Raw genomic sequence first — 55,596 nt, forward strand, 5'->3', positions numbered from 1 at the left:
CCGCCTTCTGCGACTGACGAACCGCTGACGGCACCCAGGGCGGACTGACCTTTAAACCACAACCTGTTGTCAATCTTGCGTCTGGCTGCGCATTATGTTGCGTTGCTGTTGCGCAAAAGTTCCGAATCTGTTAGCGCTTAAATCCCGTGATACTGCGGATTTTTTCGTCCGTAGATTTCAAAAAATTTGGTAATTTCACGGGGGAAATCCACCGCATGGCGCGTTTTGTTTTTATTACCGGTGGTGTCGTCTCATCCTTGGGAAAAGGTTTGGCATCCGCAGCGTTGGGATCGCTTTTGCAGGCCCGTGGGTTTTCGGTACGTCTACGCAAACTTGATCCGTATTTGAACGTAGACCCGGGTACGATGTCGCCGTTTGAACACGGCGAAGTCTTTGTCACCGATGACGGTGCCGAGACCGATCTGGATCTGGGCCATTACGAGCGCTTTACCGGCGTACCTGCACGCAAGACCGACTCGATCTCGTCCGGGAGGGTCTACACCAATGTGTTGGAAAAAGAGCGTCGCGGCGACTACCTGGGCAAAACCATTCAGGTGATCCCCCATGTTACCAATGAAATCAAAGACTTCATCTCGATTGGCGAAGATGAGGTTGATTTTATGCTCTGCGAAATCGGCGGCACCGTTGGCGACATCGAAGGCCTGCCTTTCTTTGAAGCCATTCGCCAGTTCAGCCAGGATAAGCCGCGCGGCCAGTGCCTGTTCATGCACCTCACCCTGCTGCCCTATATCAAGGCCAGCGGTGAGCTGAAGACCAAGCCAACCCAGCACTCGGTCAAGGAGCTGCGCTCCATCGGTCTGGCACCGGACCTGCTGGTCTGCCGCTCTGAGGGGCCGATCCCGAAGAAAGAGCGCGAAAAGCTGGCGCTGTTCTGCAACGTGCGCCCGGATGCGGTGATTGCAGCCCAGGATCTGAAATCCATCTACGAGGCCCCCCTGGCCTATCACCGCGAAGGTATGGATCAGGCGGTTCTGGATGCCTTTGGCATTTCCCCGGCGCCAAAACCAAACCTGGCCCGTTGGGAAGACGTGGCAGATCGTATCTACAACCCTGAAGGCGAAGTTCGGGTGGCCATCGTTGGCAAATACACCCAGCTGGAAGATGCCTATAAATCCATCGCCGAGGCGCTGACCCATGGCGGCATGTCCAACCGGGTAAAGGTCAAGATCGAATGGGTCGATGCCGAGCTGTTTGATCGCGAGGATGCCACCCCGCATCTGCAGGGCTTTCATGCGATTCTGGTGCCTGGTGGCTTTGGCGAACGCGGCACCGAGGGCAAGATCAAAGCGGCGCAATACGCCCGCGAGCACAAAGTACCCTATCTGGGCATCTGCCTTGGCATGCAGATGGCGGTCATCGAGGCCGCCCGCAATGTTGCCGGCATTGCCGAGGCCGGATCGGAAGAATTTGACCACGAGGCCGGTAAAAAGCGGTTTGAGCCCGTTGTCTATCACCTGAAAGAATGGGTGCAGGGCAACCACAAGGTTCAGCGCAAGGCTGATGACGACAAGGGCGGCACCATGCGTCTGGGCGCCTATGACGCCACCCTGACCGAGGGCTCGCATGTGGCCAGCGTCTATGGCAGCACCCATATCGAAGAGCGCCACCGTCACCGCTATGAGGTCGACACCAAATACAAAGAACAGCTGGAAGCATGCGGTTTGAATTTCTCTGGCATGTCGCCTGATGGCCGCCTGCCGGAAATCGTGGAATGGAGCGATCATCCTTGGTTCATTGGCGTTCAGTTCCACCCCGAGCTGAAATCCAAACCCTTTGCCCCACATCCTCTGTTTGACGGCTTTGTGCGCGCTGCAAAAGAAGCCTCACGTTTGGTCTGATCCACGTGCTGACAGTGTGACTTGTAAAAGCGGGCCCTCTATTGAGGCCCGTTTTTGCATTCTGTCAGGCGATTGGCCGCGGCTTTGCCCTGATGAGCATAAAACCCCAACCGTTAGCGCAAGCGCATGCAGCCACAACTTGTTTCTTGTGACAGGCACGCTATAGACAGGGCCAGATTAGAAACGATTTTTCGCGGAGAGACCGGATCATGGCGCAAGAGATTAACCAGGAACAGTTTGACCGTATCGCCAATGGCGGCGGCTTTATTGCAGCACTGGATCAATCCGGCGGTTCAACCCCAAAGGCGCTTGGCCTCTATGGCGTCACCGAAGACGCCTATTCCAACGACGAAGAAATGTTTGGCGAGATCCAGAAGATGCGCGCCCGCATCATCTGCTCTCCCGATTTCAGCTCGGGCAAGATCCTGGGCGCGATCCTGTTTGAAAAAACCATGGATAACGCCATCGACGGCACCCCTGTGCCCACCTACCTGTGGGAAAAATGCGGCGTTGTGCCTTTCCTGAAGGTCGACAAGGGCCTGGCAGATGAGGTCGACGGCGTGCAGCTGATGAAACCAATGCCCGACCTTGACGCGCTGCTGGCGCGCGCTGTGGAAAAAGGCATCTTTGGCACCAAGATGCGTTCGGTTGTCAAAGAGGCCAACCCGCAGGGAATCAAGACTGTGGTAGCGCAGCAGTTCGAAGTGGGTAAGCAGATTGCAGCCGCAGGCCTGGTGCCAATCATCGAACCAGAGGTCGACATCAACTCCCCCACCAAAGGCGAGGCCGAAATCTTCCTGAAGGCAGAGATCAAAGACCAGCTCGACGCCCTGCCCGAGGGCACCAAGGTCTCGCTGAAGCTGACCATCCCCAATGAGGCCGGTCTGTATGATTCGCTGGCGGATCACCCTGCCGTGGTACGCGTTGTGGCCCTGTCCGGTGGCTACAGCACCGATGACGCCTGCGAAAAACTGTCCAAGAACAGCAAAATGATCGCCTCTTTCAGCCGCGCGCTGACCGAAGGGCTGAATGTCGCCATGTCCGACGAAGAATACAACGCGGCATTGGGATCCAACATCGAAAAGATCTACCAATCCTCGCTGTAAGCAGTGCAGCGCAGGCTACTGCACGACTGGCCCACAGGTTTCAGGTCGCCCCACCGGGGCGGCCTTTTTTTTATCCTCTTTTCCCTGTGCCACCAGGGATCACCCCATCAAGCGGTAACGCAGTGCAAGACCACTAAACCCTGGCCGTGTGGAGTGGCCTAGAAAAAGACACCCGAAAATTATGATCCGGTCTCATCCTCAGAACGCGCAAAAATCTCTGTTAGCCAATCCTCGAACAGCTGCACTTCGGGCCTAAGCGGCCCACGTGCCGGTCGGCGGATCAGGTAGTGGGACTGCTGAAACGGCATTTCAGGACCGGCAATGGCAATCCCCATGCCCCGCGCGATAGACAACCTGGCAAAGCGGGCCAGTACTGTTGCATAGCCGCCGCCCCCCGCCACCAATTGCAGGGCAGAAACCGTGGTATCCACGCTAAACCGCGCGTGTTCATTGGCATAGGGCAGCTTATGAGCCGCAAAATAGCGGGCCCAGTGGTCCTCGTAGCCCAGAATATGGATCAGCGGCCCCTGCAGCAGCTCTGCCACAGAACCTGGTCGGGCGGCGCCGGCGGCGCAGACTGGTACAATGCATTCCTGCGACAGCTGCAGCGCGCTGCCGTCTTCCCAATTGCCATGGCCCAAGCGAATTTCCACATCGGCGTCGACATCATCGCGCGGTTCTGGCTCGGTCCAGATGTTCGACACCAGCCGGATGTTAATCTCCGGGTGGCGTGTGGCAAAATCCGGCAACAGATGCGCCAACCATAGCGCTGCGGTGGAGACCGGCACCCGCACTGTCAAGGTCCGCGCCGTCTCAGCCCCAAACAACCGCGTGGTAGCAAGCGAGATATCCCCCAGCGCCCGGCGGACCGTCAGCGCATAGGCCTGTCCTATTTCGGTCAACTCTAGCCTGCGTGCCTGGCGGTAAAACAGCGTGCTGCCCAGCCGCGCCTCCAACGAGCGGATATGCAGGCTGACCGCAGTTTGGGTCAGCCCCAGCTCCTGCCCGGTTTCGGTAAAGTTCAACAGCCGCGCTGCCGCCTCGAATGTGCGCAGCCAGGTCAAATTGGAAAGGCGTTCATCCATTTATCACCAAATTTATTTGGGTATTTTGGCTCACAAATATCATTTCCCTTTGCCTGCGTCGCCGGATTTCTTTGTCGTCAGCAATATGCACGATCGGGCGCGACACGGATCAGGGAGAGTAGAATGAAAGTTGGATTTATTGGCCTGGGCAATGTGGGGGCCAAGCTCTCGGGCTCCTTGCTGCGCAATGGCATTGACCTCACGGTACATGATCTGAATCCCGATCTGGTAGCGCAGTTTGAGGCCAGTGGCGCCAAGGCCGGGACCAGCCCCGCGCAACTGATGCGCGATTGTGATGCCGTGATCACCTGCCTGCCCTCGCCTGTGGCATCGGATGCGGTGATGCAGGAAATGCTGCCCGAGGTGAGCGCTGGCAAGATCTGGATGGAGATGTCCACCACCGACGAAGCCGAGGTCAAACGCCTGGGTGCCATGGTTATTGCAGCGGGTGGCGCGGCGGTGGATTGCCCGGTTTCTGGCGGCTGCCACCGCGCGGATACCGGCAATATCGCCATCTTTGCCGGTTGTGAGCGCGCCACATTCGAGCGCATCCTGCCCTTGCTGACCACCATGGGGCGGCGCATCCTGCACACGGGGGAGCTCGGCTCTGCCTCGGTGCTGAAGGTGCTGACCAACTATCTGGCCACGGTACATCTGGTGGCCAATGCCGAGGCCCTGGTGACGGCAAAGGCAGCTGGTATGGATCTCAACACCGCCTATGAGGCGATCAAGATCAGTTCAGGCAATTCGTTTAGCCATGTCACCGAAAGCCAGGTCATTTTGAACGGCAGCCGCGATATTTCCTTTACCATGGATCTGGTGAGGAAAGACGTGGGCCTGTTTCAGGAGATCGCCGAGCGCAACAATGTGCCTCTGGAGATCAGCCCGATGATCGTGCAGATTTTTGACGATGGCATTGCCAAATACGGCCCGCGCGAACTGTCGCCCAATATCATTCGCCGCCTCGAAGACACCACAGGCCTGTCCATCCTGGCACCTGGCTTCCCGCCGGAAATGACCGATGACGAACCCGAAGAGCCTGGCTATGAGGTGATCCCCCAGGGCAAATAAGGCGCAGGATGACGCATGCGCCGAGGCTCAGGCTGAGTCGGTAGAGGAAAAGGCGGCGGCGTCAGGGGGTTGACGCCACCGCTTTCGTCTTCATCCCTTTCGGGGAAGGGAGAGACGTCAAAACAGTCTGGGAGGGAGGACTGTTAAAACTCATATAGGTCGGCCCGGAGCTATTTAAAGACCGGAGCGCGTTTTTGCATTTGCGCGGCGATCACTTCCATTTGTTCGGGTTTGCCGATCAACTTGACCTGTTCGGCGCTCTCGCGCAGCAGCACTTCGGCTTGCGAGGCACCGGATTCCGCATATTCAATCATCCGTTTGGCGGCGCGCATGGCGGTTGGTCCCTTGCCCGCGATTTCTGTCGCCAGGGCCTGGGCGGCAGCCAGGGGATCGTCTGAGATGGAGGTCACCATCCCCCAGTCCGCAGCCTGCTGCGCAGAGATCGGCGTCGCCGTATAGGTCAGCTGGCGCAGCACATCAGAGCGCACCAATTTGGGCAACAGCGCCATGCCGCCCATATCGGGGATGAGCCCCCATTTCATTTCCATTACTGCCAGTTTGGTGTCGGGGGCGGCAATGCGGATATCGGCGCCCAGCGCCAGTTGCAAACCGCCGCCATAGGTGGCCCCCTGCAGGGCTGCAATCACCGGGATTTCCAGGCGGCGCCAGATCATCGACACCGCCTGCATCTCATTGGCATCGTGGTGGCTGCGCTCCATCAGCCAGGTCTCTGGATCAGACTGGCCCATCGACATGAAACTCATCAGGTCCAGCCCGGCGCAAAAGCTCTTGCCCTCGCCCGACAGCACCACCGCCCGCGCGTCCGAGTCCGCCACCTGCGCACCAGCGGCCAGGATCCCCTTGACCATGGCATCATCCAAGGCATTCATCTTGTCACCCCGCGTCAGCGTGACATGGGCAATATGATCTTTGATCTCTACGGAAACCCGCGCCATTGTGGCACCTCCAGACTATTTCATTTGCGCCAGACTGCCCCGATTGCTGCCTGTGATCCAGCCTAACGCCGGGGCAAAGCAGCCCCGGCGCCAGTCAGCTTGGCATCCCATCACGCCCTTAGGCTTACTGCATGGCAGGTAGATCACCGACCGCCCCGCGCCCAAAGCCACGTCCGTCCAGTGACATCACGTAAAACTGTTCCCCCACCTCCAGGGCGCTGGTGGTGACGCCCAACCGTCCTGTAGGGTCCTGCAGGTTGCGCAGGATATTGCCGCTTTCGTCAAATTGGATAACCATGCCCCGATGCACCGGAGCCGGGCGCACCAGATCTCCCAGCCGCCAGATGACCTTGCGCAGGAAGGGATAGGGCATCAGCTTTTCCGAGGGCAGGCGCGGGCTGGCAAAGGCCAGCCAAAAGGTTCCGTCTCCCTGGCGTTCCAGATTGTCGGGATAGCCGGGAAGATTGCCAAGAAACAGCTCCTGCTCGCCGGCCTTGTCACCGGTCAGCCAGAGTTTATGCACCCGCGCCCGCCCGGTTTCATTGATCAGGAGAAAATCCTCATCCTGGGACAGGGCGACCCCATTGGTATAAACAAAGCCACTGGCGATTTTCTCTACCCTGCCATCGGGCAGACGGCGGGCAACATAGCCACTGTCGGATTGCTCCCAGATTGTCATCACCGAGGTCGGTTTGGTCCCGCCAAGTGTTTCCGGGTCAAAGCGATCCGACGAGTTGGAAAAATAGATCGTCCCATCGCGCGCGATATCCAATTGATTGGCATAGATAAGCGGCGCGCCCTCCACCTCTGTCACCAGGGTTTCCAGGCTGCCCGGTCCGGTCCAGCGCAGAATGCCGCGATAGCTGTCGGCAATATAGAGCGCCCCATCCGGCCCCGCTTTGAGCCCCAGCGGACGCCCCCCGAGATCCTCAACCACCTGCGGGGCAGCACCGTCGATTCGGTACAGTTTGCCAGCCAGATCAGTGGTATAGACCTTGCCATCCGGCATAACCGCCAGGTCTTCGGGACCAACGGCCCCCTCTGGCAGCACAATCAGCTCCAGCGCCGCCATGGCGTCATTGGTTTCAAACTCACCGGTCAAAGCAGGGGGCTGCAAAGGCCGATAGACCTGGGGGGTCAGGGGAACCGGCCAAAAAGCCAAATAGCCCAGGCCCAGACCCAGCCCCAAGGCGAGCACCGCCAGCAAAGTCTTTCGCATTAAATATCTCCTTAAATTTGCGCCAGTCTGCTCTGGGTTGAAGCAACACGCAAGCCTTGCCGCAGGATGGCAATTTGCGCTATCTGCGCTGCATGAAAACGCCTCGCTATACCCCGCTTGCCCTGTCGCTGCCCTCCACCGTGCCTTTTGTCGGCCCCGAAACCCAGGAGCGAAGCCGTGGCAAAGCCTTTGCGGCCCGGCTTGGCGCCAATGAAAACATCTTTGGCCCCTCGCCACTGGCGATCAACGCCATGCAACAGGCCGCCGAGGAGATTTGGAAATATGGCGATGCCCAAAGCCATGATCTGGTCCAGGCGCTGGCCGCGCATCACGGTATTGCGACGCAAAACATCCTAGTTGGCGAAGGTATCGACGGGTTGTTGGGCTATCTGGTGCGGCTGCTGATTGGCCCCGGGGATGCGGTTGTCACCTCGCAGGGCGCCTACCCCACTTTCAACTACCATGTGGCCGGCTTTGGCGGCGCCCTGCATATGGTGCCCTATCGGGACGATCACGAAGACATCCAGGCGCTGTTTGCCAAGGCGGCTGAGGTGGATGCAAAACTGGTCTATCTCTCCAATCCCGACAACCCCATGGGCAGCTGGCACCGGGGGCAGGACATTGTCGCAGCATTGGCGGATCTGCCTGAGGGCGCTTTGCTTTTGCTGGACGAAGCCTATGTGGAATGTGCGCCGGCAGGCACCGCGGCACCAGTCGATATCAACGATCCCCGTGTTATCCGCATGCGCACCTTCTCCAAGGCCTATGGCATGGCCGGCGCCCGCGTGGGCTATGCGCTGGCGCAGGCAGATCTGATCCTTGCCTTCAACAAGGTGCGCAACCACTTTGGCATGAACCGCACGGCCCAGGCCGGGGCGCTGGCCGCCCTGCAGGATCAAAATTGGCTAACCCATGTTCAAGGTGAAATTGCCACCGCCCGCAACCATATCACCGAGATTGCTGCGGAAAACGGCCTCACCGCCCTGCCCTCGGCCACCAATTTTGTCGCGGTCGACTGTGGCCAAGACGGGGATTTTGCCAAAGCCGTGCTGGATTCTCTTCTGGCGCAGGATGTCTTTGTGCGCATGCCCTTTGCGGCGCCGCAAAATCGCTGCATCCGGGTCAGCTGTGGCCCCGACGAAGACCTGGCGCTGTTTGCCGCTGCTCTGCCCGTTGCGCTCGCAGCGGCCCGCTCTGCCTGCGCTGCGGATATTGCCTCCTAGAGTTACGTCCTGCCCGTCGCCCAGCCGGTCACACAGGCAAATGCCCAGAAAGGCAACCCAATCGGGTAGCCCAATCAGACCGGCTGCAAAAATCGCGGTGGTTTTACCGGACTTTCATCCCTGGCGCGCTAGGTTCCAGGGGGAGACCCTCAGGAGGCCACGCCATGGACTATAATCAGGACAACAGAAATCCGCCGCAAACGGGCTCTGCCCAGGCGCCGGAACCGATTGATCTCTTTGCCGCCGCACTCTCCTTTACCGGCTTAAACCTGATGTGGGTATTCTTTGCCGGTTGGATGTTGTTTGGCATGGTGCCAGTGCTGATGTTCGCACTGTTTCTCAATCATCTCATTGACCGCCTCGAAGACCACCTGCAGCACCCCGACACCTGACACCCGGTGACCGCCAAGCAGAGCCCAGGCGCAACCTGCGCGCCTGCTGTTCCCCCTGCTCAGGAGCCTGAGGAACACTGCACCGCAGATGTGGCCCCGGCGAGCCAGACAGTGAGGTCTGCCCACCGAGTTCTAGCCCTGTGGTCAGGCACTGGCGCACATGGTCAGGCACCGGCGCACACGCCATAGGCGCCGCTTAGCCCTGCGCGCCCGCTGCCAAGGCCTGCGCCGCCGCGCTCAAGCCGCCAGCCCCATGGGGGATCTCCAGCGCCTGCATCCCGGTCTCGATGCCGCCCAGCAGCCCCATGATCATCTGACCGTTTACATGCCCCATATGGCCAAGGCGGAAATAGCCGTGCCACGCAGGGCTGCCCGCGGGCGCCAAGCCCAGGCCAATCCCCAGCGTTAGCCCCAGGTTCTGCTCCAACCACGCGCGCAGCTCGCTGGCGCGCGGCGCGGGCAGCTGCAACGCCGTGACCGCATGCGAACGCAACGCAGGATCCGTTACATTCATCCGCAGCCCCTGCTCGGGCGCATCAATTTGTCCCCAGGTCTCACAGGCGGCCCAGATTGCCTGTGCCAGGGTGGCATGCCGGGCCCAGACCTGCTGCAGACCTTCGCCGTGGATCAGGTCCAAAGCAGCGCGCAGCCCGTACAGGTGATGTGTCGGGGCGGTGCCGCCAAAATACTGGTAGAACTCCTGCGGGGTGGCCCGTGGGGTCCAATCCCAATAGCGGCTGATCCTTGGCAGGCGGGCGCGGGCCTCGGCCGCTTTGTCGTTGAAAAACACAAAGCTCACCCCCGCTGGGGTCATCAGCCCCTTTTGACAGGCGGCAACCATGACATCGACGCCCCAGGCATCCATCTCAAACCGGTCACAGCCCAGGGAGGCGATGCAATCCGTCATCAGCAAGGCCGGGTGCCCCGCAGCATCCATTGCCGTGCGCAGGGCCGCGATATCATTGCGAATGGAGCTGGAGGTATCCACATGCACCCCCAGAACCGCCTTGATGTCATGCGCCTTATCCGCAGTCAGCCGCTCCGCCACCTGGGATAGGTCCCAGGCCGCAGTCGTACCAAAGTCAAGCACTTCAACCTCGATGCCCAGGGCCTCGGCCATTTCTGACCAGCCGATGGCAAAGCGCCCCGAGGCCGGCACCAGCACCCGGTCCCCGGGCTGCAGGGTATTCATCAGCGCCGCTTCCCAGGCGCCATGGCCATTGGCGATATAGATCGCCACAAAATGAGCGGTGCCAGCCAAGGCCTTGAGATCCGGCACTAGTCTGTCGGTGAGGGTCACAAGTTCGCCTGCATAAATATTGGGCGAAGGCCGATGCATTGCCTGCAGCACCGGGTCCGGGATCACGGAGGGGCCCGGAATGGCCAAATAGGGCCGTCCGCCCGATGGGTTTGAGGTTGCACGCATCTGTATTGTCCCAAATAGGATCGGCCCCGCCTCCTGCGGCCCCGACCAGGTGAATTTCGGGCTAACCCTAGCCTGCACTTTGGCGAGGTCAATTGCGGAAATCCCCTGTCCGCAGCCCGGCAATTGCTTTCAGCGCCGGGGGTGGGAGCGCCAAGAGGAGCAGCACAACGCTTGCACCCCGGCCATGAGCTGCTTAAATGGCCCAATCAAGTCACGAGAAGGCGCCAGATGACACCTCAGTTTCGACGCTCTCCAGCCGGGCAATCCCATTATGAGCAATGAACACACCTCCTCCCGCGAGCTGTTGGGTTGGCTTTGGCGCGGCTATCTGCGTCAGTACATGGGGCTCTTGGGCATCGCGGTTGTCTTTATGCTGGTTGAAGGCGCCACTATGGGCGCGCTTGGCTACATGATGCAGCCGATGTTCGATCTGGTCTTTGTCGCCGGCAATACCAATGCGCTGTTCTGGGTCAGCCTGGCCTTTCTGGCCATCTTCTCCTTACGTGGTATTTCCAGCGTCACCCAGAAGGTGCTGCTCAGCAAGGTTTCGCAGACCTCTGCTGCGGGTCTGCGCAAGGACATGCTGGCGCGTCTGATCCGCCAGGATCCCTCCTTTCACCAGTCCCATGCCCCCGGATTGCTGTTGCAGCGGGTGCAAAGCGATGTCAGCGCGATCAATGCGGTCTGGCAGGCAATGATCACCGGTGCGGGCCGCGATCTGGTGGCCTTGGTCGCGGTGCTGAGTGTCGCCGTCAGCATTGATTGGCGCTGGACCGCCATTTTGCTCATTGGCGTTCCGGGGCTGTTGCTGCCGATCTCCCTGTTGCAAAAATATGTCCGCCGCAGGGCCTCGGAGGCGCGCGACCTTGGCGCTACCCTGGCCACCCGGCTGGATGAGATCTTTCATGGCATTGTGCCGATCAAGCTCAACAATCTCGAAGAGTATCAACTCAAGCGGTTCTCCGATCACACCGACAATTTTGTCAAAGCCGAGGTGAAATCCGCCTTTGGCACCTCGGCGATCTCCGGCATGACCGATATTATGGCCGGTGTCGGCTTTATGGCGGTGCTGCTCTATGGCGGCTCTGAAATCATTGCCGGCGAAAAGTCCGTTGGCCAATTCATGAGCTTCTTCACCTCAATTGGTCTTTCCTTTGAGCCCATGCGCCGCCTGGCCAATATCTCTGGCATCTGGCAGGCCGCCGCCGCCGCCCTGGAACGGATCAAGGCGCTGATGGATGCGCCAATCCTGCTCACCTCCCCCGACAGCCCCAAACCCGCCCCCCAAGGCCTGCCTGGCATTCACCTGAAAGATGTCACGCTGAATTATGGCGAGGCGGAAATCCTGCGCGCGCTGACACTTGACGCCGAAGCGGGCAAGACCACCGCCCTGGTGGGCGCCTCCGGAGCTGGTAAATCCACCATTTTCAACCTGTTGACCCGCATGGTCGATCCTCAGCACGGCACCGTGCAGATCAATGACACCAGCGTTGCCGATCTGGCCACCAATGATCTGCGCGGCATGTTTTCCGTGGTCACCCAAGAAGGCCTGTTGTTTGACGAAACCCTGCGTGAAAACATCGTTCTGGGCCGTACCGATGTCAGCGATGAAGACCTGAAAAAAGCGCTGGAAGACTCCCATGTGGCGGATTTTCTGGAAAAGCTGCCTGATGGGTTGGAGACCCTCGTGGGTCCGCGTGGCTCAGCGCTTTCCGGTGGGCAACGCCAGCGGGTGGTGATTGCCCGCGCCCTGTTGCGCGATACGCCGGTACTGTTGCTGGACGAAGCCACCTCGGCGCTGGATGCACAGTCCGAAAAGGTGGTGCAACAGGCGCTGGACAGCCTCGCAGGTGGGCGCACCACCCTGGTGATCGCCCATCGCCTGTCCACCGTGCGCAACGCCGACAAGATCATCGTGATGGAGCGGGGTCAGGTCGCCGATCAGGGCACCCACCAGGAGTTGATCGAACGCGGTGGCATCTATGCCGATCTCTACCGGTTGCAGTTTCAGGATGGCAAAACCCTGCTCGACCCCAAAGGCATGGCCGCGCAGCAGCCTACAGCCCGGGCACAGGAGCAAACGGTCCCAAATGGCTGGCTCCGGCGCTTGATGACGCGGATCCTGGGCTGACCCCGGTCGCCCTTCCCGGCGCGGCGCTATTCCGAGCAGTGGCTATTTTTGATAGTCGCGCGCCAGTTTGTCGGGTTCAGCCCCCAGGAAATAGCGCAACAGGGTCCAGAGATTGCCCGCACCGCGACGCAGCCAGCCGTCCCGTTGATAGCGCGCGGCGCTGGTCAGGGCGGTGATCGGTAGCGCCGTCAGGCCGGTGAGGCGGCGCACCAGGGCCACATCCTCCATCAAGGGCTGATCAGGGTATTCTCCGGCCGACACATAGACCGCACGCGGGATCAGCAGCCCCTGATCGCCATAGGGCAGCCCAAAGACCCGCGCCCGAAAGTTTGCCCAGCCTGCCACCCATGCGGGCCAGGCTCCTTTAGTGCGAAATTTCAGTTGGAAATAGCCAGGCTGTCCCACGTCTCCCGCGCCCGCCTGCAGATGTGTCGCCACCGCTGCAGCCCAGCCCTGGGCCAGTTGCGTATCCGCATGCAGCACCAGCAACCACTCCCCACGGGCAGCCGCACAGCCCCGGCGCAGCTGCCCACCGCGCGATGCAGCGCCGCTGACCAGCTCCGCCCCGGCCTCTTCTGCCAGTTGCAGCGTTGCATCATCAGAACCGCCATCGCTGATCACCAGCTCCCGGATCAGCCCCTCCGCCAGCCCCTCCATCAAAGCTTCAAGGCAGCGCGGCAGCTCGGCAGCCGCATTCAGGGTGGGTATCACGACAGTAATCGGCGCGGGCATGGTGTTTTCCTGGTTCAACTCAGATCTCATTCCTATATCACTAGGCTACGGGATATAGGAATGGGCTTGACCATACCTCGACGGACAGCCCCGCCCTGAGACTAAGACCACACCACCGCCCGCAGGCATGAAAGCCCGGGCAGCTTTGGAGACAACAGCATGCGCGCGCGCAAAATTCTTCGCCTATCCGGGGCAGATGCCCGCGATTTTCTACAGGGGCTGATCACCAGTGATGTCAGCAAGATTGACCAGGGTTTGGTCTATGCCGCCCTGCTGACGCCCCAGGGCAAATATCTCGCCGATTTCTTTCTGGCCGCTGATGGCGCGGATGTGCTGCTGGATGCAGATGCGGATCAGGCCGAGGCCCTGCTCAAGCGGCTCACCATGTATCGTTTGCGCTCCAAGGTCGACATCTCCCTAACTGACCTACAGGTGATGCGCGGCACCGGCCCCGCCCCCGCAGGCGCCCTGGCGGATCCGCGTCATGGGGATCTGGGCTGGCGGCTGATCGGAACCGAGGGCGGCGAGGATGACAGCGACTGGGAGGCGCTGCATGTCGCCCATTGCATCCCGCGCAGCGGTATCGAGCTGGGACCAGACAGCTATATTCTGGAGGCCGGATTTGAGGCCCTGAACGGGGTGGATTTCCGCAAAGGCTGCTATGTCGGCCAAGAGGTCACCGCCCGCATGAAACACAAGACCGAGCTGCGCAAAGGGCTGCGCGTGGTGGAAATCAGCGGCGCAGCGCCTGTGGGCAGCGACATCACCGCCGGTGGAAAGGTGGTCGGAACCCTGTTCAGCCAATCCGGTGGCCGCGCGATTGCCTATCTGCGCTTTGACCGCGCCAAGGAAGAGATGGCCGCAGGCGAGGCCCAGTTGCACTGGCAGACCTGACGGGCTAGGCTCTATTTCTCGACAGACTGCAAATTTTTTCTCGCCTTATCATTTTGTTACACCTTTACAGCCAAGCCTGTTCCCTAGGACGGCTCCTCTCTCTATTTCTCCAGAGAGGTACGTTTCAGCAAACCTATTTTCTCGGAGTCCCCATGCGCCGCCATTGCCTTGCTCTTGCCCTGACCATCCTGCCAGCCCTGCCCGCCACAGCCCAGTACTGGGAATTTGGCGACTGGCGTGTCTTTGTTGAAACACATGAATCCACCGAACACACCAGCCATACCTGCACCGCCTCGACCGGTGGCGATGGCGACCCCTCGCTGCGATTGTCGGTCTATGATCTGGATGGCGGCCCTCCTGATAGCTATCCGGCGCCAACGCTCTACGAATCCGCCGTCCGCGGCTATCCTACGCAGGTGCAAAACGGCCAGGCGGTGGGCTTTGTCTTTGACCAGCAAGCCGCCTTTTATGCCATCGCCAATGGCTATTTCGACGCCGATGGCTTTGCCCAGGCTGAAGCCGCCCCGCGCTGGCAAGACACTATCAACATGCTGCGCTGGATGAAGGCTGGCCAGTCCATTGATATCCGCACAGTCCAGCCCTACGGTCCCGGCCAGCCGGTCATGCAGGCCTCGTTGCGAGGATTTACCGCCGCCTATGGCAAGATGATGGATGAATGCGGCTTCTCGATCGAGATCACCGATCCCAACTAACAGCTGACCCCGATCCCGGGCAGGCTTTGCCCCGGAAGCCGCCTTTTGCCTTGGATCAGAAATCCCCCGGCGCGCATTGCAGGCAGGTCAGCCCCTCTGCGCGCCACAGATCCACCACCGAGCTGCGATCATCCACAACGATCCAGGGCTCAAAGCCATCCGCCCGCATTTCTGCCAGCAACAGCCGCTTCACATCCGGGTCGCTCATTTCGTCCTGCCCCGTTGGTCGCAGATAAAGCGCATCACAGGCCAGGTCGTTTGCCGCCAGCCAGGCCGCAGTGTAATCTGTCCAGCCCGCAGGCCGCCCGGAACAGATCACGATGGTTTCGCCCACCTGTTTGAGCCGCCTAAGCAGATGCGCCACGGGGGCGATGACTTCGGCCTCGGCCATGGCCTGATGAAAGGCCTCCCAGTTCTTCACCTCGCCATGCACCAGATGCCCCAGCCGGGGCGCATCAAATTGGGCAAGGGTGCCATCGACATCAAAAACGACACAGGGCCGCCCGGTTTCAGAGCGCATGTGCAACCTCCTTATGGCTATCATTCACCCAGACAAACGAAATCGGATGGGCGTTTGGCGCGCGGGCGCCGGTGCTGTGTTGTCCCGCCAACAGGCGGGTGGCGCGGATCACCCCGGAATGACAGACCAGAACCGGCAGGCGATCTTGCGCCTGCGCACAGCACGCGGTTATGGCCTCGGCAACCCGGATGATCATCTCTGACCAGTCTTCGCCGCCTTCCGGCCGCCCCGCGCGCGGTGGCAGCTCTGCCAGCGGCGCGCCTTCAAAACACCCCCAGTCTCTTTCTCGCAGGCCGGGGTGGCAGTGGAATTCCTGATCCGGAAACCCCAGCTGACAGGTCTGTTGTGCGCGCTCCAAGGGGCTGGAAAACAGCGCAATGGCGCCCGGCCATGGATGCCCGCGCAAAGCCCGCGCCTGCTGGCGGCCCAAATCCGTAAGCGAAACATCCAACCGCCCGGCGATAATGCTGTCGCGGTTTGCGGTGGTCTGCCCATGGCGGATCAGGCAAATGCTCTGCGACGGCAGCTTTGGCCAGGATGGGGAGGCCGCGCTCATAGCGGGATACTCTCATGCATAAAGACCTCGGCGCCCAGACCCTCTTCCACCAGATAATCCTCGGGGCTGATACAAAAGGCCGGGGCAAAGCGTTTTGCCCCAAGGCGGCGCAGCATCTTGATCTGATCCCCCAGCGGAGGGTGCACATTCCAGCGTTGGAAATAGCCGCCGGGCACCGCGCAGATGCCACGGGCATGGGCGGTCATATGACCAGTGAAAATCACATGGGCATCGCGCCCCAGTCGTCCACTTTCTCGCCAGGCCCGCACATAGCCCCAAGCCGCGCCCCCATCCGCATTGGGGGTGTCGCAGATCAAAAACCGCGCCTGCTCCAGATCGCCGCGCTGCAGCAGAGGTGCAATCTCCTGCGCCCGCGGGCTTAGACCGCCGCGCGCCAGCGCTGCCGTCAGCGCAGCGCGACATTCCGGGTCAAGGATCACCGCCTCCACACCAAAACGCTGCACCAGATGCAGTGCCATTTCCCCGGCCCGTCCCGAGGGCGGCACCGGCAGCAGGATCTGCCCAGGCAACTGGTCGATCAACTGATCCAAAGCGGCAAAGCGTTCGCACTGCGCAACCGGATCCAGCTGGTACGAGCAATCCAGAATGGCCGTCGCTGCGGCGGGCGGCGGATCAAAGGCAAACCAGTTGGATTCCTCGGACCAATCGCCGGAGTAAAACAGCCCGGCGCCAATATCAAAATGCATCCAGATGCCGCCCAGTGCATGCCCATTGCGGCCGGTGGTCAGGCGAATGCCGTCAATCAGCACCTCGCCCTGTTCCGGCAAGAGCCGCACCTCTGCCGCCGGGGGCAGCGCCTGCGCCGTCTGCGCCGTGGCATAGATCGGCAGTCCTGCCTCAACCGCATAGGCGGCACCACCGATGTGGTCGATATGGTCATGGGTGATAAACACCGCATCTGCCCCGACCAGCCAGGCCGGGTCAAAATGTGCGTTGGCCTCTGGTCCGAACCCGCAGTCCAACAACCAGGTTTTGCCCTCAACACAGAGGCGCATACAGGCTGGGCCTTTGTCGCCAATGCCCGACAATACTTCTATCGTGTTCATTTAGTCCTCGCAAAACGCCCAGGGAGATCCAATGCTGAGCCCCAGCTGGCTGCCCTCAGGGTAGCGCACCCGGCTTTCGGCCATCAGCTCGGCCCCCTCAGGGGTTCGAAGCATGAGCCGATAGCGCCCGCCCAGATAGGTGCTGCGGGTCACTGCAGCCCGCAGATCACCGGTTTCGGTTATGGTGATATCTTCGGGGCGCAGGCAGAGCTGGTTGGGCCTGTCCGCGCTGGTCTGCACCGAAATCTGCGTGCCCAAAAGCAGCGCCGCGCCCTGCCCCTTGCCCCTGCCCGGGGTAAAATCGCTGATCGGCAGCACTGTGCCCTCGCCAACAAAACCCGCGACAAAGCGATTGCAGGGCCGACTGTACAGCGCCTCCGGGGTGTCGAACTGTACGATGCGCCCCTCATGCATCACCGCGATCCGGTCGGCCATCGCCATGGCCTCGGCCTGATCATGGGTCACATAGACCATGGTGGCGCCGGTACGGTGGTGGAAATCCAAAAACACCTCCTGCATCGAGGCCCGCAGCGCCACATCCAGATTGGCCAGGGGTTCATCCAGCAAAACCGCCTGCGGGTCCGACACCAGACAGCGCGCCAGGGCAACCCGCTGCCGCTGCCCTCCGGACAGATCCGCAGGCATACGGTCGGCAAAAGCCACCAGCCCGGTGGCCTGCAAGGCGGCTTCGGTTTGGCGGCTTTGCTCGGATTTTGACAGGCCGCGAACCTCCAGCGCAAAGGAGACATTGCGGCGCACGGACATATGCGGCCAGAGCGCATAGGACTGGAAGACAAAGCCGATATTGCGCGCCTCGGGTGGCACCGCATGCCCCGTCGCCGCATTTGCCATTTCCTGTGCACCGATGGACAGGGCGCCAGAGGTGGGGGCCTCAAACCCCGCCAGCAGCCGCAGCAAGGTTGACTTGCCACACCCCGATGGGCCCAGAAGGGCGACAAATTCACCGTCTTGGATGGTGGCGCTGATGGCATGCAAGGCGGGGATGCCTGCAAATTGCTTTTCAACAGCGTCCAGTTTTATGTCTGCCATGGCAGGCTTCCTTTTGGCAGGTGACGCGCCGAGATCTGCAGGCCGGCCATCAAGCCCATCACCACCAGAACAATGGTCATGGCAAGCGCCGACGCCATCACCGTCTCACCGCTGTCATCCAGGTTAAAAATCATCACGCCGAGGGTCTCAGTCCCCGAGGACCACAACAGCGCGGAAACGGTCAGCTCATTGAAGGCGGTCAGGAAAACCAGGATCGCCCCCGCCGCCGCCGCCGGTGCAGAAAGCGGCAGGATGATTAGGCGCAGGCGCTGAAACAGCGTGGCACCGACGGATTGCGCGGCTTCGTTCATCGCCGGGTCAAGCTGACGGATGCTGGCCTGAATGGGACGAAACATAACCACCAGGAACCGCGCCAGATAGGCGAGGAATATAATCCAGATGGTGCCGTAGAGTGTCGCATCGGTGAACGGCAGATTGATCAACAACAGGATCATCGCAATCGCCAGCACCACCCCCGGCAGCGCATAGGGCAGATCCACAAGCGCATCAAACACCCGCCCCAACCGCGACGGGTTGCGCTCCATCAGCCAGGCCAGCGGCAGGCAGATCAGCACCAACGCCACAGCGGCGCCACTGGCCAGGCCCAGTGAGTTCACAAAGGCCCGCGCCGTGGCTGGTTGGCGAAACAGCGCCTCATGCCAGGAAGCCAGGGTCACGGTCTCAAAGCTCAGCGGCACACCGTAGGCGGGCACCAGCGAGGTGGCGATCAGCCCCAACATCGGCAGCACCAGAATGGCGCAGACAACCAGCCAGAGGCCAATCTCGATGGGCAGGCGCGCAGATCCCAGCGGCATAGCCAGCGGCCGCGCGGTGGAGCCCACCAGATGCACCTTTTGGCGCGACTGGAAAAACCGCTGCAACAGGATGCCGCAGATGGCGACACAGCCAATGACCATGGCCAGAACCGCCACCTCGGCCAGCACAGTCGAGGACAGGCCGGACAGACGCTGGTAGATCAGCGTTGGCAGGGTGGAATACCCCGCTGGAATGCCCAGCATCGCCGGAATGCCAAAGTTCCCCAAGGCGGTCACAAAGGTAATGGCAATGCCCGCCGCCAGGCTGGGCAGACACAGCGGCAGAATGATATGCCACCACAGCCGCAGCCCGCTGGCACCACTGATCCGGGCAGCCTCGACCACGTCTTGTGGGATGGCACGCAGACCGGCGCGCAGGGTCAAAAAGATGATCGCAGTATGCTGGATCCCCAGCAGCAGGATGATGCCGCCCTGCGAATACAGCGGTTGCGGTGTGCCCATGGCTGGCGCCAGTCCCAGGGTTTTTAGCAACACCGAGGACGGCCCCATGATCTGCGTCCAGGACAGCGCAGTAATCTGCGGCGGGATCATCATCGGGATCATCAGGCAGAACACCAGGGTTGTCTTTGCCCGCAGGTCGGTCAGGGCCACCAGAAAAGCAAAGGCGCTGCCGATCAGCAGTGACACCAGGGTGCCAAATCCCGCTGTGATCAGCGAGTGTTTCAGCGCCAATTGGGTCTGGCTCTGCATCAACACCTCTGAAAACAGGCTCAGGTTCAGTTGGTCGTCGATGGTGACGCCTTCAACAAACAGCCGCAAAACAGGAGTCAGCGTCAGGGCAATCGCAATCAAGAGGATAAAGGAAAGCAGCCGGTGCTCGGACCGGCTGCCTCCCGCTGTTTGGGGCATGAACATTAGTTGGCCCCAAAGATCTCAGCAAATTTGGCCTTGTTGGCCTCGGCATTTTGCAAGGCAACCGCCGGGTCAAAATCCATCAGCTTGATATCGGCGCGGGCAGGAAAGCCTGCAGGTACGCCCATGTCGTTGCGCGCGGGGATATATCCCATCTCCAGAACCAGATCCTGGCCCTTTTGGCTCAGCACAAAATCAACAAAGCGTTGGGCCGCATCGGTGTTTTTGGCAGTGGACAGGATGGCCACTGGCTCGGTCACATAAGAAACGCCCTCTTTTGGGAAGACAAACTCAACCGGGGAACCCTTGGCCTGGTTGCGGATGGCGAGGAAATCAACAACCATTCCGTAGGGCTTTTCGCCCGCAGCAACAGCTTTGAAGGTGCCGCCGTTGCCGCCTTTGGCACGGGCGTCATTTGCGGCCAGATCGCTGTAGTAGTCCCAGCCCAGGTCCTTGTCGCCGGTCAGGGTTGCCAGGTGAATCAGCGCAGCACCGGAATAGAGCGGCGATGGCATGGCGATCTGCCCCTTCAGCGCCGCATCGTTCAGATCGGCCCAGGAGGTCGGCGCGGTCTCAACACCGGTGTTATACACGATGCCGGTGGTGATCAGCTTGGTCGAGTGGTAAAACCCTGCCGCGCTATACAGCGCCGGATCATAGGCTGTGGCTTCGGGGGACTGATAGGCGGTCAACAGTCCTTCCTGCGCCATGCCTTCCAGGGTCACGGTATCTGCAATCAGCAAAACGTCGGGCTGCGGATTGCCCGCTTCGATTTCGGCACGCAGACGGGCCATCAGCTTGGTGGTGCCATCGCGCACCCACTCTACCTCGGTGCCCGGGTTGGCAGCCATAAAGGCATCTACGGTCTTTTGTGCATCGGCATTGGGCTGCGAGGTATACAGCGTCAGGGTATCCGCAACACTTGCAGTGGATACGCAGGCCAGGGCAGCGGCGGTCAGAAAGCTCTTCATCATAAATCTCCAGAGATTTTGCCTTTCGAACGAAAGACACGTGATGGGGAGCTTATTGCTGCCTGATGCAACAGGTTTATGACAGCCATGTATATGTTTTATTACTGTTTTCGCAACGATCTCTTTACTGTAAGTGACAGGCAGAACAACTTTCGAAAGAAACCTTATGAAGCGCAGTGACTTGGACATTCGACGCGACCAGATTGTTGCCCTGCTGGCAGAAAACGGCAGCCTGTCAGCGCAAGAGCTGTGCCAGCGCCTCAAGGTTTCGGTGCAGACGATCCGCGCCGATCTGCGCGATCTGGACGAGGCCTCTTTGGTGCAACGCCGCAATGGCGTCGCCCGGTTGCGCCAGCAGGCCGAAAATATCGGGTATCTGCCCCGTCTCACGGTCTCCCACAGCGAAAAACACCAAATCGCACAGGCGGTTCAGCAGCTGGTCCCCCATGGTGCCAGGGTGGCGCTGGGAACAGGAACCACCGTCGCCCAATGCGCCCGGCTGCTGGCCACCCGGCAAGATCTCTTGGTCGCCACCAATTCGCTTCACGCGGTCATGGCGCTGCAACATGCGCCGGGGGCGCGGGTCGAAATGGCGGGCGGATCGGTGCGATTGCGGGATCTGGACGTAATCAGCCCTGCCAGCATCGAATTTTTTGCCCGCTACCGCATGGAACAGGCCATATTCAGCTGTGGTGGCATCTCCCAAAGTGGCGAAGTGCTGGACTACAACACAGAAGAAATCACCGCCCGTCAGGCCATCGCCGCCTGCGCCAAACAAAAGATCCTGGTGGTGGACAGCGCCAAGTTCGACCGGGACCTGCCCTGCCAGATGCAGCACCTCTGGGACTACGATGTGGTGGTGACGGGAGCAGAGCTGTCAGAAAGTTTACGCAAAAAATGCGCCGCATCAGGATGCAGGACCATCCAGGTCGCCCTCCCGCAATAACAGGTGCAAAAAAGAAACCCCCGCAAACCAGTCCGGTTTGCGAGGGTCAAATGCGTCGACGACACCTTCGATCAGGCGCGTTCGGCGTATTCCATGGTTTCGGTATTGACCACGATCATTTCGTCCTGGCCAACAAACGGTGGTACCATGACCTTGACCCCATTCTCTAGCACCGCAGGCTTAAAGGAGTTGGCAGCAGTCTGCCCCTTTACCACCGGCTCGGTCTCGACAATTTTGCAGGTCACTTTTTGTGGCAATGTCGCATTCAGGGCTTCTTCTTCGTAGAATTCCATCACAATTGTCATGCCGTCCTGCAAGAAAGGACGACGATCGCCCAGCAGCTCGGCGGACAATTCGATCTGTTCGTAGGTTTCGGTATCCATGAACACCAGCATGCCGTCGCTCTCATAGAGAAACTGCTGGTCTTTTTGCTCCAAACGCACGCGCTCAACCTTGTCGGCGCTGCGGAAACGTTCGTTCAGTTTCGAGCCATTGCGCAGGTTGCGCAGCTCGACTTGGGCAAAGGCGCCGCCTTTACCGGGCTTTACGTGATCGACCTTGACTGCGGCCCAAAGACCACCGTTGTGCTCCAGAACATTGCCGGGGCGGATCTCGTTACCATTGATCTTGGGCATCTGAAAAATCCATCTGGGAAGGTTGATGATATATTAAGCGTCCCTATATCTGTCGTGGTCACAACTGGCAAGACAACGATATCTCGTAGTTACGCCAGAAAAGCTATGCGATTTTTGCATGAAAGCTATGCATATACAGGCTATTCGAATCGTCACAGTTCCGTCATAAGGAACGCCACGCCGAGAATTGCAATAGCAAGAACAATAAAGGAAACGGGATGCGAGATTTCGTTGACGGCACTGCATACAATAATGAACAGGGCAACCGAGCACGCAAGCTCTTTGCCGCTGTTGTATTGGCTGCCTTGGATGATGCCATTGCCGATGATAAAAAATACGGCAACGGCCCCGAACAGATCGCCCGCTGGGCGCGCTCGCGCGATGGTCGCGAAGTGCTCAGCTGTGCTGGCATTGACCCCAATGAGCGGGTTGTCGGTGGGTTGATGGATTTTGTTGGTCGGGGTGTGCGCACCTCTGTTGCCCTGTCGCGCGAAGAAAGCGAACGGCGCAACGCTGCTCAGGCCGAAGCCGCCTGAAGCCGACCAAGGCCCAAAAGGCCGAACAAATGATCACAGATCTATAGAAAAGCGCGTCCTGGGGGGCGCGTTTTTCTTTTGCGCCCCATCCCGTCACAGGCAACTGGTCAAAGGCAACCTGTCGCAGATCCTCCACCCAAAGGCGGTTTTCCCCGCGCTTGCCCGCGCAATTTACGAGATTGATCAAAAAACCCTTTTCCTTGCTGGCTCAATCGGCAATCAGACAGCAAAGACCAGACCGCACGAGGAGAACGCCATGACGGCACGCGCACTGATGATCCAGGGCACCGGCAGTAATGTCGGGAAATCTCTCCTTGTGGCGGGGCTGGCGCGGGCCTTTGTGCGCCGGGGCCTCACAGTGGCGCCATTCAAATCCCAGAACATGTCCAACAATGCCGCCGTCACCCCAGAGGGCGGCGAAATTGGCCGCGCCCAGGCGCTGCAGGCGCGGGCCGCCGGGCTGGCGCCCCATGTGGACATGAACCCGGTGCTCCTGAAACCCGAAACCGACACCGGGGCTCAGCTCATCGTGCAGGGCAAGCGGCGCGGCACCCAGTCTGCGGGCTCCTTTATGCGCGATAAGTCCGGGCTGCTGGAAGCGGCGCTGGACAGCTATCACCGTCTGGCGGCGGGCGTTGATCTGGTACTGATCGAAGGCGCAGGCTCACCAGCTGAAACCAACCTGCGCCGGGGCGATATCGCCAATATGGGCTTTGCCTGCGCCGTGCAGGCGCCTGTTGTTCTGGTCGGAGACATCCACCGTGGCGGCGTCATTGCCCAGATTGTCGGCACCCAGGCGGTGCTTGACCCAACGGATCTAGAGCGCATTGTCGGCTTTGCGGTGAACCGCTTTCGCGGCGATGTCAGCCTGTTTGATGCGGGGCGCGATGATATTGCCCGGCGCACCGGCTGGCCCTCGCTGGGGGTGATCCCGTGGTTTTGGGAGGCCTGGAAACTGCCGGCCGAAGACATGATGGATATCGCCTCGCGCCAGGGCGGAGCCTGCAAGGTGGTTGTGCCGCAGCTGGAGCGCATGGCGAATTTTGACGATCTTGACCCGCTGGCCGCCGAACCCGAGGTCACGGTTGAGATCGTGCCCCCGGGCCGTGCCCTGCCAGGGGATGCGGATCTGGTGCTGATCCCGGGCAGCAAATCCACCATTGGTGACCTTGCCTATCTGCGCGCCCAGGGCTGGGATATCGACATTCTGGCCCACCACCGGCGCGGCGGCCATGTGCTGGGCCTGTGCGGCGGCTATCAGATGCTGGGCAAAACCATCGACGACCCCCTGGGGGTTGAGGGCGCACCGGGCAAGGTGGCGGGCCTGGGCCTGCTGGACGTGCACACCGTAATGTCAGACGACAAACGCGTCACCCTGACCGAGGCCAGCAGCCTGCAGGGTGGCTTGCCCGTGCAGGGCTATGAAATTCACATGGGACGCACCACGGGGGCCGATTGCACACGGGGCTGGCTACAGATCGCCGACCGGGTAGAGGGCGCCGCCTCTGCGGATGGGCGGGTGCTGGGCTCTTATCTGCATGGGTTGTTCAGCGCCGATGGTTTTCGGGCGCATTACCTATCCCAGCTCGGCTATGACAGCTCCACCCAGTATGAAGACAGTGTCGAAGATACGCTGGATGCCCTGGCGGACCATCTAGAACAGCATATGGATCTGGATCATCTGCTCTCACTGGCGACAGAGGTGCCTGCCCCATAAGCGCGAAGGGACCCACTGGTTTTGGCAACCGCATAGACAAAGCGGGGGTCTGAGCGGAGCAAACAGAGTCCACAGGTCCAGTTTCCACTGGACCGCACTCCAGGTCTGCTTGAAACAGCCAGGCGAAGTCCGGTCAGATCAAATCCTGAGCGGCAAGGGCCCGCTGGATTTCACGACGCACCAGCTTGCGCACATTGCGGGTGATTCTCTCGCCCAGGGCGCCCTGCAATTCACTGCGCACGATATCAGCAACCAGCTCGCGCAGGCTCTCCTCATCGAGATAGCTTTCTTCCGCAGCATCGTCCCCCAGGGCGTCCATCGTCGCGCGGGTGACAGCCTCTTCGGCCAGGGCTGCGGCGTCGAAACCGGCGTCGGTTTCATCCTCGGTTTGCGGCGCCGGATCGGCTTCAAACTCAGCCTCGGCCCCAACTTCTTCCGTGTGATCCTGCCACTCAAGCGTTTCGATATTGGTGCCGGCATAAGGATCACTGGAAGCGCCATCTGGCTCCCACTGCCCGGTTGAGCGCGCCACTTTGGCCTCCAGCTCGGCTATTTTTTGCACCACCGCAGACACCCGCTGGCTGCCATCCAGCTCATCAGTTTCAGGCTCAGCCACCTCGGCCTCATCCAGATCCAGGCGCGCGTCATCTGCGTTCTGGCCCTGCTCGGCAACGGTCTCGCTTATCTGTGGAGAAAGCTGCATTTCCGCCTCGGCTGCGTCCATGGGCGGGCTATCCACGCTGCCAAAGAGCGTCGCCTCAGGGTCGCGCCATGGCGCAGCGTCCGCCGGTTCCGTGCCCTCTGCAGCCTGCGCAGGCTCAGCCTCTGATTGCTCAGTTGCGCTGTACTGATCGGCAGCCAGGTCGGCATCCCCGTCTACCTCAACGGTGTCATTGGAGCGAAAGGCAATAACCTCGCCAGGGTCTAATTCTGGCTCAACCTCAAGATCCAAATGGCTGACACCCTGCAGGTCATAGGCAGCCTCCATCCCCCATGACGCCTCAACCTCAGCCTCAGACGACACATCGACGGCCTCAGGCTGGTCCGAACCCGCCTCGGCTGCATCGCAGGTATCCTCCGCCACCCGCAAAGCAGGTGTCAGAACCAGACGCGATGTTGGCTTTGCAGGCGCTTGCGGCGCGGAAGCCGACAGGTTGTCCTGCTGGCTGCCCACCGCTGGCCCAGTCACCGGGCGCGGCCCAGAGCGCCCATCCTCACTCACCAAACGGCGGATTGAGGACAGGACATCTTCGATTTCAGCCTGTGTAACAGGATCGGACATTGTATTTGAACCACTCTAGCCTTTGCGACAAGTGTAGCTCTCCTGCCGCAATCGCACAACATTTAGAGAGACTTTTAGTTTCGACACGGGATGGTTTCTAAACAGGCCCTTTTGCCCGGCCTAGTTTTTACCCAAGGCCCGCAGCACCCGGTCCAAATCCCGGCTTTGACGGCTGAGCTGCGCTGGCGCCTCTTTGACCAGATTATAATACAGGGTCGGATCATAAATCTCGACCGCAAGACCCAGGTGTTCTGCCGTCAAAAGCCCCTGTGCTTGCAGCAAGGAATAGGCCGCCGTGGCCTGGCTGGCCCGTGCCTGCACCCGCGCTGTCAGCGCGTTCAGCAGATCCTGTTCCGCCTGCAACACGTCCAGCGTGGTGCGCGCGCCCAATGTGGCCTCTTCGCGGATACCGTCAAAGGCCACCTGTGCTGCCCGTACGCTCTCATTCGACGACACCAGACTGGCGGTCGCAGCCTCTAAGGTAACATAGGCCTCGGCAACATCCTGAGCCACCGCACGCTGTGTCGAAATCAACACGCCCCGCGTCGCATCAGCGCTCGCCATGGCAGACCGCACCGATGAGGCCAGAGCACCACCAGCATAAAGCGGCTGGCTGTAGGTGATGCTGCCGCCAGTGCTGTCAGATTCAAAACTATTGCTAAAGCTGTTTGTGGCAGAGATTTCCGCCCCCAGCTTGATACTTGGCCCCAGACCTTTTCGCGCCGCATCCGTGGCGAAATCAGCTGCCTTAACAGCATGCTGCTGTCCCAGCAGATTGGGATGATTGCGCACGGCAATGGATTCTGCTGCCTGAAGGGATGCAACCCGTTTGGGCAAGGGAGGTTGTCCTGCTGTTGCGCCAATAGGGTGACCAACCGCCTCCACATAAGAGGCCTGCGCCGACAGCAAATCGCCGCGACTTTGGATCAGGGTCGCGCGGGCAGAAGCCAGGCGGCTCTGCGCCAATGCAACATCCGTGCGGGTCACCTCCCCCACTTCAAATCGATCCTGCGAAGCCTTTAGCTCTTCCTGCAACAGGCGCAGGTTGTTGCCCTGCAGCCGCACCGTCTCTTGTTGCAAAAGGACGTTTACATAGGCCTGCACTGCACCAAACAGCACCTGTTGTTCGACGTTTAGCAAGCTTTGGCGGGTCGCCAGAACGGTTTGTTGCGCCGCAAGCTGCTTGAGCTTTGTCGCCCCACCATCATAGAGCAACAGTTCCAAAGCCAGGCCCGTCGTCAGCTGGTCCACACTCGAAGAGGGCGACTGGCCATTCACAGTATGTGTGTTCTGCGTGCTGGCTCTGATGGTCCAATTGACGATCGGACGCAGGCCAGCAACAGCGGCTGCGACGTTTTCATCCTGAACCCGCAACAAGGCCCGGTTCTGCTCCAGCAACCCGCTGTTTTTATAAGCGCCAATCAGCGCGTCGGACAGATTGTCCGCACTCGCGGGTTTTGGCAGCGCAAAAGCAAGCGCCACAGAGCCTGCAAATACAAACGTCTTTAACAAACTTGCCGAATTCTTCTTCAACATCGGTCGCCCTATTCGTTTGCCGCGCCGCCAGCCGCGGGAGTTTTGTTATGCTTCAGCTCATACCTGCTGTATGGGCTGTTCGTCTTCTTTGTCCTCACCTCATGCAGTGCCAGTAGATCTGGGCACGGCATCACGGGCAAAAAACTGCCAACCCGTTTCTATTACAGGATGTCACAGGCCAGATCCGCCAGTGCAGGTTCAAAATATGGCCCCGCATTTAGGCTGATCTTTTTGCCCCGACCTCACAGAGAAAAGGCTGGGGCGCGTTCAAACCCAGGCATGACCTCGGCGCCGGCATTAAATTCAAAGCGCCAGGAGATCTGCCCCCCCTGTTTATAGCCAACCTTTACCTCGCCCAGCGAGCCGCGCATGAAGATCGCGGCAATACGGCCGCCATCCTTGAGCTGCTGCAGCAGCGCGGCGGGCAGCTCTTCGACGCCGCCCTGCACCATGATGACGTCATAGGGGCCATGTTCAGCGGCGCCTTCTTTCAGCGGGCCGACGTGCACAATGGCATTGTCGGCGCCAGCCTCGGACAGCTGCGCCTGCGCATCGGCGGACATGGTCTCATCTTCTTCGACACCGATCACCATCTCGGCCATTTGCGCCGCGACGGCCGTGGAGTAGCCCAAAGCACAGCCGACATCCAATACCAGCTCATCCCGCTGAATATCCAACGCATCCAGCATCTTTGCCAGCGTACGGACTTCAATCAGGGTGCGCTGCCCCCCAAGGTCCATATTTCGATCCGCATAGGCCCCTTCACGCTGTGCATCAGGGACAAAATCCTCACGCGCAACAGAAAGCAGGGCCTCAATGATCGGGTATTTGGTCACGTCCGAAGGACGAACCTGGGTGTCAACCATCATACGGCGACGTTCGGCAAAGTCAGTCATAAGCTAAACTCTTTTGTTCAGTCTGTTTGCAGGAGTTGTGCCATATCGCTCCATATACGGCAACGGCCCATAGTGACCCTAAGGGCGAATTGCCAACCATGTTGCCGCAGCACCTATTTCTTTTTCACAAACTTGGTCAAAATAACGATCCGCTGGCCTTCAACCCGGCCCTCGATATGTTCGGGATTGTCCTGCACCAGCGAAATGCCACGCACCGGCGTGCCGCGCTTGGCGGTAAAGCCCGCCCCCTTGACCGGCAGATCCTTGATCAGGACCACATTGTCACCCGCCGCAAGCGCCGCGCCGTTGCTGTCAACATGGCCGCCACCGGTGCTCTCATTGTCGGCCCAGGCCCGCGTTTCCTCATCCAGCCACAGCTGATCGGCCAGATCCCGCGCCCAGTCATTTTCCGAAAGCCGCGCCAGCAGCCGGGTCGCCAGAACCTGCACTGCGGGTTCCTGTGACCACATTGACGAGGCCAGACAGCGCCAGTGATCGGGATTCAGCTCGCCATCAATCTGTGTCTGACAGGTATCGCAGATCTGCACGCCAGCCTCTTCGGGGCCACCAACAACAGCAAAAAACCGGGTCGAACCCTCGGCAGAGCACAAATCACAAGACATGGGGAAATCTCCAAAAGAAAAGCCTCCCCTGCCTTACCGCCTTCCCATCGGGATGAAAAGCCACCCAGAGCAACTGCGCCGCGACCAAACGCGCAGCACTCTTGCCGCCCCCGAAAGCCCCCCTGCCTCAGGCGGCGCAGCCACTGCAAAAGGGCGTCGCAGGCAGCAAATCCAGACGTTTTTCCGCAATTTGATCGCCACAGATCTGGCAATAGCCGTAAGTCCCCTCGACCAAGCGCGCCAGCGCTGCATCAATCCGGCGCAGCTCGTCCATCTCATTGAGACCAAGCGCTTCCAGCACCTCATCCCCCTGGCGCTCAGACGAGCGATCCTCCCAGTCTTTTGGCATCGGCGCATCCAAAGCATGTTCGACCTCGCGCAAATGCCCGGCCAAGGCCAACCTGCGTGTTTCAAGTGCGTCCTTACGTGCTGCAAAATCCATCTCTAAACCTCCCAAGTCAGCGCCATTGGGCCACTATACCTAAGGCCAATGTTACGGCATTGACCGATGTCAAAAACACTCGCGGGATCTGGGGAGTTGCGCGCGCTTGACACCAGGAAGCCCCCAAATGCGCGATCTGTGATCCGCACGCCCAAATTTGGGGCTGATAAATGAGAGTGGAATACGGCTTGCGGCCCCAGAGTGGCTCGACATCAAAGCGCAGGTCGGTGCCCTCCCTTGGGGAGGGGGAGGCGCTGCCCGGTCTGACGACCAGCCATTCCTATAGTTATTTAGCCAAGCCCTCAGCCATACCACGGCATGGCGAAGCGTTTGCCGAGCAGGCTCAGGCTGGTGCTCAGCTATCCATTTTCAGGGCTGAAATAAACGCTTCTTGCGGGATGTCGACCTTGCCGAACTGACGCATCTTCTTCTTACCCTTCTTCTGCTTCTCCAGCAGTTTCTTCTTCCGGGTTGCGTCGCCGCCATAACATTTGGCCGTCACGTCCTTGCGCATCGCTGACAGGGTCTCGCGCGCGATTACCTTGCCGCCAATGGCCGCCTGGATCGGGATCTTGAACATATGGCGCGGGATCAGGTCTTTCAGCTTTTCCACCATGGCCCGGCCCCGGGCCTCAGCGCGGTCACGGTGCACCATCATCGACAGCGCATCCACTGGCTCGTCGTTCACCAGCACTGACATCTTGACCAGATTGTCGGTTTGATAGCCCGTCAGCTGATAGTCAAAGGAGGCATAGCCCTTGGTCACCGACTTGAGCCTGTCGTAGAAATCAAACACCACCTCGTTGAGCGGCAGGTCATAGACGGCCATGGCACGGCTGCCGGCATAGGTCAGATCCAGCTGGATACCACGCCGGTCCTGACACAGCTTCAGCACATCGCCCAGATACTCATCCGGCACCAGAATGGTCGCCTTGATGCGCGGCTCTTCCAGGTGGTCCACATGGGTCAGGTCGGGCATATCAGCCGGGTTGTGCAGCTCGATCATGGTCTCGTCACGCATATAGATATGATAGACCACCGACGGCGCCGTGGTGATCAGCTCGATATCATACTCGCGCTCCACCCGGTCGCGGATCACCTCAAGGTGCAACAGGCCCAGGAAGCCACAGCGGAAGCCAAAGCCCAGCGCCGCCGAGGTTTCCATCTCAAAGCTAAAGGAGGCGTCATTCAGCGCCAGCTTGTCAATGGCATCGCGCAGGTCTTCAAACTCGGAGCTGTCAACCGGGAACAGGCCACAGAACACCACCGGCTGCGCAGGCTTAAAGCCCGGCAAGGCATCGTCGGTGCCTTTTTTCTCATGGGTAATGGTATCGCCCACACGGGTGTCGCGCACCTGTTTGATCGAGGCCGTCAGGAAGCCAATTTCGCCCGGTCCCAACTCGTCAATCACCGCCATTGCCGGGCGGAACACGCCGATCCGGTCTACATGGTGGGTGGAGCCATTGGAGAGCATCTTGATCCGCTCACCCTTTTTCAGCACCCCGTCCATGATCCGCACCAGAACGATCACGCCCAGATAGGCGTCATACCAGCTGTCCACCAGCATCGCCTTCAGCGGCGCATCGCGGGTGCCGGTTGGGGCGGGCAGCTCATTGACGATGGCCTCCAGCGTTTCATGGATGCCCTGCCCGGTCTTGGCCGAAACCTGAATAGCGCCAGTGGCCTCGATGCCGATAACATCTTCGATCTGTTCCGCCACCCGGTCACAATCCGAGGCCGGCAGGTCGATCTTGTTCAGCACCGGCACGATCTCGTGGTCGGCCTCCATGGCGTGATAGACATTGGCCAAGGTCTGCGCCTCAACGCCCTGGGTACTGTCCACCACCAAAAGCGAGCCTTCAACGGCGCGCATCGAGCGGGAGACCTCATAGGCAAAATCCACGTGACCCGGCGTGTCGATGAGGTTGAGCACATAGGTCTCGCCGTCATCCGCCTTGTAATCAATCCGTACTGTGTTGGCCTTGATGGTGATGCCACGCTCGCGCTCGATATCCATACTATCAAGCAGCTGCGCCTTCATATCACGATCCTCCACCGTGCCCGTCTCTTGGATGAGCCGGTCAGCGAGGGTGGATTTGCCATGGTCGATATGGGCGACAATGGAGAAATTGCGGATTTTGGCGAGATCAGTCATGATCAGGCATATGATTTGGATTCTTGTCTTGGTCAAGCGCGCGTCTATGCTGCGGTGAAGTTATTTCACCAAATCGACAGTCAAAGGCGAATTTGAACGTGGCAGATGTGGACAAGATCGTAGATTTAGACCAGCTGGAAACCTGGCTGCAAACCCAGGATGTGCGGATCAGCCGCGCCATCGCCGCCCGCGCATCCCTGCGCAGCCTGCCCACGCTCATGGCAGTATCCGATCAAATCATCAACAAAACCGCAGGCGCCGAATTGCTTTTAGCTGGACTACGGGCGACGCTCATATCCGGGGTTGCGAGCACCTGCCCAACCCCAGATATGAAGCGAATAGAAGCCGCCGCCCGCTCCGCCGCCCTCTCCTCCGCCGCCCGCTCCGCCCGCTCCGCCGCCCGCTCCGCCGCCGCCAACGCCGCCGCCAACGCCGCCGTATTTTCAGATGCCAAAGCTGCAAAAAACGGCGATCCTCATCAAATCTTCACAGGGGCGCTTTGGCCCCGCCCACAAGGCGCAGAAAACCTGCTCACCATGTGGGAGACATTTGCGGCGCTCCATGATCCGACAGGCATTTGGACGTTTTGGCGCGACTGGTATCGCGGCATGCTCACCGGCGCGCCCATGGATTGGGACCTGCAATTGCAGGTGGCCCTGATCAAGGATGAGATCTGGGAGGCAGGTCCCGAAGACGTCGCCAAGGAAATCGAGCGCATTCAGGCGAAGTTTGAGTTGGAGCAAGAGGTCAAGCGCCTCAAAGAAGAACTCACGGCTCTGAAACAAGCCACCAGCTCTCCGCTAATCGGTGACAATGGCGGGCCACCGCTGGATGCCCTGCCCGCCAAGGCCTTCAAGAAGGATATTTTGCTGCTCTGGGATGATCTCGACACTTTAGAAGCAGAGATTGCCACCCCCGCGCCCTCGCCTGCCATTCTCAAGCGCATTGCAAAATCGCTCTCCGAAATAGCAATGCGCATCGCAGCCTACTGTGGTGCAACACTGGACGTGGCGATCAAGGCCGGCGCCAAAACCATTGGGGCAGCCACAGGCGGGTTGGTTGTGGCGGACTACGTTCAACCCGAAACAATCCAAGCCGCCGCCCAGGCAATAACCAAATTCCTCGCCACACTTCCCTGATCAGACAAAACCCGGCAAAAACCTGCGCATTTCTGAATGGTTTTTAACCAATATTGAATCTCGTCGCGCCTTTCGCCATATTCGCTCAAATCCGGGCATGCGATCCGGGGCTAAAACACAAGGGACATCTGATGACATTGCTGCCCACCTCCCTGCGCTCTGCGGGGCTTTGTGCCGTATTGGCCGCCCAAGTCTTCACCGCGCAGATGGTTCTGGTGCAGCCTGCCCAGGCTGGTGCCATTGAACGCGCCTGCCGCAGTTCTGATCGCTCTGCCGTCAGCCCCTCCCTGTGTCGCTGCATCCAGAAGGTGGCCAATGTACAGCTGACCTCCTCTGAGCGCAAAACCGTCTCTAGATGGTTTGGCGATCCCCATCAGGCCCAGGTGGTGCGCCAGTCCAGCAACCACCGCGATGAACAGCTGTGGCAGCGCTATAAGCTCTTTGGCGATACCGCTGCCAAAATCTGCGGTTAACCACCAGCTGTTTGCCCCTGCTGCGCAACGCAATAGATTTTACAAAACTAAATCGCTGCGCCTGTGCAACGGCCTCTCCCCATGCCCCCACAGGTACGGCGCCGCTAGGCTGATCCTGCGCTGCCCTGCACCGCGTTAGGGGGAACAGCAGCCAGATTAGCCCCCTTGACCCTGCGGCAGGCGGTGGGGAAACTACGCTGAGATAATAGTTTTGTTGGAGTAACGGTATGTTGATCAAAGGGGTCACCCTCAGGGGGCTCGAGGTGTTCGAGGCCCTGGCAAAGACCGGATCCGTTGCTCAGACCGCCGAAGTGACAGGGTTGAGCCAACCTGCTGTCAGCCAACAACTGCGAAACCTTGAAAAGGCGCTGGGAACGGATCTTGTCGATCACGGCCGCCGCCCCATGGTGCCAACCTCCGCCGGGCGCAATTTCCTGGCCCGCACACAGGCGGTGCTGTCCGAGCTGCGCCTGGCGCAGAGCGAGTTGTCGATGATGGATCTGAGCCACCTGCCGGCGCTCTCCATCGGGTTGATTGATGACTTTGACAACGATCTGACCCCACGCCTGGCCACCGCCCTTGCCGAAAGCCTCACCGAGTGCCGCTTCAAGATGATCACCGCCTCCAGCCATGACATCCTGCGCGCCATTGAGGCGGATGAGATCCACCTGGCAGTGACCGCCACCACCGACGAGCCACAGCAGGGGTTGATCGAGTTCCCCCTGGTGCGCGATCCGTTTATTCTGGTCACCCCCAAGGGTTTTATTCACGACCCACAGGCGCCGATTGGCCAGCTCGAACAGCTGCCGTTTCTGCGCTATGCCGCTGACCAGATGATCTCGCAACAAATCGAGGCGCAGATCAGCCAGCAAGACATAACCTTTGAAAACCGCTTTGAGGTTGGCTCCCACCTGGCGCTGATGGCCATGGTGGCCCGCCATATTGGCTGGGCGGTGACAACGCCACTTGGCTATATGCGGGCGGCCCGGTTCCATGATGACATCGACGCCTTGCCGCTGCCCTTTGGCAAGGCTGCGCGGCGGATTTCCCTCTTCGCCAGCAAGGACTGGGCCGACCAATTGCCCCGCACCGTTGCCCAAACCACCAAAGGCCTGATTAAGCGCCAGATGGTAAATCCAGCCATCGTCAAGCTGCCTTGGCTGGCGCAGGATTTTCAAGTGCTAGACGAGTTGAGCTGAGCTGGCGTTTCACCGCCCCGGCTCCCCCTCACCCTGCGCCACAGCCCGCACCAGCCCCGCTGCAGCCAGTTCAATCAGGTCCAGACAGCCGTCAAAATCCCGCGTGTAATAGGGGTCCGGGACATGATCCATTGCCGCCTCTGGCGCAAAACGGGTGAACAGCTGAACCGGGGTCTGATTACCAGCGGAGCGCAGGGCCTCGATGTTGTCCAGATTGTTTTGGTCCATCGCCAGGATCAGGTCAAAATCGCTAAAATCCGACGGGCTGAACTGGCGCGCCCGCAGATCTGAAACATCAAGGCCACGCCGCTTCATGGCCTGCTGCATTGCCCCGTAGGGCGGCGCGCCCACGTGGTAGTCGGAAGTCCCCGCACTGTCACATGTGACACTGGAACAAAGCGCACGAAACACCCCTTGCGCGGCAGGCGAGCGGCAAATATTGCCCAGGCAGACAAACAGAATTTTTCTCGGATTTTGACCGAAGTCTTGATCCAGGTTTTGACTGGCCTCAAGCCTTGTGGGACGCTGGCGCATGAGCTCTCCTCCTGGGGTATTTATCAAGGTAAAGGTTACATCTAAATGCAAGTGATGTCCGATAAAATTGTCATTCTGACCGGAGCGGGGATCTCCGCAGAAAGTGGCCTTGGCACCTTTCGCGACGAAGGCGGCCTGTGGGCACAGCACCGGATTGAAGATGTCGCCACCCCCGAAGGCTTTGCCCGCGCCCCCATCCTGGTGCACGAATTCTACAATGCCCGCCGGGCCCAGGCCGCCAAGGCACAGCCCAACGCCGGTCATAAGGCGCTGGCGCAGCTGGCGGTGCAACATCCCGGCGAGGTCGTTGTGATCACCCAAAACGTTGATGACCTGCATGAAAAGGCTGGCAGCCAAGGGGTTATCCATATGCATGGCACCCTGTCAGGCGCGCTCTGCTCCGCCTGTGGCCACCGCTGGCAGGCGGAGCTGGTGATGCAGCCACAGGACAGCTGCCCACATTGCGCTGGCACCACCACGCGTCCCGATGTGGTCTGGTTCGGAGAAATCCCCTACGCCATGCAAACCATCGAAACCCATCTGGCGGAGGCCGATCTCTTTGTATCGATTGGCACCTCGGCGCAGGTCTACCCGGCTGCAAATTTTGTCCAAGCCGCAGCAGCAATCGGTGCGAGAACGCTCGAGTTCAATCTCGAACCCTCGGCCATGGCCACACGGTTCGACGACTGTCGCTACGGCCCGGCCAGCAAAACCCTGCCCCGCTGGGTCGCGGAAATCCTAGGGTAACCTCGGCCGCCGCAGGCGACCCACTGAAACCCGCCTCCCCCTATGAGACTGGACGGCAAAAAGCCCGCCAACAGGGCGGGCTTTGGGCGCGAAGGAGGGCTGCAGCGCAGCCTGACGCCGCGCCCGCCCCCTTTGTTACAACAGCCGGTTAGTTAGAGTGCTTCATATGACCGCCTTGGCCCGGCTTGCGCTCTAGATCAACAGGGATCTCGATGCTGATCTCACCAGCGTTTTTGAACACCAGAGTGACAGGCACCATGTCGCCATGTTCCAGCGACTGGTTCAGCCCCATGAACATCACGTGATCTCCGCCACGCTGCAACATGTGGCTGCCCTCGGCGGGGATCGCAAACCCCTCCTCCACATGCACCATCTTCATCACACCATCGCCGCTTTCCATATGGGTGTGCAGCTCAACACGCTTGGCAATGTCAGAGCGCGCGTCGATCAGTTGATCGTCCTCGGTGCCCATATTCATGATCTCCATGAAGGCCGCGCCGCTCGTGGACATTTTAGCCGACACGCGGGCATATTGATCATGCACCATGATCTTGGCGCCTTCAGCAGTGGCGGCCCCAGCAAGTGACACAGCGGCAACTGCCGCAAACAATACGGATTTCAGGGACATTTCTGTCTCCTTTCTTTCTAGGTTGGGAAATTCTTTGGGTAGATCTTGCAGCCCGTCCACCCGTCAGCGAGGCAGGGTCACAGGCGGTCAGACTCTTCGTGGGACAGCTATATCAGCCGCAGCGCGGCGGCGCCCGTGCTGTCGCGGCAAGCCGCATCACAGGGCTGGATCCCACAGCGCCCAATAGGCGGTCAAAGGCCTGCCCGCCATAGGCTGGCAGCACCACAGCATCCGGCCCCGCAACGGCATCCAGCAGATGCATCACACAGTCTGGACAAAAATGCGGCGCCTTGGTGGGTTGACCATCCTCATCGACATAGATGGTGACCGGACCCGTTCCGGAACAAATCACCATCTGGCCACTGGCATCACGGGCACCCTGCGCACTGGCTGAGGCATGCCCCGTCAGGGTCACCACCAGGGCCAGCATCAAGGCCAGAGATATCCGCAGGAATCGTGCCATGGCAAATGATATGCCTCTGCCGCAGCAGAGCCGCAAGGTGAAATGTCCTGAACCCGGAACGGCAAAACGCCGCGCATCTTCTCGATGCACGGCGCTGCAAATTCTCATGTGATCAAAGATCAGGCTGCGGCGGCTTGTGCCTTGGCGATCTCTTTTTTCACTTTCAGGGCACCTGTGGACAGCTCATCGTCCTTGGCTTTTGCCAGGAAAGCATCCAGACCACCGCGGTGGTCAACGGTGCGCAGCGCAGCAGCTGAGATCTTCAGCTTGATGCCGCGACCCAGAGTCTCGGACTGCAGGGTCACATCGTTCAGGTTTGGCAGAAACCGACGACGAGTTCTGTTTTTAGCATGGCTGACATTGTTGCCAGTCATCGGGCCTTTTCCGGTCAGTTCGCAACGGCGCGACATAGGTTCATCCTTCGTATCTGGGGCAGCACCCGAGGATTCCCCCGAATCGTCTGCAAATCTCAAAGGGCGCGGCCAAGAGCCAACGCCCGAAAACTGGTTGGATGCGTTTAGGAGGAATCGCCCCAAGGGTCAAGCCATATGCTGGGGTTTTATGGCCCTGCACCAATGAAATGGCTCAGGCCCGCTCCAACCTGTGATTTTCAACGGATCTATATGCCTGTCTTGCCCACTTGGCCATCCCCATTTGGCCAATGCCTGTCTTCGGCTGCACCTGTTGCCACCTAGCCTGCGACGCCAAGCCCTTTCAGCATCTCCTGTGCTGCGGCCGTTGGCGACACCGCCCCCTGCGCCACCTGATCCGACAATTCTGTCATGCGGCCCTGCGCCCAGGGGGTCTTGAGCCGCGCCAACAGGGCCTGGCGCACATCCTCAGCAAACCAGTAGCGCGCCTGCTCGGCGCGCGTGCCGCTCCAATGGCCCTTGTCCTGGCGCCATTCCACCAGGGTTTTCATATCAGCCCAGGCGCTGTCCAACCCGGCCTCTTGCAGCGCCGAAACGGTCTGCGCCTTTGGGTAGCCTTCGGGGTCCTGCGGGCGTTTACGCAGCAGCCGTAACGCGCCAGAGTAATCGGCACAGGTGCGCATGGCGGCGGATTTCAGATCCCCATCGGCCTTGTTGACCAGAATGATATCCGCCATTTCCATGATCCCCCGCTTGACCCCCTGCAATTCATCGCCCCCCGCAGGTGCCAGCAGCAACAGGAACAGATCCGACATCTGCGCTACCACGGTTTCAGATTGGCCAACGCCTACGGTCTCAATCAGAACCACATCAAATCCAGCCGCCTCGCACAGGGCCACCGCCTCGCGGGTGCGCCGCGCCACCCCGCCAAGATTGGTCTGGCTCGGCGAGGGCCGGATAAAGGCGGCCTTCTGGCGGCTCAGCTGTTCCATCCGGGTTTTGTCGCCCAGAATGGACCCCCCCGTACGGGCAGAGCTCGGATCCACCGCCAGCACCGCCACCCGCTGCCCCTGGGCCACCAACATCATGCCAAAGCTCTCGATAAAGGTGGATTTCCCCACCCCGGGCGTACCTGACAGACCAATGCGCAGCGCTTGCCGCCCGGATTTCGCCAGGAGGTCCAACAGCTCGGTTGCGGCCACCCGGTGATCATCGCGGCCGCTTTCGACCAGAGTGATGGCCCGCGCCAGCGCCCGGCGATCCCCGCTTAGGATTTTCTCACTCAGCTCGGCGGTCTTCATGCCCGGTCTCCAATATTGAACAGCTCGCAAAATTTCCGCCCTAATTGACGCAGGCCCGAACCCCTTGTCCAGTGCGAAGCTGCCGCAGGGCGGGCATTATGCAGCAGGCTGGACCCCGGCGCGCTCTTTGGCGATAAGCAGGCCATGACAAAAGCCACCATGCCACGCCTGCCCATTGATGACGCCCTGCCAGAGCTGATCACAGCCCTGCAACAGGGCAAACGCGCCGTCTTGCAAGCGCCCCCCGGTGCGGGCAAAACCACCAAGGTGCCACTGGCCATGCTGTCAGCCGGGCTGACCACCCAGCGCATCGTGATGCTGGAACCGCGCCGTCTTGCTGCCCGCGCCGCGGCTGAGCGCATGGCGGAAACTCTGGGCGAAGCGGTGGGCCAAACCGTCGGCTACCGGATCCGTGGCGAGGCCAAGACCAGCAAGGCGACCCGCATCGAAGTGGTGACCGAAGGCATTCTCACCCGGATGCTGCAATCGGATCCCGACCTGCCCGGCGTCGGTGCGGTGATCTTTGACGAATTCCACGAACGCTCCCTCAACGCCGATCTTGGCCTGGCCCTGTGCCTTGAGGTGGCGGAGGCGCTGCGTGATGATCTGATCCTGCTGGCCATGTCCGCCACCCTGGACGCCGCCCCGGTGGCGGCGCTGATGCAGGCACCGCTTGTCACCTCCGAAGGGCGCAGCTTTCCGGTGCAAACCCGCTGGCTGGAGCGCCCACTGGGGCCACAGGCACGTCGGCTGGATGCTCTGTGCGATCTGGTGGTGCAGGCGGAAAAGGACAGCCGCGACACCACCAAGGGCGCGCATATGGGCGGCGGCATTCTGGTGTTTCTGCCCGGTGAAGGCGAAATCCGCCGCGCGGCGCAAAATCTGGACAAGAGGTTGCCCGGCGATTGCCTGATCCAGCCGCTGTTTGGCGCCCTGCCCTTCAAGGACCAGCAGGCCGCCATCCGCCCTGCCGTCACGGGTCGCAAAATTGTGCTCGCCACCTCGATTGCCGAAACCTCGCTCACCATTCAGGATATCCGCGTGGTGGTCGACATGGGCCAGGCCCGGCGCGCCCGGTTTGATCCTGGCTCTGGCATGTCGCGGTTAATCACCGAAAAAGTCACCCGCGCCGAGGCCACCCAGCGTCAGGGCCGCGCCGGCCGTGTGGCCCCCGGCACCGCTTACCGGCTCTGGACCAAAGGCGAAGAAGGGGCGCTGGCCGCTTTTCCGCCACCGGAAATAGCCTCAGCCGACCTCACCGGTCTGGCACTGGAACTGGCGCTCTGGGGGGCAGAGGCCGGGGATCTCGGTTTTCTCACCGCACCGCCCAGCGGCACCATGGCAGAGGCCCGCAAATTGCTGCAGATGCTGGGCGCCCTGGACGGGCGCGGCCAGATGACCGCTCACGGCAAGGCGCTTGCCCGATTGCCACTGCATCCGCGTTTGGGCCATATGCTGCTGACAGCCGGTCCCAGAGCAGCCGAGCTGGCCGCGCTGCTGGCCGAACGTGATCCCCTGCGCGGCGCGCCAACAGATCTGGCGCTGCGCCTGGAGGCCCTGAAAGATTCCAAGGGCTTTCAGCGCAAACGCCCCTATCAGCTCTCCTATCCGGTGCTGGACCGTATTCGCAGCGAAACACGCCGTTTGCAAAAACAGGGCGCCACTGCCCAGAAGAGAACAGGGCCTCTCTCTGCCGCCGCCATGGCCGCGCTGGCCTACCCCGATCGCATTGGTCAGCGCCGCAAAGGCGATCAGCCGCGCTATGTGCTCTCGGGCGGCAAGGGCGTGCTGCTGGACCCCAGTGATCCCCTGGCCGCGGCCCCCTTCATCGTGGCGCTGGACACTGACGGCAACCCGCGCGAGGCCCGTGTGCGCATGGCCGCGCAGATTAGTCTCGTAGAAATCCGCGAACTCTTTGCCGATCAGATCGCCTGGCAGGACAACTGCCACTGGTCCAAGCGCGACCGCCGCGTCGTTGCACAACAGCAAGAGTGCCTGGGTGCCATCTCCCTGGAACAGCGCCTGTGGAAAGATGCGCCTGAGGATCAGATCGCCGCAGCCATGCTCGACGGGGTGCGCGATCTTGGTCTGCGTCTTGATGGTGCCGCGGCGCGGCTGGCGGCGCGGGTTGAACTGCTGCGCGCCGATGGTTTTGACCTGCCGGATTTTTCGCCCGATGGCCTGCTGGCGCGATTGGACGACTGGCTGCTGCCAATGCTGGGCGGGGTTAAATCCGCCGCGGCCTGGAAACAGTTCGACTTGCTGCCAGCGCTGCGCGCCGCACTCACCTGGGAACAGACGCAACTGCTGGACCGCGAGGCGCCCGGCAGTTTCACCACCCCGCTGGGGCGTAAGATCCCGATCACCTATAGTGCGGAAGCTCCGGAAATATCGGTGCGACTACAGGAATTGTTTGGCGTCACCCGCCACCCGAGCGTCGGCGGCGTCGCTTTGAAGATCACCCTGCTCTCCCCAGCCCAGCGCCCGATCCAAATCACCCGCGACCTGCCCGGGTTTTGGGCCGGATCCTATGCAGATGTGCGCAAAGACATGCGCGCGCAATACCCCCGCCACCCATGGCCCGAGGATCCGACCCAAGAAGACCCCACCCTGCGGGCAAAGAAGCGTCGCTAACACGAGCCCTGCCGTAGCACCGGCATTGCCAACAAAGGGGGCATTGCCCCCTCGTGCCCAAGGCGTGTTCAGCCACTAAAAGGTGTATCGCTTCAGGATCGCAAGGCGGGCAAACCAATTCCCGTCGCCTCAAAGCCGCCATCGGCAGCCAGGATCTGGCCGGTGATAAAACTCGCATTGTCGGACAGCAGGAAATTGATCGCTGCGGCAATTTCATCCTCTGAGCCATAACGATTCAACGGCAGTGCATCGTGGTATGCCGCAATGATCTCGGGGCTGTGGACCGCCATCGCCAGCTTGGTCGCCACCGGCCCGGGCGCAACGCCATTGACCCGAATCCCCAACTCACCCAGCTCCACCGCCTGCTGCAGGGTCAGCTGCGCCAGCGCCGCCTTAGAGGTGCCATAGGCGACCCGCAGGGTGCTGGCCCGCAGACCGGAGATTGAGGTGATGTTCACCACAGCCCCACCGCCGTCAGCTGCCAGCAGATCGGTAAACCCCTGGGTCATCAGAAAGGGACCGTCCAGATTGGTCTCCATCACCCGGCGCCAGCGATCAAATGTCGTGTCGCGGATTGGACCAAAATCCGCCACGCCCGCATTGTTGACCAACCCATCCAGACGGCCAAACCGCGCGGTGACCTCGGCAACGGCCGCCGTCACATCCTGGGGTTTAGAGACATCGCCCTCAATCACCAAGGCCTCCGGCAACAGATCCGCGGCCTTTGCCAGCTCTGGCCCGTCCCAGTCCATCACTGCGACCTGCCATCCTGCCTCGTGCAGCCCCCGCGCCGTGGCCAGGCCAATTCCGCGCGCCGCGCCTGTAACAAGTGCTGTTTTCATAACGTCTTGCCCATTCAAAATCTAACTCCCGCCACTGAGCCCGTCGGCCTGAGAAGAGTCAATATAGTGCCGTATCATGCCTTTAAACCCTCCCCTGCCACACAGCAGTTTTCCCCCAACTGCCCTCCAGGCCTTTTGCCGGTCACATAGTCCACGGGGCGCTCAACATTTAGGCAGCTGAACATATAAATCGGGTGCGCAATTAATGGGCAGAGGCGTTTTCATCGACACAAGGGTTGTACTTTATCCACAAAGCCCTATTTTAAAGGGAGTTCAGAAACATGCAGCGACTGCGATACGTCAAACTCACCAGCAAAGCTGCCAAAAAAAGTACGATTAAGGCAGTTCAAGATGAGCAACATTATCGCCCAGGCTTGGGAAGAGATGATCAAGCCTATTCTGTTTCGCCCTAAACGCGTTCAGGTTGCAGCCCTGTGCCACCGAACAAACACCGGCAACAAAGAAGTTCTGATGATCACCAGTCGCGGCTCTGGCCGTTGGATTCTGCCCAAAGGCTGGCCAATCAATGGCAAGGATGGCGGCGAATCTGCCCTTCAGGAAGCCTGGGAAGAGGCCGGCGTGCAAAACGGCCGTGTCGATGGCGATCCCATTGGCGCCTTCAGCTATGAAAAAGAGTTGAAAACCGGACTGCCGATCCCGGTGCAGACCTTTGTCTATACAGTTGGCGACGTCGAACTGTCCGACACCTACCCGGAGGCACATCAGCGGCAACGCAAATGGGTCCCTGCTCAAGAGGCTGCAAATCTGGTAAACGAGCCCGAGCTGCAGGATATCCTGCGTCAATTGTGACACTCAGGTGACACTTTTGTAACAGCCCAGCTTGCCTCATTGAGCGGGCTCGCTTAGTGCGTCCCTCAACTGCCTGCCAAAGGGACGATCACTGTGAGCACCCCACCAAACGACGCTGACCATCACGAAACGCTAGACCGAGACCTGCATCGGTTTTCGCATCTCGAATCCGCAACCCAATATGTCGCCCGCCCCATGGTCGCCCCCGGTATCGCCCTGGTGTTCATGGTTATGGCCGGCCTCGGGGCTGCCATGCTGTTTGGTGGTAGCCAGAGCAATCTGATCGTGGTGGCTGCTGCCGTCTTTGGCGCCTATATGGCGATCAATATTGGTGCCAATGACGTGGCAAACAACATGGGGCCTGCTGTGGGCGCCAATGCGCTCACCATGGGCGGTGCCATCGTCATCGCCGCCGTGTTCGAAAGCGCCGGAGCGCTGCTGGCGGGCGGCGACGTGGTCTCGACCATCTCCAAGGGCATTATTGATCCGCAGGTGGTAGCCACCTCGGAAATCTTCATCTGGGCCATGATGGCCGCCCTGATCTCTTCGGCGCTTTGGGTCAACCTTGCCACCTGGATCGGGGCGCCGGTCTCCACCACTCATTCGGTTGTTGGCGGCGTTATGGGCGCAGGTATTGCTGCGGCCGGTTTTGCTGCGGTGAACTGGCAAACCATGAGCAAGATCGCGGCCAGCTGGGTGATCTCACCGGTGCTGGGCGGTATCATCGCCGCGCTGTTTCTGGCCCTGATCAAGGCAAAGATCATTTACCAGGACGACAAAATCGCCGCCGCACGGCGCTGGGTACCGGTTCTGGTGGGGATCATGGCGGGCGCCTTTTCATCCTATCTGGCCCTCAAGGGGCTGAAACGTATCATCAAGATCGACCTGCAGACCGCGCTTTTGATTGGCACCATGATTGGGGCGCTGGCCTATGTCATCACCGCCCCGTTGATCAAACGCCAATCCGAAGGCATGGAAAACCGCAACAAGTCCCTGAAGGTGTTGTTCCGGATCCCACTGGTGATCTCCGCAGCGCTGCTGTCTTTTGCCCATGGCGCCAATGATGTGGCCAATGCGGTTGGCCCTCTGGCCGCGATCGTGCATGCCTCAGAGTTTGGCGACTTTGCCTCCAAGGTGGCCATTCCAACCTGGGTCATGGTCATCGGCGCCTTTGGGATTTCCTTTGGCCTGTTCCTGTTTGGCCCCAAACTGATCCGCATGGTTGGCAGCCAGATCACCAAGCTGAACCCCATGCGCGCCTATTGTGTCTCGCTCTCAGCTGCGATCACAGTGATTGTTGCCAGCTGGCTGGGCCTGCCGGTATCCTCGACCCATATTGCGGTTGGGGCGGTATTTGGGGTTGGTTTTTTCCGCGAATGGCATCACGAGCGCCGCTCGCGTCAATCTGCGGTCAGCCGCCCGGCAGAAAAGCGCATCGCACCGGAAGAACGCCGCCGCCGCAAACTGGTCCGGCGCAGCCACTTTATGACCATTGCCGCCGCCTGGGTGATCACAGTGCCTGCTGCAGCGCTGCTGTCAGGCTGTATCTATCTGCTGCTGGCAAGCTTTACCCATTGAGCCGCTGAGGTGTCGTTGGGCTAACCCCGACCAAAGGCTAGATCTGGCCGGGCTGCAGTTTTGGCAGTCCGGCCTTTTTCATTTCCGCCTGCCGGATCAATTGTATCACCACATCGCAAACTGGCGTGGCCACACCATGGGCCTGACCCAGGCGCTGGATTTCGCCCTGCAGCGCATCCACTTCGGTGATCCGCCCCTGCATCAGGTCCTGCGCCATTGAACTGCGCGCGGTTGGATCAATTGTCAGCATCTGGGCTGCAATACGGGTAAAGGCCCAATTGGGCAGGCGCAGGATATGCGGGGTCATCCAGACGGGCAGCGGTGTCGTCGACACCGGGCGCAAGCCCGCCGCCTGCATCACCCGCAGGGCTTCGGCCATTTGATCGGCCATCAACCGTCGCCAATGACGGCTTTGCAGCTGCGTCATCAAAGGCAGACCCGAAAGGGCATTCAGAGCGTTATTGAGATTGATCAGCAGCTTGCCCCATTGCACCCCGGTTATATCCTCAGTCTCCCCTACCGGCAGCCCCGGCACCGACAGAAACCGGCCCAAATGCCCGCGGCCTTTGGCGATCAGGATCTCCCCGGAGGAGGCCCGGTGATATCCGGGCTGCGCGGATGCAGCCCCTGCCGCGCCTGGGGTCTCTGTTGGCTCTGGGGGCACTGCAGGCCCTGTGGGAACCACATTAAACGGCACCATCGCAGCGCGCAGATCCCGCCCCGGCAACATCTGGCGCAACAGCTCCACATTTGTCACCGCATTTTGAAAGCTGAGCACCGGCGCATCTGGGGGCGCATATTGGGCAATCAAACGCCCCATGGCTGCGGTGCCATTTGATTTCACCGCGACAACCACCAGATCGGCCTCTGCCAAAACAGCAGGGTCTTCGCTACACCGCAGCTGCCGCGCCTCAACCTGCTGCTCCAGCCGGGCATAATCCGTCAGCAGCAAACCGCGCTGTGCAATAGGCATCAAGATACGGCCACGTCCCAGCAACGTGACGCTATGGCCCGCCGCTGCCCAAAGCCCGCCACAAAAGCAGCCAATAGATCCGGCACCGGCAATCACGATACGCAGTGATTTCGCCCCCTGGCCGCTCATACGACAGCGGGCAGCCGGGCGAGGACCTCTTGGCTTGGCAAGACCTCTCCGAACCCCGCTGCCAGAGCTGAAAGCGTCACCTCCAACACCACCTCTGCATCCAGATCACCGCCTTTGCGGGCAGGCATGGCAAAAGCGATAAGCGCGTCTTCGACAACTGAGACTCCAAAGCCCAGGTTGGCCGCAGAGCGCGCAGTGGAGTTGACGCAGAAGGCCGCGACACCGCCCACAATCAACAGGTTGCGGATGCCACGGGCCTGCAGCGCTTCTGCCAATCCGGTGCCAACAAAACCAGAGGAGCCGGTTTTCCAAAACACCGCCTCGCCCTCTTGCGGCGCAGCGCAGGGCATGGGCTGGCCCGAGGGCAGATCGCGGCGAAATTTGCTCTCGGCGCGGGGATCATCATGCATCACATGCAGCACCGGTAGGCCAGCACCGCGAAAACCCGCCAGAAGCCGGGCAATGTTGTCTTCCGCATCCGGGTTGGCCCGCGGACGCCCCGCGGCGGTGGCATTTGCCATCTCCATCTGCATATCAACACTCAAGAGAGCCCAGCTTTGATCCATCTGCTGCGGTTGATGCATGTTCACAATAAAACCCTCGCGCTGAACTGAATAACGCGAGGGTTGCAGAAGTTTTTCAAAATGACCAGTCCCCTGTCACGCCCTATGAACGTGCATGCGGCGTCTAGGACACCCGCCAATGGGTCAATGAGCCAAGGACAGCGCCGGATTAAACTCCGAGGCACCAACGCATGACGGCTTTTTGCGCGTGCAGGCGGTTTTCGGCCTCATCAAAGATCACCGACTGCGGGCCATCCATAACTGCCGAGGTCACCTCTTCTTCGCGGTGCGCGGGCAGGCAATGCATGAACAAAGCGTCGGGTTTGGCATGGGACATCAGCTCCTCATTGACCTGATAGGGGCGCAGCATGTTGTGGCGCCGCTCTTTCGAGGACTGGCTGTCATGCATGCTGACCCAGGTATCGGCCACCACCAGATCGGCGCCTTCAACCGCTTTGACGGCGTCACGTTCGATCACCACTTTGGAGCCTGCCTGACGGGCCAGGCCGACAAATTCGTCCTCCGGGTCCAGCTGCGACGGGCCGGTAAAGGTGAGGTCAAACCCAAATTTGGCTGCCGCATGCAGGAAAGAGGCACAGACATTGTTGCCGTCCCCGGCCCAGACAACCTTTTTGCCTTTGATCGAGCCGCGATGCTCCTCGTAGGTCTGGATATCCGCCATGATCTGGCAGGGGTGGGTGCGGTCAGTCAGCCCGTTGATCACCGGCACCGAGGCATATTCAGCCATCTCGTGCAAAACCGCCTCGTCAAAGGTACGGATCATGATCAGATCCACATAGCGCGACATCACCCGTGCGGTATCGGCAATGGTCTCACCATGGCCCAGTTGCATGTCCTTGCCGGATAGGACCATGCTCTGACCGCCCATCTGCCGCACCCCCACATCAAAGGAAATGCGGGTCCGGGTGGAGGGTTTTTCAAAAATCAGCGCCACCATCTGGCCAGCCAGGGGCTGTTCATCATCAGCCATGCCCTTGGGGCGGCCCTGGCGTGCCTGTTTCATCACCTTGGCCTGGTCAATAATGGCGTGCAGATCTGCGCCGCTGGTTGTGTGGATATCAAGGAAGTGGTTCATAACATGTCGCTTTTTTGGTTACGTGTGGGGCAGTCAAACGACGGGGGCTGCCTGCCCCCGCACCCCCGGGAATATTTAGGGAAAGATGAATGTCAGCCTGGCATCTGTTCAACCGGGCGTTTGCTCCACCTGGGTGGCGGCCTTGTCCAGACGAGAGATGGCCTCGGCGATGTCCTCTTCACTGAGCGTCAGAGGCGGCAGCAGGCGGATCACATTGTCGGCGGCAGGTACGGTGATGACCTGGTTGTCATAGCCGGCCTGCACCACATCCATGTTCGCAGCCTTGCATTTCAGCCCCAGCATCAACCCGGAGCCGCGCAGCTCTTCGAACACCTCCGGGTGCGCAGCCACCAGACCGTCCAGGCGCTGACGCAGCAGACCCGCACGACGGTTCACATCCGCCAGGAAATCCGGCGCCATCACCTCTTCGATCACCGCGCAGCCAACGGCGCAGCCCAACGGGTTGCCGCCATAGGTGGAGCCATGGGTGCCTGCGGTCATGCCGGATGCGGCCTCTTCGGTGGCCAGAACCGCGCCAAGGGGGAAGCCGCCGCCGATGCCCTTGGCCACCATCATGATGTCGGGCGTGATGCCCGCCCATTCATGGGCAAAAAGCTTGCCCGTCCGGCCCACACCGCATTGCACCTCATCCAGGATCAGCAGAATGCCTGCGTCATCACAGATCTGACGCAGCGCCTTCATTTCAGCGTCGGGCACCGGACGAATACCGCCCTCGCCCTGCACCGGCTCGATCAGCACCGCCGCCGTGTGATCCGTTATCGCATTGGTCAGCCCGTCCATATCGCCAAAGGTGAGATGCACAAAGCCCGGCAGCAACGGGCCAAAGCCCTTGACCATTTTTTCCGTGCCAGCCGCGGCAATGCCCGCAGAAGAGCGACCATGGAAAGACCCATCAAAGGTGATGATCTCGACCCGTTCGGGCTGGTCCTTCTCATAGAAATACTTGCGCGCCATCTTGACCGCCAGCTCACAGGCCTCGGTGCCGGAGTTGGTGAAAAACACCGTATCAGCAAAGGTGTGCTCCACCAGCAGATCCGCCAGCTTTTCCTGCTGCGGGATCTTATAGAGGTTGGAGACATGCCAGAGATTCTGCGCCTGGTTGCTCAGCACCTCGACCAGTTTGGGATGGGCATGGCCCAGCGCGTTGACAGCGATGCCAGAGCCCAGATCCAAAAATCGGCGCCCGTCCGCCTCGAACAGCCAGGAACCTTCGCCTTTTACGAACTCCAGCGGAGCACGGTTATAGGTGGGCAGTACGGACGGGATCATTGGATCATCCTTTTTGGAAAGTTAAGGCCAAAGCAGTGCATGAGCAGGGCCTGAGGGTCAATAATGAGAGATTGGTTTTGTGCCAATACGCCGCAAAAGCGCAAAAGCCATAGATCAAAGGTGCCGAACTACGCCAGCAAATTACGCCAGTCGGCGTCGGCGTCGCAACAAAGGGATATGCGTAACTTTGATCATAGGTAGGCTCCATATCGGAGCATTTGACATAAAGAAACCCCTTTCCGCCAGCAAGACCCAACAATTTGGCCTCCCCCTCGTGGGGCTATCGACCTGGCCGCGCCTTTGCCCTAGCTGCGATAGCTCTTGCAAATGCCTGCCAGTCAGCGCAGCAGAGACCCCATGAGCATCACACCCCCACAGAACCCCCGCCTTGCGGCTGCGTTGATTATTCTAGCGACCGTTTTTATTGCTGCGACCACGCTGTTGGCCAAGGCCCTGGGCACTGAGGCTTTGGGGCCTGCGCTACACCCTTTGCAAATCAGCCATGGACGGTTTTTATTCGCCTTCCTGGTGATTTCCATGGCTGTGAGGGCTTTACGGTTCAAATTGCGACCGCCGCAGTGGCGGTCGCATATCGGGCGCACCAGCTGTGGCTGGCTGGGCATCACGCTGATGTTCGCCTCGGTGGCCTATGTCCCGCTGGCGGATGCCACGGCGATTGCCTTTCTAAACCCGGTTTTTGGCATGTTGCTGGCGATCCCGCTGCTCGGCGAACGGGTTGGTCCCTGGCGCTGGGGGGCCGCAGGCATCGCCCTGGTGGGGGCCATGATCCTGTTGCGACCAACGCCGGACAGCTTTCAACCGGCGGCTCTTTTGGCGTTGGCGGCCGCGACCATCATGGGGCTGGAGCTGATATTTATCAAAAAGCTCGCCGGGCGCGAACGCCCGCTGCAGGTTTTGTGGTTCAATAACGCTCTGGGAATGATGATAGCCAGCGCAGCGGTTTTGCCGGTCTGGCAGGCGCCCACCGCGCTGCAATGGGGGGCTTTGGCGGCGCTTGGCACCCTGATGGCCTGCGCCCAGGCCTGTTTTATCAATGGTATGGCGCGGGCCGAAGCCTCATTTGTGGCGCCATTCAGCTATGCCACGCTGATCTTTGCCACGCTTTATGATTTTATTGGTTTTGGCGTGATCCCGGATTGGATCACCCTCATCGGAGCAGCCGTTATCCTATCAGGAGCTGCGATTCTTGCCTGGCGCGAGGGGCGGCACCCCTCCGTGAAAGCACCAGGCATCGTGGAAAAGGGCTCTCTCACGCCTTGAGCCGGTAACCGCTGCGCAGCATGGCCCAGGCCAGTAGGCAGATGGCAAAACTCGCCCCGGCGCAGATTGCCATGCCAACAAAAGGCGCCCCATCAGAGGTGCCGATCATGCCAAAACGCAGCCCATCAATCAGGTAGAACACCGGGTTCACCTGCGCCAGAGCGTGCAGAACGGGCGGCAGCGCATTGATCGAATAAAAGGTGCCGGACAAAAACGCCAAAGGCGTGACAATGAAATTGGTGATCGCCGCCATCTGGTCAAACTTATTGGCAAAAATCCCGGCAACGATACCCAGCCCGCCCAAAAACAATGCCCCCAAAACGATGAAAACAAGGGCAATCAGGGGATGCGCCGGAACAATTTGCAGCACCACAGCCAGCCCCACCGCAATCCCGCAGGCAACCATAGTGCCGCGCACAACCGCGCCGGCAAGATAACCCAGCAGGATCTCCAGCCCTGAGAGCGGCGGCATCAGGGTATCAACGATATTGCCCTGCACCTTGGAAATCACCAAGGACGAAGAGGTATTGGCAAAGGCGTTCTGGATCACCGTCATCATCATGATGCCCGGCGCCAGAAAATGCAGAAAGGGCACCCCCATGACATCGCCGCGTTTGGGACCAATTGCGAGGTTGAAAATCAACAAGAACAGAGCCGCTGTCACCAGTGGCGCCAGCAAGGTCTGGGTCCAAACCACCAGAAACCGGGTGATTTCGCGCTGCGCCAGCGTCTGCAGCCCCAGCCAGTTCACCCGTCCGAACCGGCGCTCACCGAGTGCATTCTGATAGCCCATCTGGCTGTTCGCCCCTTGCTCCGACATGATTTCCCCGCATTTGTTGTGCTTTCACTGCATAGCGCTTGGGTTCTGAGGCGCAAGGTCTCTTGTAACTCTCTGCCCATCGACTAAGATAGGGACCTGAATACGGAACTCGATGGCGGCCGCAGAATTCTGGGGCCGCTATTAGCTTGGAAAGGCAACAGATGTCCTGGACAGACGATCGCGTCGAATTGCTCAAGAAGATGTGGGGCGAAGGTCAGTCGGCCAGCCAGATCGCAAAAGAACTGGGTGGGGTGACCCGCAATGCTGTGATTGGCAAGGTGCATCGCCTCGGCCTGTCCAACCGCGCCACCACCGGCGCCAAGGCCGCAGCCGAACCAAAAGAAAAGCCCGCGGCGGCTGCCAAACCGGCGCCCAAGCCAAAACCGCAGCCCAAGACCGAGCCCGCCCGCCCGGTAACCCCGGCGCCTGCGGCAGCGGCAGCGCCCGCATCGGATGCCCGCCCGATGGTGCCCGCGCGCAAGCAGATCATCCCCGCAGGTCAACCGCTGCCACCGCAGCCCTCGGCCAACGAAATCAGCCCCGAGGCCCTTGCCAAGGTCAATGAGGTCGAAAAGAAGGCCAAGAAGCTGTCGCTGATGGAGCTGACCGAGCGCACCTGTAAGTGGCCCGTTGGCGACCCCGCCACCGAGGACTTCTGGTTTTGTGGTCTGCCGGTGCAACAGGGTAAGCCCTATTGCGAAGCCCATGTCGGCGTTGCCTTCCAGCCGATGAGCGCCCGCCGCGACCGCAAACGGTAGCCAGCAGTTGCACGACCAACAGATTAAGACCTAAAAGCCCTGCGCCCCTCCGGCGCGGGGCTTTTCAATACGAACAGTTCTCCGCTGCACAGCCCCGACGGCGCAGATCTACGCAGATCTACACAGGGCGCTCGGCCGCCATCTCAGCCGCCCTAGACGGTTTGCAGCAGATAGCCTGTAACTGGCCAAGGCAGCAATACGACAGCCCACCCCGGAAACCGGTATTTAGACTGGATTTCGGTGGGTGATTGCACGTCAAAATCAAGCGGACCCGACCTCGGCACCGCGCCAAGGTCAGGACCATTCACAAAAAGTCAGACAGCTCAGTTCCCAGGGGCGCTGGATGTGAAATTGGGGATAGGTCTGCCCGAAGCCTCCTTCGGCTCGATCCCTGGCCAGTTGCCTTCGGCGAGATTGATGTTGCCGCCAATATCCTCTTCCCAAAACCCAACAACGTTTTTGGTGATGTTGAGATAAAGCCGATCGTCAACAATGCGCCACAGGTTGGGGTTGCCGGGCACCTTACCGCCCTTGGAAACACCATAGGCGCAGTGACCGTCATATTGCGGTACAAAATATGCAGGGTTTTCGAGGAATTTGGCCCGGTTTTCTGCGCTGGCAAAGGCGAACTTGGCGCCATTGTATTCTGCCGTGATATCAGCCCGCCCGGGGATCGCCGCCGCCTGCGGCTGTCCAACAGCACTCTGATCGAGGCTGCGATAGGCCACAACGTCGTAGCCAGACACCGCAAAACCGGTCTGATCGACAAACTGCGGCCCGGCAAAGACTGGTCCGGTAAAGACGGGCAGACCAAAACTGATGGCCGCAAGGGCCGCAAATGCAAATCGCTTCATCTGTGTCACACTCCTGAGTTAGATTACCGTCTGACTTTAGACGTCCGAAACATCGGGCGGGCTCTGCCCTACAGCCCCGTTGAGAATCAAACTAGCCCGTTGTGCACAGCCGCGAAACGGGGCTCACGCGACTGTGTTTGAACAGCGCAATTGCGTGAACACACAGAAAGTTGCGGCGATCAGACCTTCCAGTCATTGGAATTTTGGACAAAGCCCCTATTCTCAGTAGACATCGCGCATGGGCGCAGGGCGTCGCGCGCCTCTTACACCACTAGCAAAGACAGGGCTCCTTCAGATGAGTGATACAACCTATACCCCGCCGCAGGTTTGGACTTGGGAAAAGGACAACGGTGGGCGGTTTGCCTCGATCAACCGTCCGATTGCCGGGGCGACCCACGACAAGGAGCTGCCCGTGGGCAAACATCCGTTCCAGCTTTATTCGCTGGCCACCCCCAATGGGGTCAAGGTCACGGTGATGCTGGAAGAGCTCTTGGAAAAGGGCCATTCCGGTGCCGAGTATGATGCCTGGTTGATCAATATCGGCGAAGGTGACCAGTTTGGCTCAGGCTTTGTGGAGATCAATCCGAACTCCAAGATCCCCGCCCTGCATGACCTGAGCGGCGAGGCGCCGCTGCGGGTGTTTGAATCCGGCTCCATGCTGGTGCATCTGGCCGAAAAATTTGGCGCATTCCTGCCCAACGACGGTGCGGCGCGCACCGAGGTGATGAACTGGCTGTTCTGGCAGATGGGCAGCGCCCCCTACCTGGGCGGCGGCTTTGGCCATTTCTACGCCTATGCCCCTGAAAAGTGGCAATATCCTATCGACCGTTTTTCCATGGAAGCCAAACGTCAGCTTGACGTACTGGACCGCCAGCTGGCCGAAAACACATTCATCGCGGGTGACGACTACAGTATCGCCGATATTGCCATCTGGCCCTGGTATGGCCAGCTGGTGCTGGGACGCCTTTATGAGGCAGCTGAGTTCCTGGATGTGGAAAGCTATACCAACGTGATGCGTTGGGCCAAAGAAATCGACGCCCGCCCTGCGGTCAGCCGTGGCCGGATGGTGAACCGGGCCTTTGGCGCGTTGCATACCCAACTGCGTGAACGCCATGACGCAGGTGATTTCGACACCCGGACCCAGGACAAACTGGAACCTGCCGAAAGCGACAGCTGACCCCAGCAAAGGGAGGGCTCCCGCCCCCAGGCCTCTTTTGGCCAAGGCCAAAAGAGGCAGCTGGCGTTGGGCCCGGCACTGCGCGCAAGCGCGCAGTGCGGCAGCGACATACGGCAGAGCATTGTGCGCTTACGCTTTTGTTGAAGAGATCAACGCCCGATCCTCACGCGCACGCCGCGCTTGCGCGGCGCTGGGCCCAACGGGAAGAGCCCTGCAAAGGGCGATGACGGGCGGGAGCCCCCCCTTTTTGCCTTTCCGCGCCAGGGCCCGTTGGGCATAGGCGTCTGTTAAGACCGGGGGGGAGGGATTATTTTAGGATCGGCGGCTTATCCGGGTCGCTGCCTGGAATGACTGGCTGATAGATCTTTGGCTCTTCCAGCTTGGGCAGATCAAATCGCAATCCGACGCGCGCCAGGCTGGCAGCCATTGGATCGGAAGCCGCAAAAAATCCAACATCCAGTGCACCAGCCTCAATCCCGGAGAACGTCAAAGCTTCACTGACCGCCTGCGCCAGTGCCGCCTCGGCCTCTGGCTGCGCAGCAACAAAACCCAGCAGGTGTCCCTGCCCACCGCCCCTGTAGCGCAGCGACACCAGATAGGCGGCCGTGGCCAGTCCGGCAGCTGTCGCCAGTTTTACATCCAGAGCGCTCAGCAATACTTCTGGCAGCCCGGCGGGTGGCAGGAGCTCTTCGATCGCGGCTTCCACCTGATCCGGTGCATTCTGCAACGTCTCCTGCAGCCAGCCCACTGCCTCCGCGGACAAGAGCGTCGACGAGGGTGCCACCTCCAGGTTCACCCCCAAGCCAATGCCCTGCCCGGCCAGCATTTCAACCACGCCGCGCCCGGCAAGCCCCGCATAGGGCACTGCGTCACCGGCAAACTGAGCCAGCCGGTCCTCGCGGTCAAACACCAACACAAATCGCCCATCGGGGGTTTCAAACAATTCTGGCGAGATCCTGTCGCCTTCCGGCTCTTTGCTCAGCATCATGAACAGCTCGCTATCGGCCAGGCGTTCATAAAACCGCAGCCGAGCCGCGCCATCCTCCGGAGCCGCCTGCATCTGCGCATAGGCCCGGTCCAGCGGGGTGATGTCCTCTGGGGGTGTCTCACTCATTTCATCAGCTCCTTTACCCGCCCCCGAAGCACCGGCAGCAGCTCGGCTTCGAACCAGGGGTTTCGTTTCAACCACCCGGTATTGCGCCAGGAGGGATGAGGCAAGGGAAAGACGCGCGGCGCATGGTCCCGCCAGGCCGCCACCCGCTGGCCAACCGGCATTTTGCCGCCCAGGTGGAAGGCCTGCGCCGGGCCGCCAATTGCCAGGGTCAGCGCCACATTTGGCAGGCTTATCATCACCCGGTTCCGCCAGGTTGCGGCACAGATCGGCGGCGGCGGCAAATCTGCATTTTGGGCGTTATAGCCGGGAAAGCAAAACCCCATGGGCACAATCGCCACCTGCTCCCGGTCATAAAACTCTGCCTCCCCAAGCCCCAGCCAATGCCGCAGCCGATCACCGGACGGATCGGTAAATGGCCGACCACTTTTATGCACCCGCAGCCCCGGAGCCTGACCAGCAATCAGGATCCGCGCCGAAGGGGCAAACCAGACGACGGGGCGCGGTTGATGCTGGGTGTGGGTTGCGGCAAACCGGTCGGCGCAGATCCGGCAGGCTCTGATCTCGTCCCCTAGTTTTTCTGCCTGCACTGCCTTCTCCTCGTGTTGCCCGACCCTGCCAGGTTCTGGCGCACAGGACAAACCGCCCCTCACACCGGCACGCAACCCACCACTCCCATTGTTTCCAAAAGAAAAACAGTTAGAAAGCAGGCAACAAGACCGTTTCCAGTGCAGTGAGCGCTGGATCTCACCAGAATGGTTAATCAATCCTTGAAGATTTATGCCATAATTCGACATAATAAAGCCAAAATCGGAACCCATACCCTTAACAATCATAGGATATTCCAGAAATACGGGGGATCCGGCCGTCACTATGACTGGCAAGCATCCCGCCTAGACCCGCCCCACTGGGGCAGCCGATGAAGCACCAGGACAAGCAATGCTTGAGTTTGAAAATGTCAGCAAGTCCTTCTGGACGGGAAGTCAGCGCAAGGTCATTCTTGACCAGGTGTCCTTTCGGGTTGAGCTGGGCAAATCTCTTGGCATCCTGGCGCCAAACGGCACCGGCAAGACCACGCTCATCAATATGATGGCTGGCCTGGAAAAACCTGACGAAGGCGAAATCCGGCGCGGCTGCAAGATCTCCTTTCCGCTGGGGTTTATGGGCGGCGTGGTCAATCGACTTTCGGCACTGGCAAATGCCCGCTACATCGCCAATCTCTACGGGCTGGATCCTGATTACGTCGAGGCCTATTGCCGTTGGCTCTGTGGCCTGGGGGAGTACTTTGACCAGCCCCTTGGCACCTATTCCTCCGGGATGCGGGCCCGGTTCAGCTTTTCGCTGATGCTGGCCCTGGATTTCGATGTCTATCTGATTGATGAGGGCATGCCGAGCACC

Annotated in this window: 54 protein-coding genes (1 of these 54 only partly in view); 22 read left to right on the forward strand and 32 right to left on the reverse strand. The window is 60.2% G+C overall.

Features of this window, described 5'->3' with window-relative positions:
• Positions 1 to 215 precede the first annotated feature (215 nt).
• Together QZ268_RS00830 and QZ268_RS00835 are read left to right on the forward strand one after the other, a co-directional pair.
• Complete coding sequence (locus QZ268_RS00830; RefSeq protein ID WP_295446803.1) at positions 216 to 1,859, forward strand: CTP synthase; 1,644 nt, start codon at positions 216 to 218, stop codon at positions 1,857 to 1,859.
• A 209-nt stretch (positions 1,860 to 2,068) separates the two neighbouring features.
• The gene (locus QZ268_RS00835; protein ID WP_295446806.1) at positions 2,069 to 2,965 is read left to right on the forward strand and encodes a fructose bisphosphate aldolase; all 897 of its coding nucleotides are present in this window, start codon (positions 2,069 to 2,071) and stop codon (positions 2,963 to 2,965) included.
• 179 nt (positions 2,966 to 3,144) lie between these two features.
• Here the strand turns inward: QZ268_RS00835 and QZ268_RS00840 are convergent, their stop codons facing one another.
• Entirely contained in the window at positions 3,145 to 4,050 is a 906-nt protein-coding gene (locus QZ268_RS00840; RefSeq protein ID WP_295446808.1) for a LysR substrate-binding domain-containing protein, read from the reverse strand.
• A gap of 123 nt (positions 4,051 to 4,173) precedes the next feature.
• Between QZ268_RS00840 and QZ268_RS00845 the strand changes: the two genes are divergently transcribed.
• Positions 4,174 to 5,121 (forward strand): NAD(P)-dependent oxidoreductase, encoded by a 948-nt coding sequence (locus QZ268_RS00845; RefSeq protein WP_295446810.1) that lies wholly within the window; start codon positions 4,174 to 4,176, stop codon positions 5,119 to 5,121.
• A gap of 170 nt (positions 5,122 to 5,291) precedes the next feature.
• Here the strand turns inward: QZ268_RS00845 and QZ268_RS00850 are convergent, their stop codons facing one another.
• Positions 5,292 to 6,077 (reverse strand): crotonase/enoyl-CoA hydratase family protein, encoded by a 786-nt coding sequence (locus QZ268_RS00850; RefSeq protein WP_295446812.1) that lies wholly within the window; start codon positions 6,075 to 6,077, stop codon positions 5,292 to 5,294.
• A 124-nt stretch (positions 6,078 to 6,201) separates the two neighbouring features.
• Positions 6,202 to 7,296, reverse strand: a complete 1,095-nt coding sequence (locus QZ268_RS00855; protein ID WP_295446813.1) for an SMP-30/gluconolactonase/LRE family protein — start codon at positions 7,294 to 7,296, stop codon at positions 6,202 to 6,204.
• A 92-nt stretch (positions 7,297 to 7,388) separates the two neighbouring features.
• Here QZ268_RS00855 and QZ268_RS00860 point away from each other — a divergent pair, with 92 nt between their 5' ends.
• Positions 7,389 to 8,519, forward strand: coding sequence for a pyridoxal phosphate-dependent aminotransferase (locus tag QZ268_RS00860; protein WP_295446817.1), 1,131 nt, complete (start codon positions 7,389 to 7,391; stop codon positions 8,517 to 8,519).
• Between the two features lie 164 nt (positions 8,520 to 8,683).
• Positions 8,684 to 8,911 carry a histidinol phosphate aminotransferase gene (locus QZ268_RS00865; protein ID WP_295446819.1) on the forward strand — a complete coding sequence of 76 codons (228 nt, stop codon included), beginning with the start codon at positions 8,684 to 8,686 and terminating at the stop codon, positions 8,909 to 8,911.
• 196 nt (positions 8,912 to 9,107) lie between these two features.
• Here QZ268_RS00865 and QZ268_RS00870 read toward each other — a convergent pair whose 3' ends face one another.
• Complete coding sequence (locus QZ268_RS00870) at positions 9,108 to 10,337, reverse strand: aminotransferase class V-fold PLP-dependent enzyme (protein ID WP_295446821.1); 1,230 nt, start codon at positions 10,335 to 10,337, stop codon at positions 9,108 to 9,110.
• 271 nt (positions 10,338 to 10,608) lie between these two features.
• Here QZ268_RS00870 and QZ268_RS00875 point away from each other — a divergent pair, with 271 nt between their 5' ends.
• Positions 10,609 to 12,468 (forward strand): ABC transporter ATP-binding protein, encoded by a 1,860-nt coding sequence (locus tag QZ268_RS00875; protein ID WP_295446823.1) that lies wholly within the window; start codon positions 10,609 to 10,611, stop codon positions 12,466 to 12,468.
• Positions 12,469 to 12,510: 42 nt separating this feature from the next.
• Here the strand turns inward: QZ268_RS00875 and QZ268_RS00880 are convergent, their stop codons facing one another.
• On the reverse strand, positions 12,511 to 13,200 hold the full coding sequence (locus QZ268_RS00880) for a TIGR04283 family arsenosugar biosynthesis glycosyltransferase (RefSeq protein ID WP_295446825.1): 690 nt from the start codon (positions 13,198 to 13,200) through the stop codon (positions 12,511 to 12,513).
• Positions 13,201 to 13,359: 159 nt separating this feature from the next.
• On the opposite strand from QZ268_RS00880, the gene QZ268_RS00885 reads away from it, so the two are divergent.
• Positions 13,360 to 14,094 carry a folate-binding protein gene (locus QZ268_RS00885; protein WP_295446827.1) on the forward strand — a complete coding sequence of 245 codons (735 nt, stop codon included), beginning with the start codon at positions 13,360 to 13,362 and terminating at the stop codon, positions 14,092 to 14,094.
• 152 nt (positions 14,095 to 14,246) lie between these two features.
• Complete coding sequence (locus QZ268_RS00890; protein ID WP_295446828.1) at positions 14,247 to 14,807, forward strand: hypothetical protein; 561 nt, start codon at positions 14,247 to 14,249, stop codon at positions 14,805 to 14,807.
• 55 nt (positions 14,808 to 14,862) lie between these two features.
• On the opposite strand, the gene QZ268_RS00895 is transcribed toward QZ268_RS00890, so the two are convergent.
• Genes QZ268_RS00895 through QZ268_RS00920 form a run of 6 tightly spaced genes read right to left on the reverse strand, consistent with a single transcriptional unit; the run spans position 14,863 to position 20,659 of the window.
• Positions 14,863 to 15,327 (reverse strand): polynucleotide kinase, encoded by a 465-nt coding sequence (locus QZ268_RS00895; protein WP_295446830.1) that lies wholly within the window; start codon positions 15,325 to 15,327, stop codon positions 14,863 to 14,865.
• A complete protein-coding gene (locus QZ268_RS00900) occupies positions 15,317 to 15,883 on the reverse strand; it encodes a histidine phosphatase family protein (protein WP_295446832.1) in 567 nt (188 codons plus the stop codon). The genes QZ268_RS00895 and QZ268_RS00900 overlap by 11 nt, the downstream gene beginning before the upstream one ends.
• Positions 15,880 to 16,950 carry an MBL fold metallo-hydrolase gene (locus QZ268_RS00905; protein WP_295446834.1) on the reverse strand — a complete coding sequence of 357 codons (1,071 nt, stop codon included), beginning with the start codon at positions 16,948 to 16,950 and terminating at the stop codon, positions 15,880 to 15,882. Before QZ268_RS00905 ends, QZ268_RS00900 begins: the two co-directional genes overlap by 4 nt.
• Positions 16,951 to 18,000: an ABC transporter ATP-binding protein gene (locus tag QZ268_RS00910; RefSeq protein WP_295446836.1), complete on the reverse strand. Its 1,050-nt coding sequence runs from the start codon at positions 17,998 to 18,000 to the stop codon at positions 16,951 to 16,953.
• Positions 17,988 to 19,691 carry an iron ABC transporter permease gene (locus QZ268_RS00915; RefSeq protein ID WP_295446838.1) on the reverse strand — a complete coding sequence of 568 codons (1,704 nt, stop codon included), beginning with the start codon at positions 19,689 to 19,691 and terminating at the stop codon, positions 17,988 to 17,990. Before QZ268_RS00915 ends, QZ268_RS00910 begins: the two co-directional genes overlap by 13 nt.
• Entirely contained in the window at positions 19,691 to 20,659 is a 969-nt protein-coding gene (locus QZ268_RS00920; protein ID WP_295446840.1) for an ABC transporter substrate-binding protein, read from the reverse strand. The genes QZ268_RS00915 and QZ268_RS00920 overlap by 1 nt, the downstream gene beginning before the upstream one ends.
• A 166-nt stretch (positions 20,660 to 20,825) precedes the next feature.
• Here QZ268_RS00920 and QZ268_RS00925 point away from each other — a divergent pair, with 166 nt between their 5' ends.
• Positions 20,826 to 21,605: a DeoR/GlpR family DNA-binding transcription regulator gene (locus QZ268_RS00925; RefSeq protein WP_295446842.1), complete on the forward strand. Its 780-nt coding sequence runs from the start codon at positions 20,826 to 20,828 to the stop codon at positions 21,603 to 21,605.
• 71 nt (positions 21,606 to 21,676) lie between these two features.
• Here QZ268_RS00925 and efp read toward each other — a convergent pair whose 3' ends face one another.
• Positions 21,677 to 22,240 carry an elongation factor P gene (gene efp, locus QZ268_RS00930; protein WP_295446844.1) on the reverse strand — a complete coding sequence of 188 codons (564 nt, stop codon included), beginning with the start codon at positions 22,238 to 22,240 and terminating at the stop codon, positions 21,677 to 21,679.
• A 218-nt stretch (positions 22,241 to 22,458) separates the two neighbouring features.
• Between efp and QZ268_RS00935 the strand changes: the two genes are divergently transcribed.
• Both QZ268_RS00935 and QZ268_RS00940 read left to right on the forward strand, forming a co-directional pair.
• Positions 22,459 to 22,776, forward strand: a complete 318-nt coding sequence (locus QZ268_RS00935) for a DUF6280 family protein (RefSeq protein ID WP_009811619.1) — start codon at positions 22,459 to 22,461, stop codon at positions 22,774 to 22,776.
• Between the two features lie 256 nt (positions 22,777 to 23,032).
• The gene (locus tag QZ268_RS00940; protein WP_295446848.1) at positions 23,033 to 24,493 is read left to right on the forward strand and encodes a cobyric acid synthase; all 1,461 of its coding nucleotides are present in this window, start codon (positions 23,033 to 23,035) and stop codon (positions 24,491 to 24,493) included.
• A gap of 133 nt (positions 24,494 to 24,626) precedes the next feature.
• On the opposite strand, the gene QZ268_RS00945 is transcribed toward QZ268_RS00940, so the two are convergent.
• From QZ268_RS00945 to lepA, 6 genes are all read right to left on the reverse strand, one after another.
• Positions 24,627 to 25,775 carry a hypothetical protein gene (locus QZ268_RS00945; protein WP_295446850.1) on the reverse strand — a complete coding sequence of 383 codons (1,149 nt, stop codon included), beginning with the start codon at positions 25,773 to 25,775 and terminating at the stop codon, positions 24,627 to 24,629.
• 120 nt (positions 25,776 to 25,895) lie between these two features.
• Complete coding sequence (locus QZ268_RS00950; protein WP_295446852.1) at positions 25,896 to 27,311, reverse strand: TolC family outer membrane protein; 1,416 nt, start codon at positions 27,309 to 27,311, stop codon at positions 25,896 to 25,898.
• Positions 27,312 to 27,553: 242 nt separating this feature from the next.
• Complete coding sequence (locus QZ268_RS00955; protein ID WP_295446854.1) at positions 27,554 to 28,207, reverse strand: protein-L-isoaspartate O-methyltransferase; 654 nt, start codon at positions 28,205 to 28,207, stop codon at positions 27,554 to 27,556.
• A gap of 113 nt (positions 28,208 to 28,320) precedes the next feature.
• On the reverse strand, positions 28,321 to 28,830 hold the full coding sequence (locus tag QZ268_RS00960) for an alkylphosphonate utilization protein (RefSeq protein WP_295446856.1): 510 nt from the start codon (positions 28,828 to 28,830) through the stop codon (positions 28,321 to 28,323).
• Positions 28,831 to 28,957: 127 nt separating this feature from the next.
• Positions 28,958 to 29,272, reverse strand: coding sequence for a TraR/DksA family transcriptional regulator (locus QZ268_RS00965; protein ID WP_295446858.1), 315 nt, complete (start codon positions 29,270 to 29,272; stop codon positions 28,958 to 28,960).
• 355 nt (positions 29,273 to 29,627) lie between these two features.
• Positions 29,628 to 31,427 (reverse strand): translation elongation factor 4, encoded by a 1,800-nt coding sequence (lepA, locus tag QZ268_RS00970; protein WP_295446860.1) that lies wholly within the window; start codon positions 31,425 to 31,427, stop codon positions 29,628 to 29,630.
• A 98-nt stretch (positions 31,428 to 31,525) separates the two neighbouring features.
• Between lepA and QZ268_RS00975 the strand changes: the two genes are divergently transcribed.
• The 3 genes from QZ268_RS00975 (at position 31,526) to QZ268_RS00985 (ending at position 34,238) form a co-directional block, all read left to right on the forward strand.
• Complete coding sequence (locus QZ268_RS00975; RefSeq protein WP_295446862.1) at positions 31,526 to 32,566, forward strand: hypothetical protein; 1,041 nt, start codon at positions 31,526 to 31,528, stop codon at positions 32,564 to 32,566.
• A 131-nt stretch (positions 32,567 to 32,697) separates the two neighbouring features.
• On the forward strand, positions 32,698 to 33,039 hold the full coding sequence (locus tag QZ268_RS00980; RefSeq protein ID WP_295446864.1) for a hypothetical protein: 342 nt from the start codon (positions 32,698 to 32,700) through the stop codon (positions 33,037 to 33,039).
• A gap of 227 nt (positions 33,040 to 33,266) precedes the next feature.
• Positions 33,267 to 34,238 (forward strand): LysR family transcriptional regulator, encoded by a 972-nt coding sequence (locus tag QZ268_RS00985; RefSeq protein ID WP_295446866.1) that lies wholly within the window; start codon positions 33,267 to 33,269, stop codon positions 34,236 to 34,238.
• 9 nt (positions 34,239 to 34,247) lie between these two features.
• Here the strand turns inward: QZ268_RS00985 and QZ268_RS00990 are convergent, their stop codons facing one another.
• On the reverse strand, positions 34,248 to 34,772 hold the full coding sequence (locus QZ268_RS00990; protein ID WP_295446868.1) for a low molecular weight protein-tyrosine-phosphatase: 525 nt from the start codon (positions 34,770 to 34,772) through the stop codon (positions 34,248 to 34,250).
• A 45-nt stretch (positions 34,773 to 34,817) separates the two neighbouring features.
• Here QZ268_RS00990 and QZ268_RS00995 point away from each other — a divergent pair, with 45 nt between their 5' ends.
• On the forward strand, positions 34,818 to 35,519 hold the full coding sequence (locus QZ268_RS00995; RefSeq protein WP_295446870.1) for an NAD-dependent deacylase: 702 nt from the start codon (positions 34,818 to 34,820) through the stop codon (positions 35,517 to 35,519).
• Between the two features lie 148 nt (positions 35,520 to 35,667).
• On the opposite strand, the gene QZ268_RS01000 is transcribed toward QZ268_RS00995, so the two are convergent.
• From QZ268_RS01000 to meaB, 4 genes are all read right to left on the reverse strand, one after another.
• Positions 35,668 to 36,147, reverse strand: coding sequence for a copper chaperone PCu(A)C (locus tag QZ268_RS01000; RefSeq protein WP_295446872.1), 480 nt, complete (start codon positions 36,145 to 36,147; stop codon positions 35,668 to 35,670).
• A 112-nt stretch (positions 36,148 to 36,259) separates the two neighbouring features.
• A complete protein-coding gene (locus QZ268_RS01005) occupies positions 36,260 to 36,610 on the reverse strand; it encodes a hypothetical protein (protein ID WP_295446874.1) in 351 nt (116 codons plus the stop codon).
• Between the two features lie 119 nt (positions 36,611 to 36,729).
• Positions 36,730 to 37,020, reverse strand: coding sequence for a 50S ribosomal protein L28 (gene rpmB / locus QZ268_RS01010; protein WP_295446876.1), 291 nt, complete (start codon positions 37,018 to 37,020; stop codon positions 36,730 to 36,732).
• Positions 37,021 to 37,301: 281 nt separating this feature from the next.
• Positions 37,302 to 38,282: a methylmalonyl Co-A mutase-associated GTPase MeaB gene (gene meaB / locus QZ268_RS01015; protein ID WP_295446879.1), complete on the reverse strand. Its 981-nt coding sequence runs from the start codon at positions 38,280 to 38,282 to the stop codon at positions 37,302 to 37,304.
• A gap of 159 nt (positions 38,283 to 38,441) precedes the next feature.
• Here meaB and hrpB point away from each other — a divergent pair, with 159 nt between their 5' ends.
• Entirely contained in the window at positions 38,442 to 40,916 is a 2,475-nt protein-coding gene (gene hrpB, locus QZ268_RS01020; RefSeq protein ID WP_295447003.1) for an ATP-dependent helicase HrpB, read from the forward strand.
• Between the two features lie 92 nt (positions 40,917 to 41,008).
• Here hrpB and QZ268_RS01025 read toward each other — a convergent pair whose 3' ends face one another.
• Positions 41,009 to 41,758, reverse strand: coding sequence for an SDR family oxidoreductase (locus QZ268_RS01025; protein WP_295446881.1), 750 nt, complete (start codon positions 41,756 to 41,758; stop codon positions 41,009 to 41,011).
• A gap of 351 nt (positions 41,759 to 42,109) precedes the next feature.
• On the opposite strand from QZ268_RS01025, the gene QZ268_RS01030 reads away from it, so the two are divergent.
• Both QZ268_RS01030 and QZ268_RS01035 read left to right on the forward strand, forming a co-directional pair.
• Entirely contained in the window at positions 42,110 to 42,568 is a 459-nt protein-coding gene (locus QZ268_RS01030; RefSeq protein ID WP_295446883.1) for an NUDIX hydrolase, read from the forward strand.
• 93 nt (positions 42,569 to 42,661) lie between these two features.
• On the forward strand, positions 42,662 to 44,146 hold the full coding sequence (locus QZ268_RS01035; RefSeq protein ID WP_295446885.1) for an inorganic phosphate transporter: 1,485 nt from the start codon (positions 42,662 to 42,664) through the stop codon (positions 44,144 to 44,146).
• A 37-nt stretch (positions 44,147 to 44,183) separates the two neighbouring features.
• On the opposite strand, the gene QZ268_RS01040 is transcribed toward QZ268_RS01035, so the two are convergent.
• From QZ268_RS01040 to QZ268_RS01055, 4 genes are all read right to left on the reverse strand, one after another.
• The gene (locus QZ268_RS01040) at positions 44,184 to 45,248 is read right to left on the reverse strand and encodes a 2-dehydropantoate 2-reductase (RefSeq protein WP_295446887.1); all 1,065 of its coding nucleotides are present in this window, start codon (positions 45,246 to 45,248) and stop codon (positions 44,184 to 44,186) included.
• Positions 45,245 to 45,832: an isochorismatase family protein gene (locus QZ268_RS01045; protein ID WP_295447005.1), complete on the reverse strand. Its 588-nt coding sequence runs from the start codon at positions 45,830 to 45,832 to the stop codon at positions 45,245 to 45,247. The genes QZ268_RS01040 and QZ268_RS01045 overlap by 4 nt, the downstream gene beginning before the upstream one ends.
• A 148-nt stretch (positions 45,833 to 45,980) precedes the next feature.
• Positions 45,981 to 46,907 carry an ornithine carbamoyltransferase gene (argF, locus tag QZ268_RS01050; protein ID WP_295446888.1) on the reverse strand — a complete coding sequence of 309 codons (927 nt, stop codon included), beginning with the start codon at positions 46,905 to 46,907 and terminating at the stop codon, positions 45,981 to 45,983.
• 108 nt (positions 46,908 to 47,015) lie between these two features.
• Complete coding sequence (locus tag QZ268_RS01055) at positions 47,016 to 48,197, reverse strand: aspartate aminotransferase family protein (protein WP_295446890.1); 1,182 nt, start codon at positions 48,195 to 48,197, stop codon at positions 47,016 to 47,018.
• A 357-nt stretch (positions 48,198 to 48,554) separates the two neighbouring features.
• On the opposite strand from QZ268_RS01055, the gene QZ268_RS01060 reads away from it, so the two are divergent.
• Positions 48,555 to 49,478, forward strand: a complete 924-nt coding sequence (locus QZ268_RS01060; RefSeq protein WP_295446892.1) for a DMT family transporter — start codon at positions 48,555 to 48,557, stop codon at positions 49,476 to 49,478.
• Here QZ268_RS01060 and QZ268_RS01065 read toward each other — a convergent pair.
• Entirely contained in the window at positions 49,468 to 50,298 is an 831-nt protein-coding gene (locus tag QZ268_RS01065; RefSeq protein WP_295446894.1) for an ABC transporter permease, read from the reverse strand. The two genes, QZ268_RS01060 and QZ268_RS01065, sit on opposite strands and share 11 nt — an antisense overlap.
• Before the next feature lie 161 nt (positions 50,299 to 50,459).
• Between QZ268_RS01065 and QZ268_RS01070 the strand changes: the two genes are divergently transcribed.
• Positions 50,460 to 51,056 (forward strand): GcrA family cell cycle regulator, encoded by a 597-nt coding sequence (locus QZ268_RS01070; protein ID WP_295446896.1) that lies wholly within the window; start codon positions 50,460 to 50,462, stop codon positions 51,054 to 51,056.
• 323 nt (positions 51,057 to 51,379) lie between these two features.
• On the opposite strand, the gene QZ268_RS01075 is transcribed toward QZ268_RS01070, so the two are convergent.
• The gene (locus QZ268_RS01075) at positions 51,380 to 51,910 is read right to left on the reverse strand and encodes a YHS domain-containing (seleno)protein (protein ID WP_295446898.1); all 531 of its coding nucleotides are present in this window, start codon (positions 51,908 to 51,910) and stop codon (positions 51,380 to 51,382) included.
• A 295-nt stretch (positions 51,911 to 52,205) separates the two neighbouring features.
• Between QZ268_RS01075 and yghU the strand changes: the two genes are divergently transcribed.
• Entirely contained in the window at positions 52,206 to 53,087 is an 882-nt protein-coding gene (gene yghU, locus QZ268_RS01080) for a glutathione-dependent disulfide-bond oxidoreductase (protein WP_295446900.1), read from the forward strand.
• Between the two features lie 307 nt (positions 53,088 to 53,394).
• Here the strand turns inward: yghU and QZ268_RS01085 are convergent, their stop codons facing one another.
• Entirely contained in the window at positions 53,395 to 54,201 is an 807-nt protein-coding gene (locus tag QZ268_RS01085; protein WP_295446902.1) for an SseB family protein, read from the reverse strand.
• Complete coding sequence (locus QZ268_RS01090; RefSeq protein ID WP_295446904.1) at positions 54,198 to 54,788, reverse strand: uracil-DNA glycosylase family protein; 591 nt, start codon at positions 54,786 to 54,788, stop codon at positions 54,198 to 54,200. The genes QZ268_RS01085 and QZ268_RS01090 overlap by 4 nt, the downstream gene beginning before the upstream one ends.
• Positions 54,789 to 55,137: 349 nt before the next feature.
• Here QZ268_RS01090 and QZ268_RS01095 point away from each other — a divergent pair, with 349 nt between their 5' ends.
• Positions 55,138 to 55,596, forward strand: the 5' portion of a protein-coding gene (locus tag QZ268_RS01095) for an ATP-binding cassette domain-containing protein (protein ID WP_295446906.1). 201 nt of this gene lie beyond the right edge of the window; the window shows 459 of its 660 coding nt (coding positions 1–459); the start codon lies at positions 55,138 to 55,140; the stop codon falls past the right edge of the window.

Origin of the sequence: uncultured Pseudophaeobacter sp. (assembly GCA_905479575.1) — a bacterium.
GTDB lineage: Bacteria > Pseudomonadota > Alphaproteobacteria > Rhodobacterales > Rhodobacteraceae > Pseudophaeobacter.

Excerpts from the sequence above, each read along its gene's own strand:
- QZ268_RS01040 (WP_295446887.1), bottom strand. The coding sequence starts at position 45,248 with ATGAGCGGCCAGGGGGCGAAATCACTGCGTATCGTGATTGCCGGTGCC.
- QZ268_RS00955 (WP_295446854.1), bottom strand. The coding sequence starts at position 28,207 with ATGACTGACTTTGCCGAACGTCGCCGTATGATGGTTGACACCCAGGTT.
- QZ268_RS00900 (WP_295446832.1), bottom strand. The coding sequence starts at position 15,883 with ATGAGCGCGGCCTCCCCATCCTGGCCAAAGCTGCCGTCGCAGAGCATT.
- QZ268_RS01025 (WP_295446881.1), bottom strand. The coding sequence starts at position 41,758 with ATGAAAACAGCACTTGTTACAGGCGCGGCGCGCGGAATTGGCCTGGCC.
- QZ268_RS00935 (WP_009811619.1), top strand. The coding sequence starts at position 22,459 with ATGCGAGATTTCGTTGACGGCACTGCATACAATAATGAACAGGGCAAC.
- QZ268_RS00915 (WP_295446838.1), bottom strand. The coding sequence starts at position 19,691 with ATGTTCATGCCCCAAACAGCGGGAGGCAGCCGGTCCGAGCACCGGCTG.
- QZ268_RS00985 (WP_295446866.1), top strand. The coding sequence starts at position 33,267 with ATGTTGATCAAAGGGGTCACCCTCAGGGGGCTCGAGGTGTTCGAGGCC.
- QZ268_RS01065 (WP_295446894.1), bottom strand. The coding sequence starts at position 50,298 with ATGTCGGAGCAAGGGGCGAACAGCCAGATGGGCTATCAGAATGCACTC.
- meaB (WP_295446879.1), bottom strand. The coding sequence starts at position 38,282 with ATGAAGACCGCCGAGCTGAGTGAGAAAATCCTAAGCGGGGATCGCCGG.
- QZ268_RS00905 (WP_295446834.1), bottom strand. The coding sequence starts at position 16,950 with ATGAACACGATAGAAGTATTGTCGGGCATTGGCGACAAAGGCCCAGCC.
- QZ268_RS01060 (WP_295446892.1), top strand. The coding sequence starts at position 48,555 with ATGAGCATCACACCCCCACAGAACCCCCGCCTTGCGGCTGCGTTGATT.
- QZ268_RS00980 (WP_295446864.1), top strand. The coding sequence starts at position 32,698 with ATGACATTGCTGCCCACCTCCCTGCGCTCTGCGGGGCTTTGTGCCGTA.
- rpmB (WP_295446876.1), bottom strand. The coding sequence starts at position 37,020 with ATGTCGCGCCGTTGCGAACTGACCGGAAAAGGCCCGATGACTGGCAAC.
- QZ268_RS00855 (WP_295446813.1), bottom strand. The coding sequence starts at position 7,296 with ATGCGAAAGACTTTGCTGGCGGTGCTCGCCTTGGGGCTGGGTCTGGGC.
- QZ268_RS00990 (WP_295446868.1), bottom strand. The coding sequence starts at position 34,772 with ATGCGCCAGCGTCCCACAAGGCTTGAGGCCAGTCAAAACCTGGATCAA.
- QZ268_RS00860 (WP_295446817.1), top strand. The coding sequence starts at position 7,389 with ATGAAAACGCCTCGCTATACCCCGCTTGCCCTGTCGCTGCCCTCCACC.
- QZ268_RS00945 (WP_295446850.1), bottom strand. The coding sequence starts at position 25,775 with ATGTCCGATCCTGTTACACAGGCTGAAATCGAAGATGTCCTGTCCTCA.
- QZ268_RS01005 (WP_295446874.1), bottom strand. The coding sequence starts at position 36,610 with ATGGCACGATTCCTGCGGATATCTCTGGCCTTGATGCTGGCCCTGGTG.
- yghU (WP_295446900.1), top strand. The coding sequence starts at position 52,206 with ATGAGTGATACAACCTATACCCCGCCGCAGGTTTGGACTTGGGAAAAG.
- argF (WP_295446888.1), bottom strand. The coding sequence starts at position 46,907 with ATGAACCACTTCCTTGATATCCACACAACCAGCGGCGCAGATCTGCAC.
- QZ268_RS00830 (WP_295446803.1), top strand. The coding sequence starts at position 216 with ATGGCGCGTTTTGTTTTTATTACCGGTGGTGTCGTCTCATCCTTGGGA.
- QZ268_RS01045 (WP_295447005.1), bottom strand. The coding sequence starts at position 45,832 with ATGCATCAACCGCAGCAGATGGATCAAAGCTGGGCTCTCTTGAGTGTT.
- QZ268_RS00940 (WP_295446848.1), top strand. The coding sequence starts at position 23,033 with ATGACGGCACGCGCACTGATGATCCAGGGCACCGGCAGTAATGTCGGG.
- QZ268_RS00950 (WP_295446852.1), bottom strand. The coding sequence starts at position 27,311 with ATGTTGAAGAAGAATTCGGCAAGTTTGTTAAAGACGTTTGTATTTGCA.
- QZ268_RS00960 (WP_295446856.1), bottom strand. The coding sequence starts at position 28,830 with ATGTCTTGTGATTTGTGCTCTGCCGAGGGTTCGACCCGGTTTTTTGCT.
- QZ268_RS00880 (WP_295446825.1), bottom strand. The coding sequence starts at position 13,200 with ATGCCCGCGCCGATTACTGTCGTGATACCCACCCTGAATGCGGCTGCC.
- lepA (WP_295446860.1), bottom strand. The coding sequence starts at position 31,427 with ATGACTGATCTCGCCAAAATCCGCAATTTCTCCATTGTCGCCCATATC.
- QZ268_RS00835 (WP_295446806.1), top strand. The coding sequence starts at position 2,069 with ATGGCGCAAGAGATTAACCAGGAACAGTTTGACCGTATCGCCAATGGC.
- QZ268_RS00885 (WP_295446827.1), top strand. The coding sequence starts at position 13,360 with ATGCGCGCGCGCAAAATTCTTCGCCTATCCGGGGCAGATGCCCGCGAT.
- QZ268_RS01075 (WP_295446898.1), bottom strand. The coding sequence starts at position 51,910 with ATGAAGCGATTTGCATTTGCGGCCCTTGCGGCCATCAGTTTTGGTCTG.
- QZ268_RS01070 (WP_295446896.1), top strand. The coding sequence starts at position 50,460 with ATGTCCTGGACAGACGATCGCGTCGAATTGCTCAAGAAGATGTGGGGC.
- QZ268_RS01000 (WP_295446872.1), bottom strand. The coding sequence starts at position 36,147 with ATGTCCCTGAAATCCGTATTGTTTGCGGCAGTTGCCGCTGTGTCACTT.
- QZ268_RS00965 (WP_295446858.1), bottom strand. The coding sequence starts at position 29,272 with ATGGATTTTGCAGCACGTAAGGACGCACTTGAAACACGCAGGTTGGCC.
- QZ268_RS00850 (WP_295446812.1), bottom strand. The coding sequence starts at position 6,077 with ATGGCGCGGGTTTCCGTAGAGATCAAAGATCATATTGCCCATGTCACG.
- QZ268_RS00910 (WP_295446836.1), bottom strand. The coding sequence starts at position 18,000 with ATGGCAGACATAAAACTGGACGCTGTTGAAAAGCAATTTGCAGGCATC.
- QZ268_RS00865 (WP_295446819.1), top strand. The coding sequence starts at position 8,684 with ATGGACTATAATCAGGACAACAGAAATCCGCCGCAAACGGGCTCTGCC.
- QZ268_RS00890 (WP_295446828.1), top strand. The coding sequence starts at position 14,247 with ATGCGCCGCCATTGCCTTGCTCTTGCCCTGACCATCCTGCCAGCCCTG.
- QZ268_RS00895 (WP_295446830.1), bottom strand. The coding sequence starts at position 15,327 with ATGCGCTCTGAAACCGGGCGGCCCTGTGTCGTTTTTGATGTCGATGGC.
- QZ268_RS00870 (WP_295446821.1), bottom strand. The coding sequence starts at position 10,337 with ATGCGTGCAACCTCAAACCCATCGGGCGGACGGCCCTATTTGGCCATT.
- efp (WP_295446844.1), bottom strand. The coding sequence starts at position 22,240 with ATGCCCAAGATCAATGGTAACGAGATCCGCCCCGGCAATGTTCTGGAG.
- QZ268_RS00925 (WP_295446842.1), top strand. The coding sequence starts at position 20,826 with ATGAAGCGCAGTGACTTGGACATTCGACGCGACCAGATTGTTGCCCTG.
- QZ268_RS01085 (WP_295446902.1), bottom strand. The coding sequence starts at position 54,201 with ATGAGTGAGACACCCCCAGAGGACATCACCCCGCTGGACCGGGCCTAT.
- QZ268_RS00840 (WP_295446808.1), bottom strand. The coding sequence starts at position 4,050 with ATGGATGAACGCCTTTCCAATTTGACCTGGCTGCGCACATTCGAGGCG.
- QZ268_RS00845 (WP_295446810.1), top strand. The coding sequence starts at position 4,174 with ATGAAAGTTGGATTTATTGGCCTGGGCAATGTGGGGGCCAAGCTCTCG.
- QZ268_RS00875 (WP_295446823.1), top strand. The coding sequence starts at position 10,609 with ATGAGCAATGAACACACCTCCTCCCGCGAGCTGTTGGGTTGGCTTTGG.
- QZ268_RS00920 (WP_295446840.1), bottom strand. The coding sequence starts at position 20,659 with ATGAAGAGCTTTCTGACCGCCGCTGCCCTGGCCTGCGTATCCACTGCA.
- QZ268_RS01030 (WP_295446883.1), top strand. The coding sequence starts at position 42,110 with ATGAGCAACATTATCGCCCAGGCTTGGGAAGAGATGATCAAGCCTATT.
- QZ268_RS01055 (WP_295446890.1), bottom strand. The coding sequence starts at position 48,197 with ATGATCCCGTCCGTACTGCCCACCTATAACCGTGCTCCGCTGGAGTTC.
- QZ268_RS00995 (WP_295446870.1), top strand. The coding sequence starts at position 34,818 with ATGCAAGTGATGTCCGATAAAATTGTCATTCTGACCGGAGCGGGGATC.
- hrpB (WP_295447003.1), top strand. The coding sequence starts at position 38,442 with ATGCCACGCCTGCCCATTGATGACGCCCTGCCAGAGCTGATCACAGCC.